The 57,671-nt window shown below is 41.5% G+C and carries 52 protein-coding genes, 1 pseudogene and 1 riboswitch (1 of these 54 only partly in view); of the genes and pseudogenes, 12 read left to right on the top strand and 41 right to left on the bottom strand.

All coding sequences use genetic code 11. The features are described 5' to 3' along the window. The 11 genes from ACESTK_RS11535 to ACESTK_RS11485 all read right to left on the bottom strand — a co-directional run. Positions 1-149, bottom strand: partial view of a methyltransferase domain-containing protein gene (locus ACESTK_RS11535; protein ID WP_373119788.1) — the 5' end (the start) only. 232 nt of this gene lie to the left of the window's left edge; 149 of the gene's 381 nt are visible here — the first part of the coding sequence; the start codon lies at positions 147-149; its stop codon lies off the left edge, out of view. Positions 150-367: 218 nt separating this feature from the next. Further along, on the bottom strand, positions 368-1,150 hold the full coding sequence (locus tag ACESTK_RS11530) for a ZIP family metal transporter (protein ID WP_118582560.1): 783 nt from the start codon (positions 1,148-1,150) through the stop codon (positions 368-370). A 322-nt stretch (positions 1,151-1,472) separates the two neighbouring features. Then, positions 1,473-2,498, bottom strand: coding sequence for a transglutaminase domain-containing protein (locus tag ACESTK_RS11525; RefSeq protein ID WP_373119787.1), 1,026 nt, complete (start codon positions 2,496-2,498; stop codon positions 1,473-1,475). Between the two features lie 2 nt (positions 2,499-2,500). Beyond that, positions 2,501-3,613, bottom strand: a complete 1,113-nt coding sequence (locus ACESTK_RS11520; protein ID WP_373119786.1) for a heparan-alpha-glucosaminide N-acetyltransferase domain-containing protein — start codon at positions 3,611-3,613, stop codon at positions 2,501-2,503. 26 nt (positions 3,614-3,639) lie between these two features. After that, on the bottom strand, positions 3,640-5,145 hold the full coding sequence (locus tag ACESTK_RS11515) for a hypothetical protein (protein WP_373119784.1): 1,506 nt from the start codon (positions 5,143-5,145) through the stop codon (positions 3,640-3,642). 153 nt (positions 5,146-5,298) lie between these two features. Continuing rightward, on the bottom strand, positions 5,299-5,841 hold the full coding sequence (locus ACESTK_RS11510; protein ID WP_373119782.1) for a histidine phosphatase family protein: 543 nt from the start codon (positions 5,839-5,841) through the stop codon (positions 5,299-5,301). 232 nt (positions 5,842-6,073) lie between these two features. Continuing rightward, positions 6,074-6,475, bottom strand: a complete 402-nt coding sequence (locus ACESTK_RS11505; RefSeq protein WP_204453891.1) for a (deoxy)nucleoside triphosphate pyrophosphohydrolase — start codon at positions 6,473-6,475, stop codon at positions 6,074-6,076. A gap of 13 nt (positions 6,476-6,488) precedes the next feature. Beyond that, positions 6,489-9,473, bottom strand: a complete 2,985-nt coding sequence (locus tag ACESTK_RS11500) for a DUF3427 domain-containing protein (protein ID WP_373119781.1) — start codon at positions 9,471-9,473, stop codon at positions 6,489-6,491. A gap of 4 nt (positions 9,474-9,477) precedes the next feature. Beyond that, positions 9,478-9,981, bottom strand: coding sequence for a gamma carbonic anhydrase family protein (locus tag ACESTK_RS11495; RefSeq protein ID WP_270413893.1), 504 nt, complete (start codon positions 9,979-9,981; stop codon positions 9,478-9,480). A 317-nt stretch (positions 9,982-10,298) separates the two neighbouring features. Continuing rightward, positions 10,299-11,294, bottom strand: coding sequence for an alpha/beta fold hydrolase (locus tag ACESTK_RS11490; RefSeq protein ID WP_373119780.1), 996 nt, complete (start codon positions 11,292-11,294; stop codon positions 10,299-10,301). Between the two features lie 154 nt (positions 11,295-11,448). After that, entirely contained in the window at positions 11,449-12,801 is a 1,353-nt protein-coding gene (locus tag ACESTK_RS11485; protein ID WP_173769751.1) for an MFS transporter, read from the bottom strand. Between the two features lie 137 nt (positions 12,802-12,938). Between ACESTK_RS11485 and ACESTK_RS11480 the strand changes: the two genes are divergently transcribed. After that, positions 12,939-13,094, top strand: a complete 156-nt coding sequence (locus tag ACESTK_RS11480) for a DUF6783 domain-containing protein (RefSeq protein WP_373119779.1) — start codon at positions 12,939-12,941, stop codon at positions 13,092-13,094. 94 nt (positions 13,095-13,188) lie between these two features. Here ACESTK_RS11480 and ACESTK_RS11475 read toward each other — a convergent pair whose 3' ends face one another. From ACESTK_RS11475 to ACESTK_RS11435, 9 genes are all read right to left on the bottom strand, one after another. Beyond that, positions 13,189-14,514: a Na+/H+ antiporter NhaC family protein gene (locus ACESTK_RS11475; RefSeq protein ID WP_173735503.1), complete on the bottom strand. Its 1,326-nt coding sequence runs from the start codon at positions 14,512-14,514 to the stop codon at positions 13,189-13,191. 178 nt (positions 14,515-14,692) lie between these two features. After that, on the bottom strand, positions 14,693-15,445 hold the full coding sequence (locus ACESTK_RS11470; protein WP_373119778.1) for an ABC transporter ATP-binding protein: 753 nt from the start codon (positions 15,443-15,445) through the stop codon (positions 14,693-14,695). A gap of 114 nt (positions 15,446-15,559) precedes the next feature. Further along, on the bottom strand, positions 15,560-16,567 hold the full coding sequence (locus ACESTK_RS11465; RefSeq protein WP_187566396.1) for an ABC transporter substrate-binding protein: 1,008 nt from the start codon (positions 16,565-16,567) through the stop codon (positions 15,560-15,562). Further along, positions 16,560-17,342, bottom strand: coding sequence for an ABC transporter permease (locus ACESTK_RS11460; protein ID WP_118583866.1), 783 nt, complete (start codon positions 17,340-17,342; stop codon positions 16,560-16,562). Before ACESTK_RS11460 ends, ACESTK_RS11465 begins: the two co-directional genes overlap by 8 nt. After that, a complete protein-coding gene (locus tag ACESTK_RS11455; protein WP_118583864.1) occupies positions 17,311-17,607 on the bottom strand; it encodes a thiamine-binding protein in 297 nt (98 codons plus the stop codon). Before ACESTK_RS11455 ends, ACESTK_RS11460 begins: the two co-directional genes overlap by 32 nt. A 145-nt stretch (positions 17,608-17,752) precedes the next feature. Beyond that, positions 17,753-17,859, bottom strand: a riboswitch (TPP riboswitch). Between the two features lie 204 nt (positions 17,860-18,063). Further along, positions 18,064-18,570, bottom strand: a complete 507-nt coding sequence (locus ACESTK_RS11450) for an NUDIX domain-containing protein (protein WP_173769749.1) — start codon at positions 18,568-18,570, stop codon at positions 18,064-18,066. A gap of 92 nt (positions 18,571-18,662) precedes the next feature. Further along, complete coding sequence (locus ACESTK_RS11445) at positions 18,663-20,147, bottom strand: AAA family ATPase (RefSeq protein ID WP_118583860.1); 1,485 nt, start codon at positions 20,145-20,147, stop codon at positions 18,663-18,665. 451 nt (positions 20,148-20,598) lie between these two features. Then, on the bottom strand, positions 20,599-21,270 hold the full coding sequence (locus tag ACESTK_RS11440) for a YkgJ family cysteine cluster protein (RefSeq protein ID WP_195700114.1): 672 nt from the start codon (positions 21,268-21,270) through the stop codon (positions 20,599-20,601). Positions 21,271-21,485: 215 nt separating this feature from the next. Beyond that, positions 21,486-23,684 (bottom strand): DNA topoisomerase 3, encoded by a 2,199-nt coding sequence (locus ACESTK_RS11435; RefSeq protein ID WP_373119775.1) that lies wholly within the window; start codon positions 23,682-23,684, stop codon positions 21,486-21,488. 305 nt (positions 23,685-23,989) lie between these two features. Here ACESTK_RS11435 and ACESTK_RS11430 point away from each other — a divergent pair, with 305 nt between their 5' ends. From ACESTK_RS11430 to ACESTK_RS11420, 3 genes are all read left to right on the top strand, one after another. Next, positions 23,990-24,922: a diacylglycerol kinase family protein gene (locus ACESTK_RS11430; protein WP_118583854.1), complete on the top strand. Its 933-nt coding sequence runs from the start codon at positions 23,990-23,992 to the stop codon at positions 24,920-24,922. Positions 24,923-24,991: 69 nt separating this feature from the next. After that, on the top strand, positions 24,992-25,681 hold the full coding sequence (locus tag ACESTK_RS11425; RefSeq protein ID WP_148462491.1) for a phosphatase PAP2 family protein: 690 nt from the start codon (positions 24,992-24,994) through the stop codon (positions 25,679-25,681). A gap of 75 nt (positions 25,682-25,756) precedes the next feature. After that, complete coding sequence (locus tag ACESTK_RS11420; RefSeq protein ID WP_368072542.1) at positions 25,757-25,828, top strand: DUF6783 domain-containing protein; 72 nt, start codon at positions 25,757-25,759, stop codon at positions 25,826-25,828. 7 nt (positions 25,829-25,835) lie between these two features. Here the strand turns inward: ACESTK_RS11420 and ACESTK_RS11415 are convergent, their stop codons facing one another. The 3 genes from ACESTK_RS11415 to sfsA all read right to left on the bottom strand — a co-directional run bounded on the left by ACESTK_RS11415 (position 25,836) and on the right by sfsA (position 28,693). Next, entirely contained in the window at positions 25,836-26,852 is a 1,017-nt protein-coding gene (locus ACESTK_RS11415) for a glycosyltransferase family 2 protein (RefSeq protein WP_118583852.1), read from the bottom strand. Positions 26,853-26,963: 111 nt separating this feature from the next. Then, a complete protein-coding gene (gene mutY, locus ACESTK_RS11410; RefSeq protein WP_173773960.1) occupies positions 26,964-28,004 on the bottom strand; it encodes an A/G-specific adenine glycosylase in 1,041 nt (346 codons plus the stop codon). Beyond that, positions 28,001-28,693: a DNA/RNA nuclease SfsA gene (gene sfsA / locus ACESTK_RS11405; RefSeq protein ID WP_118583848.1), complete on the bottom strand. Its 693-nt coding sequence runs from the start codon at positions 28,691-28,693 to the stop codon at positions 28,001-28,003. The genes mutY and sfsA overlap by 4 nt, the downstream gene beginning before the upstream one ends. A gap of 309 nt (positions 28,694-29,002) precedes the next feature. Between sfsA and ACESTK_RS11400 the strand changes: the two genes are divergently transcribed. Next, positions 29,003-29,617, top strand: a complete 615-nt coding sequence (locus ACESTK_RS11400) for an HAD family hydrolase (RefSeq protein WP_373119773.1) — start codon at positions 29,003-29,005, stop codon at positions 29,615-29,617. A 212-nt stretch (positions 29,618-29,829) separates the two neighbouring features. Here ACESTK_RS11400 and ACESTK_RS11395 read toward each other — a convergent pair whose 3' ends face one another. The 3 genes from ACESTK_RS11395 to ACESTK_RS11385 form a co-directional block, all read right to left on the bottom strand. Further along, positions 29,830-30,126: a DUF3784 domain-containing protein gene (locus ACESTK_RS11395; protein ID WP_195380180.1), complete on the bottom strand. Its 297-nt coding sequence runs from the start codon at positions 30,124-30,126 to the stop codon at positions 29,830-29,832. A 141-nt stretch (positions 30,127-30,267) separates the two neighbouring features. Beyond that, positions 30,268-32,298 carry a L,D-transpeptidase family protein gene (locus ACESTK_RS11390; RefSeq protein WP_373119772.1) on the bottom strand — a complete coding sequence of 677 codons (2,031 nt, stop codon included), beginning with the start codon at positions 32,296-32,298 and terminating at the stop codon, positions 30,268-30,270. Positions 32,299-32,619: 321 nt separating this feature from the next. Then, the gene (locus ACESTK_RS11385; RefSeq protein WP_195478553.1) at positions 32,620-33,963 is read right to left on the bottom strand and encodes an MATE family efflux transporter; all 1,344 of its coding nucleotides are present in this window, start codon (positions 33,961-33,963) and stop codon (positions 32,620-32,622) included. A 331-nt stretch (positions 33,964-34,294) separates the two neighbouring features. Here ACESTK_RS11385 and ACESTK_RS11380 point away from each other — a divergent pair, with 331 nt between their 5' ends. Together ACESTK_RS11380 and gpmI are read left to right on the top strand one after the other, a co-directional pair. Then, complete coding sequence (locus ACESTK_RS11380) at positions 34,295-35,596, top strand: homoserine dehydrogenase (RefSeq protein ID WP_118580901.1); 1,302 nt, start codon at positions 34,295-34,297, stop codon at positions 35,594-35,596. Positions 35,597-35,860: 264 nt separating this feature from the next. Further along, positions 35,861-37,402 carry a 2,3-bisphosphoglycerate-independent phosphoglycerate mutase gene (gpmI, locus tag ACESTK_RS11375; protein WP_373119770.1) on the top strand — a complete coding sequence of 514 codons (1,542 nt, stop codon included), beginning with the start codon at positions 35,861-35,863 and terminating at the stop codon, positions 37,400-37,402. Positions 37,403-37,639: 237 nt separating this feature from the next. Here the strand turns inward: gpmI and ACESTK_RS11370 are convergent, their stop codons facing one another. Beyond that, a complete protein-coding gene (locus ACESTK_RS11370; RefSeq protein WP_368370118.1) occupies positions 37,640-37,855 on the bottom strand; it encodes a hypothetical protein in 216 nt (71 codons plus the stop codon). Between the two features lie 105 nt (positions 37,856-37,960). Between ACESTK_RS11370 and ACESTK_RS11365 the strand changes: the two genes are divergently transcribed. Continuing rightward, the gene (locus tag ACESTK_RS11365; protein ID WP_118580910.1) at positions 37,961-38,239 is read left to right on the top strand and encodes a helix-turn-helix transcriptional regulator; all 279 of its coding nucleotides are present in this window, start codon (positions 37,961-37,963) and stop codon (positions 38,237-38,239) included. A gap of 320 nt (positions 38,240-38,559) precedes the next feature. On the opposite strand, the gene ACESTK_RS11360 is transcribed toward ACESTK_RS11365, so the two are convergent. The 4 genes and pseudogenes from ACESTK_RS11360 to ACESTK_RS11345 all read right to left on the bottom strand — a co-directional run. Continuing rightward, complete coding sequence (locus tag ACESTK_RS11360) at positions 38,560-40,368, bottom strand: Na/Pi cotransporter family protein (RefSeq protein WP_118580913.1); 1,809 nt, start codon at positions 40,366-40,368, stop codon at positions 38,560-38,562. A 352-nt stretch (positions 40,369-40,720) separates the two neighbouring features. Further along, a complete protein-coding gene (locus tag ACESTK_RS11355; RefSeq protein ID WP_173715631.1) occupies positions 40,721-41,500 on the bottom strand; it encodes a YibE/F family protein in 780 nt (259 codons plus the stop codon). Next, entirely contained in the window at positions 41,500-42,597 is a 1,098-nt protein-coding gene (locus ACESTK_RS11350) for a YibE/F family protein (RefSeq protein WP_148462497.1), read from the bottom strand. Before ACESTK_RS11350 ends, ACESTK_RS11355 begins: the two co-directional genes overlap by 1 nt. 577 nt (positions 42,598-43,174) lie before the next feature. Then, positions 43,175-43,294, bottom strand: a pseudogene (locus ACESTK_RS11345) (ABC transporter substrate-binding protein); the annotation flags it as partial. Between the two features lie 311 nt (positions 43,295-43,605). Here ACESTK_RS11345 and ACESTK_RS11340 point away from each other — a divergent pair. Next, on the top strand, positions 43,606-44,040 hold the full coding sequence (locus ACESTK_RS11340) for a Fur family transcriptional regulator (RefSeq protein WP_118580919.1): 435 nt from the start codon (positions 43,606-43,608) through the stop codon (positions 44,038-44,040). 304 nt (positions 44,041-44,344) lie between these two features. On the opposite strand, the gene ACESTK_RS11335 is transcribed toward ACESTK_RS11340, so the two are convergent. From ACESTK_RS11335 to ACESTK_RS11315, 5 genes are all read right to left on the bottom strand, one after another. Next, entirely contained in the window at positions 44,345-47,206 is a 2,862-nt protein-coding gene (locus ACESTK_RS11335; protein WP_373119768.1) for a glycoside hydrolase family 3 C-terminal domain-containing protein, read from the bottom strand. 334 nt (positions 47,207-47,540) lie between these two features. Further along, on the bottom strand, positions 47,541-47,717 hold the full coding sequence (locus tag ACESTK_RS11330) for a TFIIB-type zinc ribbon-containing protein (protein WP_226837154.1): 177 nt from the start codon (positions 47,715-47,717) through the stop codon (positions 47,541-47,543). A gap of 37 nt (positions 47,718-47,754) precedes the next feature. After that, on the bottom strand, positions 47,755-48,513 hold the full coding sequence (locus ACESTK_RS11325; protein ID WP_373119766.1) for an AAA family ATPase: 759 nt from the start codon (positions 48,511-48,513) through the stop codon (positions 47,755-47,757). 20 nt (positions 48,514-48,533) lie between these two features. Next, a complete protein-coding gene (locus ACESTK_RS11320) occupies positions 48,534-49,310 on the bottom strand; it encodes an ATP-binding protein (protein ID WP_227198822.1) in 777 nt (258 codons plus the stop codon). Positions 49,311-49,327: 17 nt separating this feature from the next. Then, positions 49,328-50,098, bottom strand: coding sequence for an AAA family ATPase (locus ACESTK_RS11315; protein WP_373119764.1), 771 nt, complete (start codon positions 50,096-50,098; stop codon positions 49,328-49,330). A gap of 168 nt (positions 50,099-50,266) precedes the next feature. Between ACESTK_RS11315 and ACESTK_RS11310 the strand changes: the two genes are divergently transcribed. Further along, on the top strand, positions 50,267-50,914 hold the full coding sequence (locus ACESTK_RS11310) for a TetR/AcrR family transcriptional regulator (protein ID WP_173771572.1): 648 nt from the start codon (positions 50,267-50,269) through the stop codon (positions 50,912-50,914). Here ACESTK_RS11310 and ACESTK_RS11305 read toward each other — a convergent pair. Together ACESTK_RS11305 and ACESTK_RS11300 are read right to left on the bottom strand one after the other, a co-directional pair. Further along, positions 50,836-51,462 (bottom strand): DUF3786 domain-containing protein, encoded by a 627-nt coding sequence (locus tag ACESTK_RS11305; protein ID WP_373119762.1) that lies wholly within the window; start codon positions 51,460-51,462, stop codon positions 50,836-50,838. The two genes, ACESTK_RS11310 and ACESTK_RS11305, sit on opposite strands and share 79 nt — an antisense overlap. Positions 51,463-51,502: 40 nt before the next feature. Next, positions 51,503-51,835, bottom strand: coding sequence for a nitrous oxide-stimulated promoter (locus ACESTK_RS11300; RefSeq protein ID WP_119247515.1), 333 nt, complete (start codon positions 51,833-51,835; stop codon positions 51,503-51,505). Between the two features lie 228 nt (positions 51,836-52,063). Here ACESTK_RS11300 and ACESTK_RS11295 point away from each other — a divergent pair, with 228 nt between their 5' ends. After that, a complete protein-coding gene (locus tag ACESTK_RS11295; protein WP_118580949.1) occupies positions 52,064-52,513 on the top strand; it encodes an Rrf2 family transcriptional regulator in 450 nt (149 codons plus the stop codon). 596 nt (positions 52,514-53,109) lie between these two features. On the opposite strand, the gene tpiA is transcribed toward ACESTK_RS11295, so the two are convergent. From tpiA to gap, 3 genes are all read right to left on the bottom strand, one after another. Beyond that, positions 53,110-53,862: a triose-phosphate isomerase gene (gene tpiA, locus ACESTK_RS11290; protein WP_118580952.1), complete on the bottom strand. Its 753-nt coding sequence runs from the start codon at positions 53,860-53,862 to the stop codon at positions 53,110-53,112. Between the two features lie 188 nt (positions 53,863-54,050). After that, positions 54,051-55,244: a phosphoglycerate kinase gene (gene pgk / locus ACESTK_RS11285; protein WP_118580955.1), complete on the bottom strand. Its 1,194-nt coding sequence runs from the start codon at positions 55,242-55,244 to the stop codon at positions 54,051-54,053. A gap of 143 nt (positions 55,245-55,387) precedes the next feature. Next, on the bottom strand, positions 55,388-56,407 hold the full coding sequence (gap, locus tag ACESTK_RS11280; RefSeq protein WP_117851616.1) for a type I glyceraldehyde-3-phosphate dehydrogenase: 1,020 nt from the start codon (positions 56,405-56,407) through the stop codon (positions 55,388-55,390). 369 nt (positions 56,408-56,776) lie between these two features. On the opposite strand from gap, the gene ACESTK_RS11275 reads away from it, so the two are divergent. Beyond that, complete coding sequence (locus ACESTK_RS11275; protein ID WP_226815043.1) at positions 56,777-57,610, top strand: histidinol-phosphatase HisJ family protein; 834 nt, start codon at positions 56,777-56,779, stop codon at positions 57,608-57,610. Positions 57,611-57,671 lie beyond the last annotated feature (61 nt).

The following is a 57,671-nucleotide window of genomic DNA, read 5'->3' as shown; positions in this document are numbered from 1 at the left end:
AGAACCAACCTTCCATTTGGGCGAAGACATCTCTTCACACTGTCAAAAAATGCCTGTGGATCCGGATAATCTTTCTTGCACATTTCGTAAATACCAGCATGGCTACTTTCATATCTTCCTGCTGCTTTTGTAAATTCTTTAATTGACATTTTTTATATTCTTCATTTTTCATGCTTTTTTCTCCAATCACTGTACCTTTTCGCCTTGCATCCGCATTTCTTCATTCTTTTCATATAAGCATAAAACTGCTTATGCAATTCCCTCATTTCATCTGGTGCCTTCATAGCATGTTGATACATAAATTTATCTCCAAAACTGCTTTCAAATGTAACTGCCAGCATAATCGCTAAGAATCATTTCTCGCCTCTTACCCTAATGCCACATCTAGGATCATCATCAAACTAAATCCAAGTGCAAAGAAAAGCGTACCAATATTCGAGTGCTGTCCCTGCGACATTTCCGGAATTAGTTCTTCAACCACAACATATAACATGGCTCCTGCTGCAAAGCTCAGTAAATACGGTAATGCCGGGATTACCAGCTGTGCAGCAAGAATCGTCAGTACTGCTCCAATCGGTTCAACCACTCCTGAAAGTACACCTCCGAGAAATGCCTTTCCCTTGCTTTCGCCCTCTGCCCTAAGCGGCATGGATATAATCGCTCCTTCCGGAAAATTCTGAATGGCAATTCCAAGTGATAAAACGAGTGCACTTGTTGCTGTAATCTGTGCATTTTCAGCAAGAAATCCTGCATACATTACACCAACTGCCATACCTTCAGGGATGTTGTGTAGTGTAACAGCCAACACCATCATTGTTGTACGGCCAAGCTTGCTTTTCGGTCCCTCTGCCTGATCACTTCCAACATGAAGATGTGGAATCAAATGATCGAGCGCTAGTAAAAACAAAATACCAATCCAGAACCCAACAACTGCCGGAACAAATGATAATCTTCCCATACTCTCAGATTGTTTAATAGCCGGAATCAGAAGACTCCAGATTGAAGCAGCAACCATTATGCCTGCTGCAAACCCTGCAAGTGCACGTTGCACTGACTTGCTAAGTGTTTTTCTCATAAAAAACACACATGCTGCACCTAGTGTTGTTCCAACAAATGGAATCAGTATACCTTCAAAAATATTCATTAACATTACATTTTCCTTCCTTGTATAATCGAAAAATTTTTCATATATATAGCAAAAATAATTTTCTTCAGCGGTATAGTAACAGTTCTATAGCTTGTTGATTATATTTTCGCTATAATCTTTCAAACCGTCTTAATGTTAGTTCAAACTAACCATCACATATATAAGAAACCGCGCAAAAAGTAAACTATAATTTTACACGGTTCTTCTTGTGTTTAAGTATATCACTTACGAAATCATATAACAATAGAATTCTTTCAACAATGTTTTAATTTTTTCTGAACAGTAACCTGGACAGTTTCAGCACAAAATTCCTTGGGTCATTTCATCACTCCTTCTCCCCTTCATTCGCTTCCTCCAGCATAACACTCTCCTGTACCTGTATGTCAGCATACTGGACGCGAAGAACTGCCTGAGGCCAGTTTATGCTGACCATTGCGTTTTTCTCTTTTTCCATGCCTGCTTTGCGGATTAGGTCAAGAAGCTCATTTAATACTTCTTTTGTCAGGTATCCACCCCGCCAGTGAAAAACAAGCACCTTTCCTTTCTTAGCAGCCTGCAAAGACCGCTTGTATACATCCTCCTGTTTGGTAAATGATAATTTCTTCTCTTTGTAGTAAAAATGATCATGATCATTGCAATGAGGCGCAGGCGCGATCAAGGGCTCATGATCGCGAAAGATCTGCTGATCATCCAGGTTGAAATAGTCATAGCGGATTTCCTTGTTTTCGCGATCTTTTCCCAGGCTGTTGTCAAAAGTGGCATCTAAATGATAATATGTGCCATTTATCTTTACAATATTCCAGGTGTGCCGGTATTTGATTCCTTTTTCCGGATTGTTACCGCAAATTGCGATCACACACCATACTCCCAGCGCATCCAGAAGAACCTTCACCGCTTTCGCAATGCCCTCGCATACCCCGACGCTCTGTCCAAGAGGACCTATGATCTCATGGGAATATGCTTTTTTCAGTTTGTCATAACGGACATTTTCGCAGATAAAATCGTGCACATATTTCTCTTTTTCCCACTCAGACATCTTCTGTGCCGGGCGGACAAGCTTCTCTACCCTGGCTGTCAGAGCCTTCTGATGCTCCCGGATCTTGTTTTTCTCAAAAAGATATTCCGGTATGAAAATCAGGTTCGGCGAATCTTTGTAGTAACGATATTTAAAATTAGTTACCCAGAATATTTCCGGATGGTCCAGCCTCATCTGGAAAAAAATATTGTAAAGCTCCTCTCCGGAAAATGCCGGAACCTGAATTTCATCCGATAGATTTTTCACCCCGACAAAAATGCTGTGATAAGCAGCCTGCTTGGGTTTGTTCATATGATTATAATAGTATTGTTCCATTTTTATCCTTTTAGCTTATCTGTCAGTTTCAGATATCCCTGCACAAGTAGATCTGTTACGATCAGCACAACGACTGACAAAATCAGACAATCTCTTACACTAAATTCGTAAAAAGCTGCAAAACCAGCAATCGTCCAATATACTCCAATATGCACTGCATACATTTTGGATATCTGCCTGGAATAATAGCACAGCTTATTGTAAACAAATTTCCATTTTTCTATAATCGGCATGAGAAAAAATGCCACTGCAAATACAAGGATAATGCTGCAGAAGGTTCCCACTACTTTCACAAGTCCGGGAGTTCGATACTGTTCGATCATATAATTAAAGAATCCGTCAACACCCGGATGCATTACGATGCAGATTACAAACCAGGCTGCCGCTACGATTCCGCATACCAGACCGCTCTTTTTGTAAAAAGCTCCTTTTTCATCCTCTGGTACTTTTCTGATTACTTTTGCAAAAACATATCCTAAAAATACATAACTCAGATATGGAAAAAAGCAGAAGCTTGTCTCACCTTTTCCCCCAAAGGTCATATCCAGAAGCCAGTTAAGTGCCTGATTATCAGAAACCAGCAGTTTGGTAAAAGGTGTTACGATTCCCACTATCAATGCACTTATTATGTAACCGCCAAGTTTTACATTAAATTTCCTGTACAAAGCAAGTACAAGGTAGCACATACCGGATATGAAAAAGATATTCACAAATGTAAGCATGGAATACCGACTTGCTTCAAATACTTCCCTGCTGCCTGCTACTTCTCCTGTAATAGAATTTCTAATGGCGTAGCTGACCGTCATGACTGCCGCATAGCACAAATTGCTTATGCCTTGGTAAATCAACAGTTTTATACCGTTTCTGACCATGTCCTTTGACTGGGAATGACGTGTAAAAACACTTCCAAAACCCATGGTAAACAGATATAAGCAGGCTCCGGTAGGCATAAACAGGGCAAACATAATTTTATGTACACTTGACTCTGCCGCTGCTGCACCTGCAATTGTCTGAAAGGAATGTATAAATACAATCATGATCATCAGAAAGCCTTTTACCAGGTCAAGCTCTCTCTGGCGTCCAGTATTTACTTCTTTTTCTTTTAAAGAAAACATATTTCTTCCCCTTTTCCTTAATTTGTTCAAATATTATCTAAAAGTGCAATGTTTTTTGGATACTCCATATTAGAATATAAGTTCAGCTGCAGCTGCAATATCCTGTTATACTCATCACATCCAGGCTCAAGGACTCTTCTCTGCTCATACAAGTCGTGGTCTTCCTTGCTCATTTTCACATCAAAGCTTTCCTTTGTATGAAACTGGATTTCAATTCGGTAGTTGCGCGGATTTTTAAATTTGGTATTCACGCCATTGTATGGAAAACCGTCATTAGTCCAATAATTTTTTAATGCATAAATTTTCCAGTTTTTCTCAGACAAAGCCGTTATAACAGAACGGATCTGTTCTACATAATCTTCCGGATCCAGTATGATCGTATAACGGACTACATCCGCCAGCGAATCAAAGAAGGATTTCTCTACTCTCTGATAAAGCTTATTGTACAAGGATTTCGGTGATTTCACTCTGTACTCTAATCCTTCCAGTACGGCTTTGTTGGTTTTCGCGAACTCTATAAGGAATTTGGTTGTCTCGAATTCTGTGGATAAATAATCGGCATAAAACACTCTTTCCTCAGGAGAAAGCTTCTGAAACAGTTCCCTGTCCTCATCTGTCCATAATTCTTCGATTTCTTTGTTCAGATAGATTTTTTCAGCTGTTTCCGCAGACGGAAGGCGGTGAAGCTCTATGGAAACAATGGAAAAAAGATTCAAACTGTAGTCTGACCGGTCAGACAGACTACTGACAATTTTCCCGAAATTATCAATAATTAAATTTACCTTCCGCTCAATCAGTGTATAAGCCGAATCCGAACCGCCTGCTTCTATCACCAGCTTGCCATCTTTTACCTTAATACTTCTTACCACGTTTCTTTCAACAAATCCAACGATTTCTTCGGAATTATATTTGTCGAACTTGTCATAGCTCAAATCAATATTTGCATTTTTTAGTTCTGCCAGCTGGTTTCCAACAGCTAACACAGCTGCCAGTTCCTTCAGCCTGATAACATTTTGATTGTTCAACACCAAAGCTTCTTCTAACTGAACAGGTGCTGTACCATTTTCACCGATAAAGTGAAGCATACGGATTATGGCATATTTATGCAGATCTGATGGAAATTCAAATATATCGCCGTATTCTTCCAGCAGACATGCACTGAACAAAACATGATATTTACTCATAACCTGAAAGAACGTAAGCTCTTCTGCCTGCTTCTGAATTCCAAGCTTGTCCACATATCTATTCATAATTTCCTGATTTAAGCCAAATCCAATATGTGCAAATAACGCTGCAGACAAAAGGCAGTAGCACTCATCTTCATTCAAATTTTCCAGTTTCTGCTTATCCATTATCATATCACAAAATTCTGCAATATCGATAAAATGCATTATAGAATAATCAGAAATATTAGGATATAACTTTTTATATTTTTCCAGCATTCTCTGGACAACTGTACAGTTATCCCGGTAGTTCCCATATAGTTTTTTTGATTTTGCTAATAAAATTTCCGAACATTTATTAACTATCATTTGGTTTATTCTCCAGTCTCTTTTCCCTGTTCTCCTCCGTTTGCCTCTTTAATTAGGATAATGGCACAGAGTTATTCGTTTCTTATCCAGCTTAATTACCTCAAGATTACTTACCGTTTCAAAATAATCATTCATATTCCGAATATTCTTTTGTCATTTAAAATCATATCGAACCACAGCACAGTTTTTTACTCCAAATGCAGCATATTCCTCATTTGTCATGTCCGTAAAATAGGACTGTACCACTCTGGCGATTCCGTTGTGAGCAACCAGGATGTAGGTCTTTTTATCGGACTCTGCTTTTATTTCATCAAGAAGATTATAGATTCTCTGCGCCAGCCTGAGTGTGGATTCTCCACCTTCATGACTGCATGCAAAAAACTCCTTTGCTTTCTTGAAATCCTTCCCATCCCGAGGAGTGGACTCCCATTTTCCAAAATTCTGCTCAATCAGCCTTGGTTCCACCCTGTATGGAATTCCTGTCATTTCCGAAATCAACTGAGCCGTATCTGCCGCCCTGCTAAGCGGAGAGCAAAGGATTTCATCTGCCTTAACCCCCTCTGTAAGAATCTTCTGTCCCGTCTTCTTTGCCTGCTCGCGTCCATATTCTGTAAGCGGACTGTCTGTAGCCCCGCAAATTTTGTTCTCAACATTCCACACGGTCTGCCCGTGTCGGATGAAATAGAAATGTCCCATGGTTGGTTCCTCCCGTTATTTTCTTCTCATAATCCTGGTTATATTTCTCGGTAAGCGTCTTTACCTCTGCTTCCGTAAACCCAATATAAAGTGTAAAATTCCTAGAGCATGTTTGAAAAAGGCTTTCTGCAAGATGTGCGTCACAATCGTCCAAGAAAATAAAATACAAATAAAAGCAAAGTAGCAATAGCCGATATATTTGCTATATCATTCCACATATTCCACCTTGTTCTTACATTCTTACGCTAATCGCCTTAATCACCGTCACATCCGCTGGCAGCCATTCTACATCTCCCATTTTTTCCTTCGTCAGCCATTTTGCGGCTTCGTGTTCTTTTAACACAAGATCCCCTTTCACAATCTCGCACCAAAAGCAGTCCATGGAAAGGTGAAAATCTGGATAGTCATACTCGATGGTATCAATTAACTCTCCCACTGCAATTTCTGTATCAAGTTCCTCCATAATTTCACGTTTTAACGCTTCCTGCGGTGTCTCGCCAGGTTCTATTTTTCCACCGGGAAATTCCCAGCCGCCTTTTAAGGGACCGTAGCCACGTTGGGTTGCAAAAATAATGGGTTCACCTTTTTCATTAACAGCTTTTATTACTGCTGCGACTACTCTAACTGTTTTCATAAGTTCCTCCTCATCATGAATTCACAATATACTCATAAATATCTTCCCTTACAGGTACATCAAGAATCCACTCTATCTCCACTGCTGTTTTTTCTGTATTTGCCATTTTAAATTCTTTTGTTTTTCCACTTGCAGTCATAGTGCCAAGATAATAGAATTCTTTGGAAATTTTGTCATCTTTGTTTTTTCGTACAAAAAGTTCCACTTGGATTCCTCGCTCTTTCGCTTTTAAGAAATTCTGTACATCCTCTGACTGCAAGCTTCTTCCAGATTTCGAAATTGCAATTAGGCGATCTCGAAAGCCAGGAATAAAATGATCCTCATATTTGGTAGTATCGCTAATATTTTCTTCTTTATCATAATTGATAAATACAGGAAATGTTTTTGTCTTTTTGTCAAACTTGTAACCACCAATATTTAAAGGCACTTCATTTTGTGCCCAATTCAGCAAGCGGCAAACATCTTCATAAGTATATTTTTGATATAAAACCAAATCAGTCTTAGCATAACTATTCCTGTAATCTCTTTCGTAGCGGTTTATTCCAAAATCAACCAATTCTTTAAGGATATTATAAAAATCATCATTTGATAACATTTCCACAAACGATTTCGTTGGTTTATAGTCATTTCCAGCTTCTTCAATAAACACACACTGAGAATAGGTCTTCTTACCTGTTCCAGCAGGAAATTCATTTGTCATCACATTTACAATATTTTCTTTTTGATCCTGGCTAAGTTCTTTTCCATATGATTTCATATCTTTGGAAAGCTCTGCAAAGAGGCCTAATTTAGGAAACCCATGAGAATACGTGAGCATCCGTTTTAACAGTTGAAGTTCCTGTATACGTTTTCCATTTGCTAATTTCTTAGATACAAATTCAATTACCTTTTCCTCATCCAAGGACAACCGAACTTTATATTCTTTTTCATATTTCACCAGGAATTTGTAATAGGAACCAAGACTGTTATTGTCAAAAATCCGAATAACATCCATCTCTCCGTAATCATCAAAATCACGAAGGTTTGGAATCCTTCCAAGCTTATTCTTCAGATTCGTGTAATTTTCTTTGATAAGCTTAATATCACTGAAGTTTGCATTATCTACAGATGCAAAAATTCTTTTCCGGCTAATCTCATCAAAATGTACGGTAGAAGCTCCTGGAATTATCCTTCCGCCTTCCATAATGTATCTACGAATATTGTCTTTATTGTAAGTTCTATCCCCTGATAGCGCAATTGGAATCATAAAATTGTTATTATAATTTCCAATAAAATCCAGAATAACTACATATTCCTTTCCCTTGGCTTTTCGCAAACCTCGTCCAAGTTGTTGAATAAAAACAATTGGGGACTGCGTTGGTCTAAGCATAATAACTTGATTAACTTCAACAATATCCACACCTTCATTTAATATTTCAACAGAAAAAATATAGTCTAATGGCTGGTTGTCATCTGTTGCTTCATCCTCGTTCATTGCCAATCTTTCAAAAGCAGCTTGTCTTTCCGATTCAGAAGCATTCCCATTAAGCGCTATTGTTCTAAACTTACGTCCAGTAGAAGGATTCATTATTTGATTAAATTTCTCAGACAGTTCCTCTGTTTCTTTTATACTACTACAAAAGATTAGTCCTTTGACTTTTTCTCCACTATAACCATAGTAATCGGCTTGACCGATAATATGTTTTACTCTCTCATCACTTGTCAACATAGAAAAATCTCTACTGGCATTTTCAGCATCACCAATAATTGATAAATCTGTTATTCCAAAATAATGGAACGGACAAAGCAGATTTTCTTCCATCGCCTGTTGAAGCCGAATCTCGTATGCGATCTGATAATTGAAAAGCTCATAGACGTTTCTGCCTTCCATATTATCATCTCTTTTATCTGGAGTTGCTGTCATACCAAGCCAAAGCTTCGGAGTAAAATGTTTCATTACTTTTTGATAAGTATTGGTTGGAACATGATGAGCCTCATCTAAAATAATACAGTCAAATGCATCTTTTTCATATTGGAGTAAATGCTCATCACGATTCAACGTTTGAACTGTAGCAAAAATGTAATCCGCATCATACTCATGATACCCAGCTCCTACAAGTCCCATGGAAACAGATTTTCCAAAGACCTTTTCATAAGATTTTTTCGTCTGTCTTGCTAATTGACCTCTATGTACCAGGAACAGTACTCGTTTGTAACCTAATTCTCGCATCGCAAAAGCCGAAGCAAAAGTTTTTCCCGTTCCTGTTGCAGAAATCAAGAGTGCTCTTTTCTCTCCTAATTCAACAATTTTTCGCAGATTAGTAATAAATTTCACCTGCATACTATTGGGTTTCAGCTTATAACTTTCTATTGACGTAATCTCTTGTTCTTTAGCAATCTCTCTTTGATGCTTGATTATTTTATAACGTTCTCTATAGTTTTCATAGAATTCATCATAGGCTAACGCATAAGGCGAGGTCCATAATTCTCTGAACTCAGCAACAATTTCTTTCGCCATTTCGCCTTGTTCCGTTGAAAGCAGCTTAGTATTCCATTCACGATTGCTTGTAAGTGCAGCGCTGGTAATATTGGAACTGCCAATTATAATGTGGTATATTTCATCTTTTTTGAAAATGTATCCTTTGGTATGAAAGCCTTCGGCTGCTCTTTCTACATCGAACATTTTCAAAGTAATGTTAGATAATGAATTAAGTTTCTCCAAAGCTCTTGGTTCGCTGAAATTCAGATAATTAGTAGTCAGAATTTCACCTGGAATATTTCTTTTTTCAAGTTCTTTTAGTGTCTGAAGCAATGGAGTGATACCGCTCATAGTAATAAAAGCTACACTAATCTGAAAACGGTCGCATGCCAAAAGCTCATCTTCTATGGATGAAAGAACCTTTTTCCCTTTTTTGTAATTGTTTGATACAAATCTAGGACGATATGTACTACCAGATGCAACAGCCCCGTCTATATATGCAGTTTCAAAACCGGATCGCATTTCATCAATTTTGCTCATCTGTTTATAACACTCCCTGCTTCCACATTTCTTCCGCCACACTCACATATTCCTTACTATTCTCCACAATCCCAATCTTCTCTTCCCACGTAAGATTTCTCTTAATCTTCGCAGGACTTCCTATTACCAGGGAGCCGTCTGGGATGATGGTGTTTTTGGTGACAAGGCTTCCGGCGCCGATGATGCAGTCGCTGCCGATTTTGGCTCCATCAAGGATTATGGCGCCCATTCCAATTAAAGTGCGGTCACCGATTGTGCAGCTATGGATTACGGCATTGTGGCCGATTGTGACATTGTTCCCAATATAGACTGGCAGGCCTCGGCTGACGTGGACTGTGCAGTTTTCCTGGATGTTGGTTTCCTCACCGATTACGATTGGCGCGTCATCTCCGCGGATTACACTGTAGTATAGCACACAGCTGTCACAGCCAATTGTTACATCACCGATGATTACGGACTGCTTCGCAATTTTTGCTGTTTTATCTATTTTTACATTTTTATAGTTCATTTATCATTCTCCGATCTCATGATATTATATTGAACCAATGTCAGACTGTTTTCATTATAGTACCATACCAAAAAAAGAGATTGTATATTATTTCATTCAGTTACTTGGGCGTATATCAATTTTTTTGTTCTAAAATTAATTTTATTTTAATTCCAAAATATGCTCGTTTCTTTTTTTATGTTTGCGGACACGTTAGCGTTGTTCACGGTATTACCGGAAATCAGTTCAGTAACAGATATGGAAAACGCATCTGCAATGGGCTCCAGCAAAACAGAGTTTCCTACACTAATAATCTTCTTTTATAGGCAACACCAAACTTATTGTATTAAAAACTTTTCTATTATATCCCAATAAACTTCCATCGTCCCATCCCCGCCACAATATATCTCATGCTTCGTCCCAGGCATGTAAACATACTCGCAGGGGGCAACACCGCGCTTCTTGACTTTCGCTGCGAATTTCTGAAGTGCGCGGACGGATATGAAATCGTCTTTTTCGGCCTGGAAAATGAGCAGAGGAGACTGGAGTTTCTGCCAGCCGTGGTATCTTAAATACCAGCTCATTTTTATGGCTGCTTTCAGCCAGCCATAGGATGGTGCACAGGTCTGGAGAAACTGTTTTTCTTTTCTCAGGTCGTTGTACCTTGCAAATTTAGGTTCGGAGGTGCCAGCGCTGGTTTGGAAGGTGTCGGTTCCGTCGTATGGCTTCTGTCCTAAGACATAGGACTCTTCCTTTCCCAAAACGCATTCTGCATGGGCGATCAGTACAGTCAACGGCCATGGCACGCCTCCAGTGAGCGGTTTGATCATAGGAGAGCTTAATATCACTTTATGAAAAAGAGCGGGTTCCCAGGCTGCGGCGATTGCGCTGATTGCACCGCCCATGGAGTGGGCAAAAAGGTTCAGGGGCAGGTCTGGATGTACCCTTTTAATTTCGTGGCATACTTTCAAAAAATCCCTTACATACCGCTTCCAGATATCAATATATACTAATGAGGGATCTGCTGTCAGGCGGTAGCTTTGGCCGTGTCCCATATGTTCTGGCATGTATACGTGATAGCCAGCCTGTAAAAAATAGTAAATCATCTCCTCATATTTTGGCGCACCTTCTGTGAAGCCGTGGCTGATTACAACCACCCCTTTTGGATCATCTGCCAGATAACGTTTCACATGGATTTTTCCTATAATTCCATTTTTCTCATGGTAAATGTCTTCTGCTCCTGGAATGTACCCATCTCGGCAATGAGCCTTTAAATAAGGTTCCACCTCATTTTTCATAGTATCTAAATATTCGTTTTCCTGTATTATTTTCATTCCAAAACTCCTCTTACAAGCAGCTTATAAAATCATAAAAAACAATCATCACGATTCACACATTCCTGATAACACAACTTATTCAAAAGTATCTTTGAAAAAGGCGTGCTGCGACATGTGTGTTACAATTTACGAAGGGCTTAATACTTTATTACTATCCCCCAATAATCCCATTAATCTTCTTCTCATTATAAAACACCAGAATAATTCCGCCCACCATACAAAACACCGCTGCGCCAAAGGCTGCGATTCTATAACCAGTTCCCTCTCCTGCTCCAATCGTAGAAACAGCAGTAAAGATCAGCATGGAAAGACTCTGGCCCAGTTTGAATGCAAAGGTTCTTGCCGCATAAAACATTCCTTCCCTGTTGCTTCCGGATGTGATGGAATCACTCTGGGCGATATCTGCCACAACCGCCTGGGGCAAAATTCCGAAAATCGCCATCGGCAGCGCTGCCACCACCGTCAGGATCAATCCCTGTACGGTTTCCGGAATAAAGCTCATTTTTCCCATAAATCCTGTATAGAAATAAGCCAAACTGAATACAGCAAATGCAAATAGAATCATCTTTTTCTTACCCAGTTTCGGGGTAAGCTTATTTACCGGAATGTAAAATACCAAAGACAATGCTGTCATCCCCACAAAATACAGGGTTGTCATCGTCTCCGGCAGCTTCAGAAGGCTGGTCACAAAGAAAGGCAGACCTGTCTGAAACATGGTAAGGGCGATCCAGTAAAAAATATCGGAGCCCACAAATTTACAAAATTCTCCATTCTTAAACGTAGCAGTCAGGGAGCGAAAAGCAGACTCTTTTGCTGGAACTGTGTCCACGTAATCCTTTTCCCGAATGCAAAATACCGGTATCAGCATGCAGATAAATGCCACCACTGCCATCAGCGTGAAGGTGACACGGATGGCGCCAACACGTCCAAATGCCGGGATAAATGCACCCCAGATAGTTGGTGCCAGGTATGCAACTGCAGTTCCTGCAATGAATGTAAAGGAAATCACCGTAGAAATGTTAAGCCGCTCCTGCTGAGTATGTCCCAGCTCCGGAATCAAGGCATTATACGGTGTGCAATAAGCTGTAATGGAAAGGTAATAGGCCAGAACCATCACCAGCAAAAACGCTGCATTGAGCCAGCTTTTCTCATTAATCGGGGACCAGAACACCAGCACTGTGGAAAGTGCCAGAGGCAAGGACGCCCATTTCAGGAATGGAATTCGCCGTCCATCTTTGGCTGTACACCGGTCCGACCAGGACGCGATCATAGGATCTGTAAAAGCATCAAAAATTCTCCCGAAGGCTGTGATTCCTCCGATAATAGTGAAAATGCCAAGCACCACCAGTCCCTGTGGAATAAATACGTTCTGCCCCTGGCTGATGGCGGTTTCATCTGGCTGATAAAAATACACAAGCCAGTTTGAAATGATTCCGGACAACATTGCCCATCCAAACTGACCTGCTGCAAACTGCCATATTTTTGCTGTTGTAAGTTTCTTCATCACGTACTTACCTCCTGCTTCTTTATATAATGATAGTATCATTTTTGTGCCCGCTTCACAATATACGAATCATTACTATTGCACAATTTTCACAGAATTTATTACTGTTTTATAGGTAATAATTTACTTGCAAGTGTTTGAAAAAGGCTTTCTGCAAGATGTGCGTCACAATTTGTGGAAGATTTTATCCGGATGAGGGCGCCATAGCGGGCAGCAACCGAATTCGGGTAGAATATACCGCAAAGTGGGCGTGCAGATTGCGGATTTTATTCAGCATTCCACAGCCACTTTAATTACGCCATCTCTCTTATTTTCAAAGAGCTCATACGCTTCCTCAATTCTGCAGAGCAGATAGGTATGTGTGAGCACAGGCTTAGGCTTCTCCATTCACTGTCTGCCATCCGGAACTTTCATGGTAAATATAAAAGCAAGTGAACTAAGCAGCAGCATATAAGGATACAGCAGCATTGGAAGTATATCAAATGCACTGACCACTTCTCCTAAACTGGCTGCAGCAGAAACAGCAACCAGCATTTGCGCTCCGTACGGTAAAATACCCTGAAAAATACAGGAAAATGTATCCAGGATAGAAGCAGCTTTTCTGGCGCTGATACCGTAATCCTTTGACATTTCTTTTGCAATCGGGTTCGCCATAACGATCGCAACTGTATTATTGGCAGTTGCAATATCCATTAACCCAACCAACAATCCCATTCCCAAGAGTCCGCCTTTTTTTCCTTTAAACACTTTCTTTATCCAGTATAATAAAGCGGAAAATCCACCGTACTCCTTGATCAGGGCACAGATTGCAGCTACCAGAATCGCAACCATACTGGTTTCAAACATCCCTGCAGCACCAGTTCCCATATTTCCGATCAGGTCTGTTGGTGCTATCATTCCTGTTGCAATCATAATAACTGAGCCACTTAGAATACCTGTAATCAGTACGAAAAATACATTAAATCCGATGATACCACCTATAAGAACCAGAATATAGGGAACGGTCTGTATTAAATCGTATTTTTCTTCGATAAATCCACCATTATAATTTTTCACAGACAAAACCAGCAGAATAACAATGCTGGCAATGGCAGCCGGCAGTGCAATAAAGAAATTTTCCTTAAATTTATCTTTCATTTCACAGCCTTGTCCATTACATGCAGCAATGGTTGTGTCTGATATAAATGACAGATTATCTCCAAACATGGCGCCGCTCATGACAGAACCAATACAAACCGGCAGTGCAAATCCGGATACTCTTGCTACTGCAACTCCAATTGGAACAATCAGCGTAATTGTTCCTACAGAGGTACCCATTGCAAGAGAAACAAAACAGCTAACCACAAAAAGCACAACAACTGCAAACTGAGGCGGAACCAGTGACAAAATAAAATATGCAACACTGTTTGCAGATGTTCTTCCGACTATACCTACAAAAATACCTGACAGCATAAAAATTATGATCATTGTAATAATGTTAGGATCACTGATTCCCATCCCCATAACTTCCAGCTTATCATCCAATTTAAGCTCGCGGTTCTGTATACAGGCAACAAGTAATGCAACCAGAAATATAACGACAACGGGAATTTTATAAAATCCCATCTCGATATCCAGACCATACTCAAATAATATGCCAAGCCCCAGATACAAAACAACAAACACTACTATAGGAAGCAGTGCTTTTCCATTTCTTTTTTCATTTTTCCTCATCCTACACTTTTCTCCTTCTTAGTTATAGTACTAATAGTATCATTTTTGTGTCCGCTTCACAATAGCAAGTCAACTGGATATTTTATATAAAAAGATCCCGGCAGGCTTCTGCTTCTGAGCGCTCAAACTCAGGTAGTATGAAACCTGCCGGGAAGTTTTATTTTCATCAACCGAAAAACTACAGCTTGCTGATAATCTGTCTCTTATATTCCAAAAATTCTTCTGACAATGCAAAATCCTCTGCCCTTGGTTTTCTCTCCTGGATCACGATCTCATCTTTGATGGTTCCCGGAGTTCCGTTCAGGATGTAAATCCTGTCGGACAAAAGAATGGCCTCATCAATATCATGGGTGATAAACAAGGTAGACAGATCAATATGCTGCATAACTTCCAGATACCATTTATGCACGCTGGCCTTTGTCAATGTATCCAGTGCACTGAAAGGCTCATCCAGAAGGGCAACTCCGCTGGAACTTAAATAAGTTCGAAGCAAAGCCGCACGCTGTCGCATACCGCCGGACAGCTGGCTTGGATACTGATACTGGGTGCCTTCCAGACCAAATTCTGCAAAAAGCGGATTGGCCTTTTCCCTGGCTTCTGCTTTCTTCACGCCTTTCAGTACAAGGGGAAGTGCTACATTGTCGATCACTTTCTTGTGGGGAAGGAGAAGATCCTTCTGCAGCATGTAACTGATGCTTCCAGGTGTGGAAGTCACATCCTGATCTTTCAGATAGACCTTTCCTTCATCAGGTGGGATAATACCGGAAAGCACATTGAACAATGTGGTCTTTCCGGAACCGCTGACTCCCAGAAGGGAAACCAGTTCCCCCTGCTCCAGATAAATGGAAATGTCCTCCAAAACCTTTTTTTCACCGTATGTTTTTGAAATATGTTCTGCTCTTAAAATCACTTTATTTTGTTCTGATGACATATTCGTTCCTTATGCACAGTGCTACTTCTATAACCAGTTCCATTTTCCGCAAAAATCGGGGTAAATTTTCCTGACAGAATAGCTCTATGCGTTAATTTCTTTCTCTTTCATTCCTTACTGTGGAAGATACTCGTTAGAAAATCCGACTCCAGTAAGATCCTTGTCGCAAAGCTGGTTCTCATACAGCCATTTGTAGAATGCATTCCATCTGTCTGCATCAATTACGCCCCAGCTTTCTGCATCGTCAATGTATTTTGTGGAAAGGAATTCCTGACTCTTCTTTACAAGATCTTCAGCATCCTTCAGAGAGCCTGTATTATCGCCGTCAATGAGGATCTGTGCTGCCTCATCCGGATTCTCTGCTGCAAACTCATATCCCTTTGCAGTTGCTTCCATAAATGCTTTCGCCTGATCCGGATTCTCAGCAAGATAGTCGTTATTTGCAATGATAACCGGTGTGTAGTAGTCAAATACAGGATTGATATCAGAGAATGCAAAATAGTCGCAGTCTACACCTTCTACGTCAGCATTGATTCCGCCCCAGCCCTGGAATACCCAGATGGCATCCGTCTGATTGGCAGCAAGTGCTGCAGGCTCATCTGTAATATCATTAGGGATCAGGGTAACCTGACTGAAATCTCCGCCGTCGCCGTTTACAACATTTTCCAGCATAGCAAGCTCGATTGGGGAATCCCATGTGGAATAGGTTTTTCCGGTAAGTCCGGCTGGTTTATCAATTCCGTCACCTTTTCGGGAAAGGATTCCGGAGGTGTTGTGCTGAATGATTCCTGCAACTGCTGTGATTCCAAGAGGCTCGTCAAGTGCAAGGGAAGCAGCCATGGTATCCTGGGCCTCGATCGCAAACTGAGCCTGACCTGCTGCGCACATAAGGGCTGCCCCATTTTCCGGTGGCTGAACGATTTCCACATCAAGACCAGCTTCTTCGTAGTAGCCTTTTGCCTGTGCTACATAAAGTCCGGTGTGGTTGGTATTCGGTGTCCAGTCCAGGCAGAATGTGATTTTCTCCTGTGCACCATCTTCTGCGTATACACCTGTAGGAACTGCAAGCACCATAGCTGCCGCTGCAACTGGTGCGATTACTTTTTTCAGATTCTTATTCATGATTTTTCTCCTTTTCTACCTGCAGCCATGGCATTGTGATCCGGCTGACAATATTTACTGCCAGAAGAAGTAAAAGGCTGATGATCACAATGAAGATAATGACTGCAAACATTTTATCAAAAGAATATGCTTTTTTTACACGGGTCATATAAACACCAAGTCCGTTAAATCCACCCAGCCACTCAGAAACAACTGCTCCTACAACTGCATAGGAAGCAGATATTTTCAGCCCGGAAAAAAACTGGGGCAAAGCACCTGGAAATTTCACATGGCGGAAAATCTGTGCCCGGCTGGCTCCCATGGCCTTCATCAGACGAATGGCATCCGGATCCACACTTTTATATCCATCCAGCAGTCCGATTGTAATTGGGAAAAAAGTGGTGATCACAACCAGAGTGATCTTCGGTGCCATTCCAAATCCCATCCAAAGCACCAGAATTGGCGCAATGGCAATGGTCGGTATGGTCTGCGTAATGATCATGATCGGATAAAATGCCTGATCCATTACACGGAACCGATCCATCATAGTTGCAAACACAAATGCCAGCGCGATTCCAATGAGAAGTCCGTAAAAGGATTCCAGCAAAGTGAATTTCGCATGGAAAAGTATGGTTGGCAGATCGCCAAACAGGGCTGTCAGCACTGCTACCGGAGATGGAAGCATGTAGGAGGGAACAATTCCCGAAATGCTTACCACTTCCCAGCCAAGCAGAATCACGGCCATGGCTGCAATTGGAGGTATCTTACTGGTGATGTTTGGTAACTTTCTTTTCAATGGTAAGTACATCCCCTTCTGGTTTATATGCAATTTTAACATATACGCTCATAGCCTTGCAGCCTGCGCGCTCAGCTACATGCTGACACTCTTTTACAATATCCATCAGCTGGTCGTAATCACCTTCAATGGTGGTCTCAAATGGTCCTACATAATAGTTCAGACCAGTGGATCTGATGTAGGCGATCACCTCGTCTACAATGCGGATAACTTCCTCTTCATCCTGTACATTTGGCAGTACCTGAATTGCTACACTTGCGTTCATTTTCTTTTCCTCCTATTTTCTGTCCCATAAACAGGACTTTGCGTTAAAAATCGAATAAGAACCATTCTTGAAACTGTGACGGAACTGAACAGGCTCTGTCAGTCAGTATGAAAAAAGAGCACCTGCCATCCAGACAAATGCTCCTAATTACATCGTTAAACACTTCCTACACTGGCATGATCCAACAGGTTAAAAGGGTCTAAGGACTACCTTACTCTCAGCTTCTCAATTGAAACTCCCCTGGTCTTTATTCAGATTTCGTTGCTTATTATAATACACCTTTCTTCAAATTACAAGAAACTATTTTTATCTCAATTATATTTTACATACCCTTAACAGAATTGTACTGCTCGCAGTCTGACCAGCACGCTCTAATTAATATTCCCATTTCATCAGAATTCGTAAAAAAAATCTCCCTGCATATCACAGTTATTTCCTGCAGAATATATAATAAATCTACAGATTCTCAAAGGCAGCCTGAATACTGTCATAGTGCAGGAATTTTCCCTGGGCTGCAAATTCCTTGATCTGATTCAGAGTGGCAAACATGTGGCCGTCTGTCTCTTCTTCCTGAAGGTGTAGATCTTCTTCTTTCACATCCATCACAAAGCGGTAAACATCTACGAAATAGTTGTCTCCCTCCCCTGGATTCTCTCTTTTGTAAGTAAAAAGATAGCCGCCCTGCGCACCGCTTACATCAAGGCCTGTCTCCTCTTTCACTTCGCGGAGTACAGCATCATAAGAAGATTCCCCTGCCTGTGCTGCACCGCCGGAAACTTCCCACCAGCCTGGTGCCCAGGCTTTTGTCATCACACGTTTGGTAATGAGAAACGTACCATCTGGTCTTGCCACTACTCCAAGTACGGTGAGATGGTATTCCCCGTCTTTTAAGCACCAGTCGTTTCGCTTCATGGTACGGCCTGTAGGTTTCTTGTTAATATCATAGATGTCCCAGAATTCCAATTTTTATCACTCCTGTTATATGTTTCTCTTGTATATTTTTATATTATGATTATTTTGCGAATATTGTTATCGAATATAATAATTCATCTTTTCTATTTCAGAAGTTCCTCCACCATCTCTCTGGTATACTCTACCTTCTCTACATGGTTGACCTCGATCTGATACAGTGCATTTGCCGCAATGTGCTCTGCTGCCTGCTCCAGATCACGAATACCTGAAGTATTGGAATAACGCTGGATGATTGCCTCCAGCGCACCCTCTGTGATAATGCACTCACTCTCTTCCATATGCATTCTCTTAAGAACTTTCGGAAGAGAGAATCTGGAAAAGATTACTTTCTTCTCCTCAGCTGTGTAATCCGGAATATCAATTACTGCGAATCTGGACATCAGCGGTGCACTGATCTGGTCACGGTCATTTGCAGTAGCAATTGGATACACACCACCAGTTGGGATCATACACTCCATATAGTTATCTGTAAATCCAAGGTTGTCCAGAAGCGTAAGAAGTACATCTGCCGGATTTCCATTTCCTTTGCCGGAATTTGCCTTATCAAGCTCGTTAATAATAAATACCAGATTAGAGGCACCAGCCATGGAAAATGCCTCCATAATAATTCCGGGCTTTGCATTTGCGTAAATACGGGGGCTTCCGGTAAGCTGCTTGGAGTCGTTAATTGAGCTCATGTCCAGCGTAGTCCACGGAAGTTTCAGGATTCTTGCAACTGCATAGGCTATCTGGGATTTGCCAGTACCGGCAGGTCCGATCAGAAGAAGTCCGTAGGCCGGAAGGGTATGTGTACGGTTGATCTGGATAATCGTCTCGATAATACGTTGTTTCACACGCTCCATTCCATAAAGCTCTTCATCCAGGATTCTCCTTGCCTCAACAGGATCGATTGCTTCAAAATAATTGTTCTTCCACTGGATATTCAACATAATAGAAAGAGCCCTCTGCGCATGATGGCGCTCTTCCTGGGAAACTTCACTGGATCTTGCCACTGCCAGATTTCTTCTGGTCCAGAGTCTGATATTATCCGGCAGTGTTTTGCCTGCGCAGGTCATAAAATCGGTAATGCTCTGAATGCTGGTAAGTTTCATCTCATCACCGTTTTCCTCCTGTTCCTCATCCTCTTCTGCCTCAGCAGGTGCATTACTCTCCAGAAGTCTCTCGATCATAAACTGCAGAAAGCCATCCTCTGCGGAAAGCTTTGTGCCGCCGCCAAAAGCAGTTTCGCGAATGCGGTATACCGCATATCCGTCCTCCCTGTTAGTACCAGACAAACGTACATTGATCCTGCTGTCTCCCAGCCATTTCAAAAGACTGGTAAATCTGGAATCAATTTTCACCACATCTGCTGTATGGTTACCGTCTTCTTCCTTAAAATCAAAAGCAGTACGGTTTACCGGATTGGTAAACACACCGCAGGAATGATGTTTCCACTGTCTCTCTTTATTGTCAAGCACCATGATCGGCTGCTCCGGTGAAGGCTTCGTATGGCTGCTGTGAAATGTTGTGTAAGTACACTTTGCCTCCGCTTTACTTGCAGAAGCACCGCTGAAATCAAATACTGGCATAGCTTTTTCCTCTTTCCTGTGTATTTAAAGGGATATATTTCTCTAATTTCTCTTATCTACTATAACAACATTTTTCTCTAATGTCCAGAATGAGTTGGCCTGTTTCATAATGCAGCATTGTCTTGTATTATTGTTCACTTTGTGACCAGTAACTATCTTATTTTTTATATATCTTGGCATTTCTTAGTTTTTTACAAAAAATCTCTTGCCAAAATGGAGAAATTCGTGTATTCTATTATACGGACTACTTTTCAACAATTTGATTTTCACTTAACATTTGATATATATTTCTGATTTTTAGTGCGCAGACACCATAGTCCCTCCCAAAGCTTCTAATGGAATACTGCAATCTAAAAATAAAAGACTCCCGGGCGCTCTAGAGCGTGTCTGAAAAAGCTTTCTGTAAGATTTTTCAAACAGGCTCAAGTGTTCCGGGAGTTTTTCTATTCAATTATGCCAGACTTAACAGCTGCTTTCCTTCTGTCAGTCTTTCTTCAAACTGCTCATAGAAATCTCTGCCCACTTCATATGTTTTCATATAAAAACGATTCACCACATATAAATTCAGATTTTTGATCAGCTGGGCATCTGTGGCATTATAAAGAACCTCCTGCACATCCAGCAAAAAATAATGCCAGTCAGCTACAAACTTTTCATACTGGCGAAGATCCGGAGTGTCGATCCATTTCTTTACCTTGATCTTGCTCCTGCTTGTCTTCTTACATTCATGGGTTTGCAGAAAATACTTAAATCCACCATTTTCATAGAAACGTCCCAATGGGAAAAGTCTGCAGAACCCAGGACGGAAGTTATGAATGCTGCACCGTCCCTGTTCATTCAGGAAAACACAGCATTGGCTTTTTCCACTCATGCAAAGATGAGGCAGAATATTCCCATCCATGGCATCGAACTGGATCAGCCCTGTGCTTACCAGTTCCTGTGGTGTTTTTCCCAGATTCGTACACAGACGGTACACATCCATGGGATCCAGCACAACTGAATCCCCCATTCCCTCACAGCAGTCATGACATCCTGCACAATCCTGGCAGTCTGCCTTTACCATATCGTTTAATTCATAAAGTCTTCCGTCGGAAATCTCTTCCAAAGATACTTCTCGGCGCATATGCAAATTCCTCTTTCTTTTATTTTTTTGTGGACAAACAAGGTTACGGTTCACTTCGCGATGCACAGAAATCATGCATTCCCATGATTTCCCGCTGAGATTCCCGTTTTTTCTGTAAACGATATTCACAAAAAACGTCTCGCGGAACATTGCCAGTGAACAGTAATATAACATGCTGCCATCAACAGCATCTCCGTATTATCTATCCTCTGTATTTACAGCTTAATTCCAGACAATGCCTGTGCAAAAGCATTATTCACCGGCTCATTTGCCTCCTTCTGCTGCCTGCGCAGATAGTTCTGCACATCACGCTTGCCTACTCCTGCGCCCTCTTTCTGGCGTCTTGCCTGGAACGCGGAAAGCTTCTCCTTATAACCACACTGGCAGACAAACATCTCTTCCTTACCTTTCACATACATTTCCATACGTTTATGGCATTTCGGACAACGGGCATTAGTAGTGCGGGAAATCGTTTCACGGTAGCCGCACTCACGGTCCTGGCATACCAGCATTTTGCTGTTTTTTCCATTGACAGCCAGAAGTTTTTTGCCGCACTGCGGACATACTTTGTTGGTAAGATTGTCGTGGCGGAACGTGCCCTCCCCGTTCTTGATCTCATCTACAATTTCACAGGTATAGTCACGGATTTGGTGAAGAAAATCCCCCTGACGTATCCTGCCTTTTGCAATCTGGGAAAGCTTCATCTCCCAGTCAGCCGTGAGCTCAGGCTTTTTCAGATCTTCCGGCACCAGCTCCAGAAGCTGTTTTGCCTTGGAGGTAATATGGATCTCATTGCCTTTTTTCTCCATCATAAAGGAATGGAAAAGTTTCTCAATAATGTCTGCTCTTGTGGCAACGGTTCCAAGGCCCCCAGTCTCTCCCAGGGTTTTCACCGCTTCTTTGTCCCTTGTCTCCATAAATTTCACCGGATTTTCCATAGCTGCAAGAAGAGTTGCCTCTGTGAATCTTGCTGGCGGTTTTGTTTTTCCTGTATTTAAGGAAGTTTTCAAAATCTTTAGTCTGGTTCCGGTTTTCATCTCCGGAAGACGCTGGTCTTTCAGTTTTTTCTCATCATCCGCCTCATCTTCCAAATCATCATCTGCTCCGCCTTCGTAAACTTCCTTCCAGCCTAGGCTCTTTATCACTTTGCCGCTGGCGGCAAAAGTTTCTCCTGCCGCTTTCGCCTCCATGGTCACCTGCTCATACTGGCTTGCAGGATAAAGAACTGCAAGGAAACGACGGACAACCATATCATAAATCTTCCGTTCTTCATTTGTCATGTGGTCCAGATGAACAAACTGTTCTGTCGGAATGATCGCATGGTGGTCACTGACCCTCTTATCATCCACAAAACTTCCATTCACCTGCACAGGCTTATTCATAAGTGCGCCAGCAAGCTTTCTGTACGGACCGATTCCGCAGGCCTTCAGTCTTTCCTTAATAGTAGGAACAATGTCCTTTCCAATGTATCGGGAATCGGTTCTGGGATATGTGAGTACTTTGTGGTTTTCGTAAAGGCGCTGCATAATATTCAGGGTCTCTTTTGCAGAAAAACCATATTTCAGGTTGGCTTCCCTCTGCAAAGTTGTCAGGTCGTACAGGCCCGGGGCCATAGTCTTTTTTGCTTTTTTCTCTACACTGGTTATTTCAAGAGCAGCGTTCTCCAGCCTGCCTTTGATCTGCTCTGCCCTTTCCCTGGAAAAAGTACGGAAGCTCTTTGTTTTCTCATCTCTCCAGGTCCATTTCACATCCTGGGTCTCCAGAGAAATACCATAATATTCTTTTGGCACAAATTTGCGGATTTCTTCTTCGCGCTTTGCGATCATGGCAAGGGTGGGGGTCTGCACCCTGCCACAGGAAAGCTGGGCGTTGTATTTACAGGTGAGAGCTCTGGTACCATTCATTCCCACCAGCCAGTCTGCTTCTGCCCTTGCAACAGCTGCACGGTAAAGATTATCATAGTCATGCCCGTCTTTCAGATTGGCAAAGCCTTCTTTAATTGCTTTATCTGTGACTGAGGAAATCCACAGTCTCTTAATTGGCTTATGGCAGCCTGCTTTTTCCAGAATCCAGCGGGCCACAAGTTCTCCCTCCCGTCCTGCATCTGTGGCTATAATGATTTCTCCAATATCTTTTCGGAAAAGCTGAGTCTTTACTACGGAAAATTGCCTGCCTGTCTGGCGGATGACTACCAGCTTCATCTCCTTGGGGAGCATGGGCAAGGTCGCCATTTCCCATTTTTCATACTTTCTGTCATATTCTTCCGGGTCAGCCAGGGTTACAAGATGTCCAAGTGCCCAGGTTACTACATAGTTTTTGCCTTCGAGAATACCACCATTTTTCTGGTTTGCGCCAAGAACACGGGCAATGTCTCTGGCAACGGACGGTTTTTCCGCAATTACAAGTGATTTCATGTATACACTCCTGATTATTTTCGTATTTGATGATGTCTGCTTAAGCAAACAGTGAAATCCTCTCCATAATTGTTAAGGAATAGTTACATTATAACACACTTCAGAAATTTTTAAGAATATTTTGTTAAAATTAATTTGTAAAACGATCCCACCAATGCTATTATGTAACCATAAAAGACAGAGAATCTACATCGCAAGGCTTCAGGTTCTTTGCCACAGAGCATGCCCCCAAATACTTTCCCTGATATGTGCTTCACAATTTATGGGAGATTTTGCAAACATGTTCTAAAAACCTAGGAGAAGTTATGTATTATTTTATTGTTAATCCCAATTCCCGCTCTGGCAGGGGACGTTCCATCTGGAATGAAATTCATCAGCAGCTTATGCTTCGGGGAATTGATTTCCAGTACTGCCTTACAAGATATTCCGGACATGCTGCAGAGATTGCTTCTGATGCCTGTGCTCTTGGCACTGAATCTGAGCCTGTATATATCATTGCAGTGGGAGGTGACGGCACCATTCACGAGGTGCTCACCGGCATCACCGATTTTGACCGGGTAGTCTTCGGATACATTCCAACCGGCTCTGGCAATGATTTCTGCAGAAGCATGAGACTCCCTTTTGATCCAATGGAATCACTGGAATATATCCTAAAGGCAGAGCATATCAGCAAAATGGATGTTCCTTACCTGCTCCGCAATAATAAGAAGTCCCGATTCGGTATCAGCACGGGAATCGGATATGACGCCGGCGTATGCCAGGAGGTTCTGGCAACGCCCTTAAAGAAGATATTCAATCGTCTTGGGCTGGGAAAGCTGATTTATCTTTTCATTGCATTGAAGCAGCTGATTTTTATTAATCCAGGAAAAATGACAGTGACCCTAGATGGAGAGAATACTTTTTCCTATGACCACGTATATTTTACAGCGGTTATGAATCAGAAATATGAAGGCGGCGGTTTTAAGTTCTGCCCGGATGCTCAGCCTGACGACCAGCTTCTGGACGTAATCCTTGTGGAAGGTATCCGTAAGATAAAGCTTTTATTTTGCCTGCCTACTGCTTTTTTCGGAAAGCATGTGGGCATCAGGGGAATACATATTCTCACCTGCAGCGATATCCATGTACATAGTGCGTCCGCTCTTCCCATTCATATTGACGGGGAATCTGGCGGAATTCGCGAAGATTTAACAGTTTCCATTGAAAAAAGCTCTTTAAAAATCATTTTACCTGTGGTATAATCTCTCACGATTTGGGGGATCCGGAATTACAAGACCGGTAACCCAGATTGGAAAAGGAGTGAAAAAGACTTGGTACAATTTATAAAAAAATACAGGCATGGTCTGATCATACTTGCGTATGCCATTGTTTATATGCTTTTTTTTGAGTATCTGGAGTGCAGGCCGGTATGGGGATTTCATGTGATCGACACTGTTTTTGATGATTACATACCATTTTGTGAGTATTTTATTGTCCCCTATCTATTATGGTTTCCGTATCAGATTCTCACAGTTTTATACTTTATCTTCAGGAACAAGAATAAAAAAGAATATTATCAGTTGATTTTCAATATGATGATGGGTATGACTGTTTTCCTGATCGTGTCTTATGCATATCCAAATGTACTGCACTTAAGACCATCAGAGTTTCCAAGGGAAAACGTGTTTACAGATATGGTAAGATGGCTGTATCGGACGGATACACCGACCAATGTTCTGCCAAGTATTCATGTATTTAATTCTCTGGCAGTTCATATGTCACTTACCAATTGTGAGGCGCTGAGAGACCACAAAGGGGTAAGGTATGGATCATTGGTTCTTACATTACTTATTATCATGTCTACTATGTTCCTGAAGCAGCATTCCGTAATTGATGTGTGCTGTGGTGCTACGCTGGCGCTGTTTGGATATCTGTTTTTCTATCCGCAGAAGGCAGGAGAAGAAGCAAGTGGCATGGCAGTAGAGAGAATTGGACGGAATAATCGCAGGAAACATTATTAAACAAAACGCGCACTTCCAGAAATGGGAAGGCGCGTTTTTTTTAACAAAAATACGAGCGGCGACAACCGAATATAGATAAAATATGCTGCAAAGTGGGGCGTACAGATTGCAGGAATGATTTTTCAAACAGTCTCCAGAGCGCCCTGATCATTAATCAGTTAAATCCGTAGAACTTCTGGCAAAGCTTGTATGCAGCTACAGACACCTTACGTCCGCCGCGGCCTGGAAGGTTCATGAAGTTACCCATGAGGCTGTGGCGAAGTTTTCCGTAGAGGGCACGGTTCGTGGAGCGGATATATTCCAGAAGCTCCTTCTTCTTGTCGAGAGCTTCCTTTGTGCCGGAGCGGATCAGCATAATGGAGGAAATGGTAGTAATAATATCCAGATAACTGATCATGTAGGCTCTGGTGCGTTTATTCATGCTGCCGCAGCTGGTGTAGGAATTTACCATCAGTTTATTTACGCGGAGCTGCTGGTCGATTCTGCGGATCATAACTGTCTCGTTTACGGACTGGTCATCGCGGCCGATAAAGTAACGGTAGAAATTAGTATCCAGGTAGTACATGTTCTGTACATACGGCAGCGGATCAAAGGCAAAAATATTATCTACGTAGAAGGTATGCTCCGGCAGAGTCAGGTTGCACTCAAGGAGAAGCTGGGTACGGTAGATCATGGAGTGCATGAGAAGATATTTTCCCTTTGGCATGTGACCTACTTCATTCCAGGTGAAAATCTGGTTCACTGGCAGGCAGTGACGGTACTGCATAACCTTCTTGCGGGTCGCACCCTGTTTCTCGTATACAAAGTTACTGATGAGAAGGTCAACTGTTTTGGAGCCTTTTACCAGCTCTTCCAGAGTTTTCAGGATCTCTTTGTAGGATTCTTCATTTACCCAGTCATCGCTGTCTACAACCTTAAAATAGAGACCCTGGGCATTGTGGATACCGGTGTTTACGGCGCCGCCGTGGCCAAGGTTTGGCTGATGGATGGCGCGGACAATGCCTGGATATTTCTCCTGGTATTCATCTGCGATCTCGGCTGTTCTGTCCTTGGATCCATCGTCAATTACAAGGATCTCTACTTCATCTCCGCCTGGTAAAAGGGATTTGATGCAGTTCTCCATATAAGCTTCAGAATTATAACATGGAATTGCTATGCTCAGTAATTTCATTTATTTTCCTCCTCATGTAGTGTAACGATTCTGTATTTTAAAATTACGCACCTTGCGATGTATTTTCCTTTTTTTCTTTGAGTTATGTTCTCAAAAACGCCAGCTGAACCGTTACATATATTTTTCATAAGCGCCAAACGCAGAAGGTATGGCGTAGTTTCTCTCTGATTCTTTTTTATCTGCAAAAAGAATTCCCGGGGCATGTGTCTGCTCCAGGGAGGACACGCGGATCCGGTACGCTTTCATCCGCCACTCAATGTGGGAAAAAATATGCCTGGCCTCCGGCAGTTCTTCTATATATAAGGGCTCTGCGCCAAGCTCTTTCACGTATTCCAGGGCTTCCTCACGGTTCAGGTATCCTTCTGTATTGGGAAGCTCGTATAATCCGGCAAGGAGGCCTTTCGGCGGCCGCTTGCGGATCGCAGTGCAGCTTCCATCCTGAATAACCAGAACGGTTCGCTCTTCCACCACTCTTGGCTTCTTTGGTGCTTTCACCGGAAACTTTTCCATAGTGCCGTGAAGTCCCGCCTGGCAAAAGCCTCTCACCGGACAAAGGTCGCATTTGGGCTGTCCGTTGGGGACGCACACTACTGCTCCAAGCTCCATCATTGCCTGGTTAAAATCACCTGGACGGTCTTTCGGGATAATTTCTTGCAATGCGCTTTCTGTCTTTTTGCGAAATGCAGGTCTGGTAATGTCTTCCGAATCTTCCGTCATTCTGGTGACTACACGGAAAACATTTCCATCTACGGCTGGCACCGGAATGCCATACGCTATAGAAGCGATAGCTCCTGCAGTGTAACTTCCTATCCCCTTTAACGAGATAAGAAGGGAAAAGTCTTCGGGAAGTCTGCCATTATATTTTTCTACCATTTCCCTGGCTGCCAGCTGCATGTTCCGCACACGGCTATAGTATCCAAGACCTTCCCACAGCTTTAACAGCTTTTCCTCCGGACAGACTGCCAGGGCCGGGATATCCGGCAGTTCCCTGATAAATCTTTCAAAATAGGGCTTTACAGCTTCCACGCGGGTCTGCTGGAGCATGATCTCGGATACCCAGGTGTAATAAGCGTTGTGCTTATCCCTCCAGGGCAAAATCCTTTTATTCTCATCATACCAGGCAAGAAGAGGCTGTATAAACTCATCTGTCATCTAGTTTCCTCCAAACACACAGGCACTGGATTCTGTATTTCCATCCCGTCCGGCTCTACCAGACAGTCATAGGCCAGAATATGCACCCCTGCCTTTTTCGCTTTCTGTAAGGTTTCCCCAAATTCCCGGTGCGTATCCCAGTTTGGTTCAAATCTTGTAATTCCCTTCATCTGGATCACCAGAAGCAGATAAGCCTCATATCCTTCCCTCATGCAATGGATCAGCTCTTCCAGATGCTTCACGCCCCTCGCAGTAGGAGCATCTGGAAAACGGGCAATATTGTCTGCTTCCAGGGTTACACCCTTGACCTCAATAAAAGCCTTTCTCTTATCTGAACAGGCATACAGATCGAATCTGGAATTTCCATAAGTTTTCTCAGGAGTTACCTGCACTTCCTCCGGAAAAAGATGTCCTGCCCTTACCCATTCCAGGGCGGCTTTATTGGGAATCTGGGAATCCATATTGATCAGGCGTCCGCCTTTATTTACACAGACCAGATCGTATGCTGTTTTCCTTGCCGGATTACTGCTCTTTTCCAGAAAAACCTGAACACCAGGAATCAAAAGCTCCCTGCATCTGCCTGTGTTCTTTACATGAACCGTCTCTGTCTGTCCCGCAATCTCTACATGTGCGATAAATCGGTTCGGACGATCCAGGAAACGGCCTTCTGTAATATTTTCGTATTTCATAGTTCACCTCGTGCTGCTGCCTGACTCCCAAAACGTGTCTGAAAAAGGCTTTCTTCAATGACAGTCTTAAGAAATAATGTAACTATTTCACCGCAATATAAAACTGACCAATAGTTCAAAAGCAACAGTCACCTTTCCTATCATAACATAAAATCGGCAAAAAGCCAGTTAAAATTGAAAAATCCCATATTAGGAGATTGATTTTTTTGATTTTCCTATATAGAATAGAAACCGTCAGGTTGCAAAACAGAATGAGAAAAGAAGTAATTTTAGAATTTTAAGCACACCAGAAAGGACTAAAAACCTCAAATGGACAGTATTATTTTTGATATTGACGGAACTATATGGAATTCCACCGACGTTGTAGCTATGGCGTGGAATAAGGCTTTAGAAAAAGAGAATCTTAATGTCCGGGTGACGACTGAACAGCTGAAAGGGCTGTTTGGCAGACTTCTCCCGGATATTGCGAAGGCAATCCTTCCAGAACAGACCAAAGCGGAACAGCTTCGGGTTATCGATATCTGCTGCCAGGCTGAGCACGATCTGCTGCGTGCGATGGGGGCACCTGTTTACGACGGACTGGAAGAAACTTTGAAGGAGCTTAACAAACGCTACCCGCTTTTTGTAGTAAGCAACTGCCAGGCTGGATACATTGAACTTGTTTTTGAGAAAACAGGGCTGGGAAAATATTTCACAGGTCATCTGTGTCCTGGAGACAGCGGGGAAGCCAAGGCAGCTAATATCCGTTCTATTGCTAAGAAATATCAGCTGAAAGCACCTGTTTATGTAGGAGACACCTTCGGGGATTACCAGGCATGTCAGGAGGCAGGGGTACCATTTGTATTTGCTTCCTATGGATTCGGACAGGTGGATACACCGGATTATATGATTGAGAAGCCAGCGGATCTGTTGAAATTATTCTAATTATTTATACAAATTTTTATTAGCAGTCCTTGCTTTTTCAAAAAATAGTGCGTCTAACTCATTACTGAAGTAACGAGAATGCGACACACAGTTATCCAACAGCAGATTGGCGGAATGATTTTTCAAACAGGCTCCAGTACAACTCAATATCTGGATTACAAAAGAAGCACCTGTATATCAATTTCCAGATATACAAGTGCTTCTTTTTCATCTTATTTCTTACATTTCTTGCGAATCACTACCACCATGATAATGAAGATAATAATTACTGCTGCCAGATAAATGATATCGTACACATAGCTCTTGATCACCATATCCAGACCGGTGAGGATTCCGAAAATGAGCAGGGTCACGCCGGAAACCAGCTGGACCTTTTTGTCATCGTAAAGCTTCTTACGCTCAGCGGCATTTCCGCCTTTCATAAGAACATCTCCATGACCGGTAAGAAGCATAACTCCCATTACAAGAGCTGCTATAGTCAGTATCATATCAAATGAATCCATATTCATATTAACTTATTCTCCACTTCTTTTGTGTTGTTCTGCTATCCGTAGTTTCAAAGACATGCAACTGTCTTTTCATTCAGTACTCAGTGACCCAAAACTAATTGTTACTGCTCACTGAAATTTTCCGGTCAGATAAATGATCTTTTAGTAGAAGCACACGATCGGCACATTGGTATCAATAATGCTGTACAGAGTAGCTGCTGCATCCAGCGGCATATTGATACATCCATGGGATCCGGCGTAGGTATAACGGTCACCGCCGAAATATGCCTGCCAGGTAGCGTCATGGAAACCAATTCCGCCGTTAAACGGCATCCAGTAGGTAACCTGGGTTTCGTACTCGTAAGTGCCGTCCGGCTTCTTCTCTCCACGAAGCACATCCGGGCTCTTCTTATAATACAGGGTGAAAATTCCCGGAGGTGTGGCTCTGTCATCATAACGGATATCTCCGGAAACAATGTCAGAGTCAAAGATGATGCTGCCATTCTGGTAATAGTACATGTGCTGACTACTCAAATCCACCTCGATATAGGTACTTCCAATGTCATTGTATCCATAAGAATTGGCTCTCATGGAATATACCGGTTCCCGTGTAGTCTGAGTGCCTGTACGGATCTCTTCTGTCAGCTGTGCTGCTTCTGCGTCCTGATCAATCTTCCAGCCATATGCAGAGCCATAAACAGAAACGGTACGGCCACTGGTCGTATTAAAGGAACGTGTTGTTCCAACTGTATCATGCTCACTTGCCAGCTGTGCCACAAAATCCTTGATATGCTGGGTAAAGGAAGCATCATCCTGCACCAGCTGTCCCTTGTCATCAAACTGCAGCCATTCCTTAAGGGTGCTTCCGTCAAGAGTGACTGTCTGCTCTCCAAATGTATAGGTAATGCTGGCCTTGGTATAATTATTATAAGCATCCCTGGTGGCCTGAAGGGTAGGATCATCGCTGGTCACTGCTGCCACTGCATATACATCCGGCGTATTTCCCAGATCAATGGAGGTCTGGCTTCCGGAAATGGCGGTATCCAGCGCTTTATAGGCTTCCTTCACCTTCAGCTTGCTGCCCTCAGTCTCAGGAACAATGGTAAACTCGCTTCCCTCAAGCGCCACATATGCATTCTCCGGCTCAACCTGGTTTTCTGCCTGTGCACACTTTAATTCCTTTACTTCACTCTGAAGCAGACTCTTATCAAAAGTCACATTCTCCTGGGTGGTATAGCTTCTGGTCTCCATGAACCCTTTTACCCATTCATATGGCTTCTGCTGCTTCAAAAGATCCAGAACTTCTCCATCAGACACATAGCGGTAATTGATCTGGTTTCCGCTGATGGCCTGCGGCTCCTGGTTCCTCGCGGTAATCTCAATGGAATAATCCTCTACATTGCTTGCAATCAGCTGCTCTGTTTCGTAGGCAGTCTTATTGGAACAGTTGATTCCGTTAATATAGGTTCCCTCAAAGAATCTGTCTGCATAATAGTAACTCACTGCTCCATAAGCGCATCCTGCTGTCACCGCAAGAATAGCTGCCACAATTCCCGTAACTTTAAGTCCCTTATGCTTCTTCCTGGGAACAGGGATGATCTTCTCGTCCAGTTCCTCATCAGTAATAGGAACATAGGAAATCTTCGTCGGACGGGCAGATCTGGCTGCCGGCTTCGGAGACGGTCTGGCAGATTTCTTAGAAGTCTGCTTCTCAGGCTGGTTAGGTGCTGCCGCACCGGCAGAATCTTTTCTTCGGTGCTTTCTGCCTTTATTTGAATAGGGCGGAATAATTTCCACCTGAAGCTCTTTTTCAGATGTTTCCGGTTCATCTGCAGATTCAGCGTCCTCTGAATCTTCGCTCTCTGAATCTTCTTCCTCTGAATTCTCTTCTTCAGATTCTGTCTCTTCCTCGTCCCAGAAGTCCTCTTCTTCCGTGCTCAGCTCTGCCTCATCCTGGTCGTACTCTTCTTCCTCTGGATACTCCTCTTCAGAATCCTGCTCAGCCAGTTCTTCTGCATCGGAATCGTCTTCACCTTCCCAGGAATCAAAATCGCTCTCCTGGTCATCTTCATCATAAAAGTCTGCGCCGTGGAATTCCTCGTCCAGATCTGCTTCAAGACCTGCCATAGCCGAATCTATTTTATCTTCAAAGTCTCCCGGGCTTCCCTGAGTATGCTTGTTGTCCTTACTCATGTATAAAACTCTCCTCTGATAAAAACACTGTTTGAACAAGGCTTCTCCATCTAATGGCGAAACCTTGTTTCATTATAACATATATTTTCCATTTTGTATCTTAAAATGTATATTTCCTTCAAAAGAATCCCTTTAATGTTAATTGCAATTCAAACTTCCACCCCAAGAGCTTATCCGTGAAAGTTAATTCTTCCGAAAGAATATGTGGAAGTTACCCTTTCAAACTGGAAACTCGGATTGCAATCGACCTTTTTTCAGCCTTAACAGTCTATAACAGATTCATTTTATTAAATCACGTTTACGGATTTGTAATCCTGGCTTTCACTGCAGACATAATTTTCTCTTCATATCCTTCATCACATAGAAGTAAAGTACAATAAGAAGGACTGTTGCTACAATCCATGCAAATGGACTGGCCATGCATGCCATTGTATAACTCCTGGCATCTGCTGCAACAACTGCCATCACACCTCTTCCAATAAGCTCTGCCACGCCTGAGAGCATAGGAAGAAGCCCATATCCCATTCCCTGAAAGCCATTACGGTAACAATTGACCACATAAAGGGGAATCATAAACATTCCAACACAGCGAAGATATGTATCCACCATAGGGATCACCGCCTCTGCATTATCAGAGATAAACAGATAAGAAAAGCTTTTTCCCACAAAAAACAGGACAAATCCTACAACAACAGCATATGCACAGCCGATCACATCTGCACACCGGAACCCCTGACGCACACGGTCCAGCTTACGCGCACCAACATTCTGTGCACTATATGTAGACATTGTAGTTCCTATAGCTACAAATGCCTGGGTAAAGATATTATCAATCTTAGAGCCTGCTGTAAAGGCCGCAACTGCATAAGAGCCAAGTATATTCAAAGAACTCTGTACCATCATGCCTCCAATGGCTGTAATGGAATACTGCAGTCCCATGGGAATTCCCACACTGATCTGTTTTACGGCAATATCACGGTTAAAACACCAGTCTTCTTTTTTCATCTTTAGTTCCGGCACGGCCTTCCACATATAAATCAGGCAAAGAACTCCTGACACTCCCTGTGAAATAACGGTAGCCCAGGCAGCTCCCGGCGCTCCCCAGTGAAAAAAGATAATAAATACAAGGTCAAGTACAATATTCAGTCCTGCCGCCAGAATCAAAAAGTAAAGAGGCGTTTTGCTGTTTCCCAGTGCCCTTAAGATACTGGACACCAGATTATACAATACCTGGGTAAAAATTCCGGCACAGATGATCATAATATAACCATATGCACCATCAAAAATATCTTCAGGTGTATGCATGAATACAAGAAGCCTGTGCATTCCCAACATGCTTACTGCAGTCATAACAACTGCGATCACAGCAGAAAGAATTGCTGCATTACCAACCGTCTTACGCATCTCATCCATTCTTCCTGCTCCGAACTTCTGAGAGGTAAGAACTGTAACTCCTGTTGTAACCCCCATCAGAAATCCAATAATAAGGAACGTAATGGTTCCAGTAGCGCCTACCGCTGCCAGCCCCTTGGTTCCAACAAACTTTCCAACAATAACTGCATCTGCCATACTGTACAGCTGTTGAAAAACATTTCCCAGAAATACAGGAATAGTAAAATTCAACAGCATTTTCATGGGCTTTCCCACAGTCATATCTGTCTGCATATTCAGTTTTCCTCCATAAGAAAAAATATCGTTTGAGAGGGATTATAGGCGATATTTTTTCTACTTTCAAGCCCCTTTTTTTATTATTTTGCAACTATTCAGCAGGTGCTGTTCCCCGAGGTGTTTATTTGTGAACGCAGTCCATAGGATTGTATTATTTTAAGCGCTTGACAAAAACCATTTTCTGCCATACTATAAGAACCACATAACGAAATGTTAACGTGTGAAAGACATCTGTCTTTTTCGCGCTTACGTTTATATCTGCTGCCAGACTATGAACGGGAACCACGATCAAACGGCAGCACTACTATTTTTAAGAAGGGAGTTCCCCATGGGAGAAAAAGTTATAAACGCAGCCCTGCTTGGGCTTGGAACAGTTGGAACCGGTGTTTACAAGGTTCTGAAGAACCAGGAGGAAGAAATGACAGCCAAAATCGGCTGCAAGGTTAAAATACGCAAAATACTTGTCCGCAACCTGGAAAAGGCAGCTGGCAAGGTAGATGATCCGGCTGTCCTTACCAATAGCTGGGAGGATATTAAAGCAGATCCTTCCATTGACATTATAATCGAACTGATCGGCGGAATCGAACCTGCCAGAACCTATATTCTGGATGCTCTTCACGCAGGCAAGCACGTAGTAACAGCAAACAAAGATCTGATTGCCGTCCACGGAAAAGAACTTATGGACACAGCCAGAGCTTCCCATGTGGATTTTCTCTTTGAAGCAGCTGTAGCAGGCGGAATACCTATTATCCGTCCTTTGAAGCAGTGCCTGGCAGGCAACCACATGAGCGAGGTTATGGGTATTGTAAACGGTACTACCAACTTCATCCTCACAAAAATGTCCCAGGAGAATATGGAATTTAAAGATGCCCTGGCACTTGCCACAGAGCTTGGCTATGCAGAAGCGGATCCTACTGCGGATATTGATGGACTTGATGCAGGACGCAAGGTGGCTATTCTCGCCAGCGTTGCTTTTAATTCCAGAGTGGTATTTGATGATGTTTATATCGAAGGAATCACAAAAATTTCCGCCAAGGACATCCGCTATGCAAAAGAGATGGGCTGTGCCATCAAGCTTCTTGGTGTTGCCCGCAATACTGAGTCCGGTGTAGAAGCTTACGTCTGCCCGATGCTGATTCCAAATGATCATCCTCTTGCAACCGTTAATGATTCCTATAATGCGGTCTTTGTCCATGGAGATGCTGTAGAGGATGCCATGTTCTTCGGACGGGGTGCAGGCGAGCTTCCTACTGCAAGTGCTGTAGTTGGAGATATTTTTGATATTGTGCGCAATATGGAAGCAGGCTGCTGCGGCCGTATCGGATGTACCTGCTATAAACAGCTTCCTGTGAAAAAAATGGAAGATACCTACAACCGTTACTTCCTTCGCCTTCATGTAGAAGACCGCTGCGGTGTACTTGCTGAAATGACAGAGGTTTTCGCCAAATATCACGTAAGCATTGCCCAGATCATCCAGAAGGACAGCCAGAACCAGGACGACCATCTTGCAGAGGTTGTTGTGATCACTTCCAAGGTTCGTGAGGGTGACTTTAAGACAGCGGTACAGGAGCTTTCCAATAAGTCTTCGGTAAAGCGTATTTCAAAGACTATCCGAGTTTATAGGAAGTAATTAGAAAAATCAAAATTATATTGTACATATGTTTATCTTAAGCATACAGTCAAAGGCACGATTCGTTCGTGCCTTTTTTATGTAATAAGCTGTTATATAAAAAGCCTGCCAAGGCAGAATTCTTTCTCATCAGAACTCCCATAGTAAATACTGCTAAAAATAGTTTCCAGAAATAAAAAAAATTGTGATTGAAAAATCCCAGATTTTTGATACTATATATAAGGAACAACAAAAGGGAAATTTTATCATATAAAGGAGCACATTATGAGCAAAAAACCAACGGTTTTAATGATTCTTGACGGATATGGCCTGAATGAAAGACATGACGCAAACGCTGTATACGAAGCGAACACACCTGTCATGGACAAGCTGATGGCTGAATATCCTTTTGTAAAAGGTAGTGCAAGCGGACTGGCTGTAGGTCTTCCGGACGGCCAGATGGGTAACTCCGAGGTTGGTCATATGAATATGGGTGCAGGCCGTATCGTATACCAGGAGCTTACCAGAATCACCAAAGAGATTCAGGACGGAGACTTCTTCAAAAATGAAGCACTTCTTGCAGCTATGAAGAATGCCAAAGAAAATGATTCCGCGATCCACTTTATGGGTCTTCTTTCTGATGGTGGTGTTCACAGCCACATTACTCACCTTTTTGGTCTTCTTGAAATGGCTAAGAAAGAGGGACTTAATAAAGTTTATGTACACTGCTTCCTGGACGGCCGTGACACCCCTCCGGCTTCCGGAAAAGGATATATCCAGCAGCTCCAGGCGAAGATGGATGAGCTTGGCGTAGGTGAGATTGGTGTTGTTTCCGGACGTTATTACGCAATGGACCGTGACAACCGCTGGGATCGTGTTGAGCTTGCTTACAACGCACTTACCAAGGGCGAGGGTGTTAAGGGAACCGACGCAGCTGAGGCTGTACAGGCATCCTATGACGACGGCAAGACAGACGAGTTCGTTCTTCCAACAGTCATTGAGAAAGATGGCAAACCAGTTGCCGTTGTTTCTGATAAAGATTCTGTTGTATTTTTCAACTTCCGTCCTGACCGTGCACGTGAGATCACAAGAGCATTCTGCGATGACGAATTTACAGGTTTCGCAAGAGAGAAACGCCTTGACCTCACATATGTATGCTTCACAGATTACGATGACACCATTGGAAATAAGCTGGTTGCATTCCACAAGGTTCAGCTTCACAACACATTCGGCGAGTACCTTGCAGCTCACAACATGACTCAGGCACGTATCGCTGAGACAGAGAAATATGCTCACGTAACCTTCTTCTTCAACGGTGGCGTTGAGGAGCCAAACAAGGGCGAGGACAGAATCCTTGTGAAGTCCCCGAAGGTTCCGACTTACGACCTGCAGCCAGAGATGAGCGCTCCGGAAGTTTGCGAGAAGCTTGTTGCAGCAATCAAATCTGAGAAATATGATGTGATCATCATCAACTTCGCCAACCCGGATATGGTTGGTCATACAGGTGTTGAAGCTGCAGCTATCAAAGCTGTTGAGGCTGTTGATGAGTGCGTAGGAAAGGCTGTAGAGGCTCTGAAGGAGGTTGACGGACAGATGTTCATCTGTGCTGACCACGGTAACGCAGAGCAGCTTGTAGACTATGAGACAGGCGAGCCATATACTGCTCATACCACCAATCCGGTACCGTTCATTCTGGTTAATGCAGACCCGAAATATACTCTTCGTGAGAACGGCTGCCTGGCAGACATCATCCCGACTCTGATCCAGCTTATGGGCATGGAGCAGCCAGCTGAGATGACTGGTAAATCACTTCTGGTGGAGAAATAATCCGCTTATACAGCTCTGTTGCTTTAAAGGGTGCTGGCTTAAATGCCAGCGCCTTTTTTATTATGTCCTTTTTTATTATGGCACAAAAAGAACAGCTCTGACAGATTTTCCATCCATCACAGCTGTTCTATTATTCCTGATACCTATTGTCGCCAGCTCTTTCTGAATTATTGTTTCCCTTATACAACAACACGATCTAAATCGTACTTCCACTGTTTACTACTTCTTATATAAAAACTACTTCTCACTGAGCTCCTTCAAAAGCTTCTGAAGATGGCGGATATAATGAAACCCTGCACACAGAGTTACCGAAATAATAACAGACAACAGTGCAGCCATGACCACATATACCACAGCGCCAGATTTCGCCCCTGCTACCATACAGTAAAACAGACACGAAGACAATGCAGCTGTAAATACAGTGGAACCTGCTATTTTTAATCCTTTTCGCATATCTTAGTCCTCCCAGATAGGGTGACTATAATCACCCTGTTATGTTTTTCATTTTAAACCCATAATAGAGATATGGCAAGAACAAAATGGACAGGAATTTGAGTGATGATAAAATACGACAGATTCTGGGAGACATTGAAAAAACGCCATATTTCACAGTACTATCTCATTAATGAGTGTGGAATCGAAAAAAGGTTATTGCGCAGACTTCGGGACAATGAAAATGTAGAAATCTTTTCATTAGACCGAATATGCACTGTTCTTAACTGTGATCTGGATGATATAGTAGAATACGTACCCAATAACCCTGATATCATTGAGGATGCGAAAACAGCCCAAAAAGAGGCAGCCGCATCACATCCTGTTCACACTCCATCGAAATAACTGGTGCTTCAGACTCCCACAGTATAAACCATACATAAACTATACGTGTCTCAGCTCTGATAAACACGTTTTTTTGAAAAAGAATAAAAATACTTACATTTTTATTTTTTTGCACGGATGCCTAATTCTTTGTTTCGGCTGAGTGGAGAGAGTCTGGAATTATTTTTAGAGCATTTTGTTCTTTTTTCATATTGTTTTTTAATTAATCCAGGGTATTAATTTTTCCATAAAGAACCCTGCTGCATAAAAAACACCGCCAGGTGACTTTCGCATTTTATCTGCGAATTTTCATCTGACGGTGTTTTTATCTTAAAAATTATTTATTCAACCTCTTCCGGCTCCATACTCAGCTTATGCTCCACTTCTGTGCCAATATCATACTTCTGTCTGTATTCCTTAAAATAAGTGTAATATTCCAGACTGTCTGTAGGATAAATTCTGGAGTTGTGAATGTGGATATCGGTTGTCTCTTCCCCACTTTTCATAAGTGCTGTCATAGCACTTGCACAGTGGGAAGCAATACGTCCAAAGCTGTTCAGAATATCGCTGAACACAGTTCCCTCTTCCAGTCCGCATTTGCCCTGGCTGAGGCGCTCTGCATGGCGCATCTTCAGTTCATCACAAAGTCTGGTGATTACCACGCCAAGTGGTGCAACACGCTGTGCGGCTTCTCTGTCATCGTTCATAAATGCATTGCAGGTCACATTGATTTCCTCACGGACTGCATCCATAACTACATTCAGCTCATCCCATGCTGTCTGAGAGAAATTAGTGTGGTTATCATGCATTTCATTGGACATATGTGCGATGTAGGAAGCGTGATCGCCAATTCTCTCAAAGTCATTGATAGTGTGCAGATAAAGGGAGGTCTGGCGCGTCTGGGCGGTGTTCATCTCACGTTTGGTGAGCTGAATCAGATACTCTCCAAGACGGCTCTCATATTTGTCGATCAGGTCTTCCTTACGCTGTACCTTGTCATATTTATCCTGCTGATAATCATTCAGAAGGTTCATAGCTCTGTTTACATTCTTACGAAGCTTCTTGGCCATACCATTCATAGCACGATGACACTGTCCGATTGCAAGTGCAGGATAATTTAACAGACGCTCTTCCAGAAGATCGAAGTCTGCCTCGTCCTCCAGCTCCTCTGCGCTGTCCTTAACCAGATAGCAAACCAGTTTCTCCAGCTTGGAAATAAACGGGAAAAGCACCACAACGGTAGCCACACGGAAAATGGTGTTCAAAAATGCGATGGATACCGGAGTCATGATCATATCCAAAAATCCAAAATGAATGAACGCATTCAAGGTATAGAATACAATGGACCACAGGATCAGACCGAATAAGTCATTCAGCAAATATACAAGAGCTGTTCTCTTACCGTTCTTATTCGCTCCAACTGCAGAGATCAGTACCGGACATGCAGCACCAACACCGATACCAAGAACAATTGGAAATGCACTTGCAAAGGTGAGGATTCCGGTTACGGAAAGAGCCTGCAGCACACCAACTGTTGCAGATGCACTCTGAAGCACTGCGGTAAATGCAATACCTACCAGAATACCTGCAATTGGGTTGGAAAACATTGTCAGCATATCAATAAATACAGGACTTTCACGAAGAGGAGAAACTGCTCCACTCATCATCTGCATACCATTCATCAGAATAGCAAAGCCCAGCATAATGTTTCCAATATTTCGGTATACAGATCTCTTACAGACCATACGAAGCATGATACCGATTACAGCAACTACTGCTGAAATAGTGGCTGTAGAAAGAATACTTGCAATTCCACCGGAGCCCTGGATATAAGACAGACACAGAATCCATCCTGTAATACTGGTTCCGATATTTGCGCCCATGATAATACCAATTGCCTGTTTCAGCTTCATCATACCGGAGTTTACAAAACCGATTACCATAACGGTAGTGGCGGATGATGACTGGATTACACTGGTAACACCTGTTCCAAGTGCTACTCCCTTCAGCGGGGTATTGGTCATTTTGTAAAGGAATGCTTCCAGCTTATTACCAGCAACGGATTTCAGTCCGTCTCCCATCAGCGACATTCCAAAAAGGAAAAATGATACTCCGCACAGCAAAGATAAAACCATTGAAAAAATTGCCATGTTCTAATCCTCTGTTGTCGTTTCCCTCTGCCAATTCTGCAGAGGCGACCTTTCTTTTCAAAGTATTTTCTTTTGTTAACGTGGATTTTTCTCAATTTTTACATATCCTTAATCATTATGCCATAATCATAGGCTGATTACAATATTTGATTAATTTCAAATTGTAATTTTTTGCGGTTCAAAATTTCCATTTTTCTGTATAATCTGACGAAATATATGGTAATTTTTATTTCTATTCAGCTTACTGACGATAAGTAGATACCATTATGCAAGAATCTTACACACAACCGGCATCTCTCTTATCAGTGACATCACTATATATGAAATTCCCATCTTCTGATTACCATGTAATTTAAGCGTTTAATTGCTTTTTATCTGGATTAATATATCTGATCTGCCAGATAATGCATTTAATTGATACTGGAACTGCAACAAGACAGGCAATAGCACCAAATAGCATAATCGCAACATCCTGAAAGAGGAATCTGGAATTGAGAATGATTTCCAGACTATATTTTTGTGTCTGCACATAGGAAAACAATAAAATACTCCCTCCAAGATATGCAAAAAGCAACGTGTTTACTGTTGTGCCTATAATTTCTTTTCCCACCTGATACCCTGTTGAAGTAAGTTCTTTCTCTACCAGACTGTTTTTATGAGTCCAGACTTCATACACAGATGACGTCACAGACAGTGCAGTATCAATGACAGCTCCCAGAGTGCTGAAAACACTTACAAAAACAGCCACATGAAGCATATTAATACTGATATCTGTGTTGTAATAGTACATAAAATCCTCTTCTGAAATCTGAAGTTCATTTAAGCCATAACTTCCTGTTCTCCACGTAATAGCAAAAATCGGAATAAACAGAATCAGCATTACAAACAGTGTAGCCAGAAAGGCAGCTCGCGTTTTGACATTATTTCCATTCTGATAAAACAGAGAATTATAACAGACACCTGCTCCTGCCGCCAGTATCAGAAGCAGTGCGGGAAAACCAGCTGACATCAATATAACCGAAAAAAACAGAATAATAATATTACCTGCCAGTGCCATGATTGAAACAGCTCCACGTTCTCCTCCAATTGTAATCATCAAAAAAAGCAGCACTAATGTAAGAAAAAGAATCATTATTTTCCACTCCTTTTCAGTGATGGTATTTTCATAATAATCGAAGCAATTAAAACAGATACTGGTATTGCCAACACTATTCCAATACTTTCTATCAGAAAGCGACAGATATCATATGGAATGTGATATCTTACAAGCGTTATAAATCTGATCTCATTATTCATTTTAAGAATAAACATTGGAATCATGCCACTTACAAGAACAAATAGCAGTACATTTATCATGGTTCCCATAATATCATATCCGATTTCCCTTCCCGAATGTATCAGCTTTCTTATAGAAACTGATGGATTTTTGCGAACAATTTCACCAGTTGCTGCACTTATAGTGACTGTTACATCCATAATCGCTCCAAGCCCTGTCAGCATAATATCTGTCCAGAATATGTCGGCTGAATTACTCATGCTTCCAAGGTATTCCAGATTAGAATAATCTAAATCTCCATACCTGTGAATAGAAAAATCAAACAGCATCATAATCAGGAAAAGAACACATAAAGTCGAAAGAACAGCAGCCCATGTTTTCCTGTGAATTCCATTCAGACAGATCAATGTAGTCAACGAAAAAAGAAGTGCAATTACATTACATATTCTCAGAATATTCTTTCCATCTCCCAACAGTTGAAATCCGTACGCAAAAATCAATGTATTCAGTATCACTGATACGATCGTATAACCCCCCTGTTTTCTCGTAATATAGATCAGAAGAATAATCAGACCACCCACCAGTACGACCAGATAGATGTCACGTTTTACAGAACGTATAGTTTTTCCAGGTCTGTCTTTTGACCCATTCAGAAGTACCGTATCTCCTTTATGGTATTTCTGCGTCTGAACCTGTGAAGAAGTGTATTCGTTAGAAAGTGTAATTTCTTTACCTTTATATGCACCGTTCAATATCCGGGCTGTAATTTTCTGAGTATAATAGTGTTCTTCTGCACCTCTGGTTCCTTCTCTGCTCATGGTTTCCATTTCTGATACAGAACATATTTTTGCCAGAGGAGTGTGATAGAATCTGGCATTAAAACAGGTAAATATAACACAGATAATATAAATGCCAGCTAAAAGATATTTTTTATGAGATAGACAAAATTTCATTGAATTTATTTTCTCCTTCCAGATTAATATTTCTGCCAATATCGCATTGTACGCTTTTATTCGATGTTGGTCAATGTAAATTGCAGATTATTTGCAAATATTGTTGGCATTTTGATACTGTTCACTGGTAACGTTCCGCGAGGTGTTTTTTGTGAACAAAGTTCACAGAAAACCCGAGAGTTGCAGCGCGAAATCATGCAAAGCATGATTTCTGTGCATCGCGAAGCACGTTACTGTGAACGGAGTGAACAGTAACGGCATTTTTTTCTGTCCCGCGCCAGCATCTATAATACAAATAGTTTGCATTTACACAAAATTATTTTCTATTTCCGGAGTTAATAAATGATAGATAAAAGGCCCCAAAGCTCTGTTTCAAACATTCTGATGGAGCAAAATATATACCTTATAAATAGTTTTCTTGAATCAAGCTATCTCTGTTTAATAAATAGGATAAACATATTCCTCTTCTGACGGCTCTGCGTCTTCTATATCAGTGACAGTAATTTCCATCCCTTTATGTTTGTCATAGTGATATGTACCTGTTACATTTATCCATGCATCCTGCGTCAAATCAGAAGGCAGGTACCATATTGGTAACCTCAATCTTATCCCCTCCAACCTTTGTTGCAAAATCATACATAGGATAAAAGCTTGCCATAACATTTATTTTTTTTCCAGAAGAAGTATCCTCAGTTTCTGCTGCATATGCCAGATTAAAAGAACCAATGCCAAGTGCTATTGTAGCTGCAAGTGCTGTTCTAGTTAATAATTTTTTTCTCATAATAAAATCCTTTCTGCACAAACTTGATGTGCCTGAAAATAAAATTTCAAAAGCATATTATCTCATCCGCTTAAAATAAGCGCAAACCATTTGCGTTTATTAAAATAACGCATAGAATACCGGCCGTCAATAATATTTGCAAATTATTTGCATTTCTGGAGCATAATTGACTTAGGCGAAATAAAAAGATACAATAAAAAAAAGCACATATGAAAGGAATAAAGAAAATGGCTGAGCGAAAACCCTATACTACAAAAACAAGACAGATTATTCTGGAGTATTTGAAGTCCCAGAAGGCTGTCACTGTCAGTGTGGCTGATATTGAAAAATATTTAAAAACTGAAGGAATTAAGGTAAATACAACAACTGTATACCGATATCTTGACAAGCTTTGCGCCGAGCATATTGTAATCAAATATCCGGATCTGAACAGTGATAAAGCTGTGTTTCAGTTTGCAGGAGAAGAAAAAAAATGCACAGAACACCTACATCTGAAATGCATCAGATGTGGCAAGGTTGTGCATCTTGACTGTGACTTTATGGATGAATTTAAAGAGCATTTGTATAAAGATCATGGCTTCCGGCTGCATTGCAGCGGAGATATGCTTCATGGCATCTGTCAGGACTGTGAAAACAAAAAAATTTCTTCTCCACAGAGCTGACTATCTTTTCCTGAGTGTATTGACGGTTCTGCACATAGGAAAACCTTCTTTTTCACAGAAAAAATGGCACACAAGAGAATATTCGCCTCTGGTGCTGTCAGCGAAACATTCCATACATCCTCAGCACTCATAATCAGACGGCCATTTTCCTTTGTTTCAGCAGCACAACACGAGATGGAAAACCTGTCAATTTCTCTGGTCTGCCAGACAGTTTTTCCACTGAGGATCGCTGCCTTTTCTTCTATTGTCATCTTTTCAACCAATTTTTACTGTTTCATAATTGTTTTCCATCCCACTTTCATCCTTATTCAGCATTCTTTCTTTTCTTATATCCTCTAATTACCAGTACTTCCATTCCTGCCATGAAAAGTGCTATTACAATGTCGATACCAATTCCTGCTTTTTTCCAGTTTTCCATACCTGTTTCTTCGTGTTCTCCATCATAAGCCCAACTGCTTACAACTGTATACATGACATTTTTGCAGGCATTTCTCATCTGAAGTACAGATGTTGGATGCTCTGGATTGGCTACATTGTTCTCTTCTCCATTGAATGTAGACAACATTACATCTACTCCATTCGCCAAAGCTGCATCTGCATTCATAAATCCATGACCATTGTTTCGGAAGAAGTCTGTAAGCGCCATTCCCCTGAATCCCCATTCATCTCTGAGAACTGTATTCATAAGGTTACTGCATTCTCCAGTCCATTTATCTCCAAGGAAACTCCAGGAAACCATAACCGCATTTGCTCCACCTTGTTTTACAGAAATCTCGAATGGTTTCAGATAAATTTCCCGGATTGCCTGCTCATTCGACCAGACACTTACCATTTTGGCATTACCTTCATACATAGCAAAATGTTTAATGTAAGAATAAACTCCGTATTTTCTTGCTCCTTCTACTGCTTTTGCTCCCATATTTCCTGAAAGAATTCCATCTTCTGAGAAATATTCATAGTTTCTTGCACCAAATGCGGTTCTATGAGTATTCATTCCTGGTGCATACCAGCCCTCTGCACCCATTTCCTGACTGATCTTGCCCATGCATTCACCCCAGGTTTGTGCAAGTTCCTTATTCCATGTGGAAGCAATCACAACTTCAATCGGAAATCCAATAGAACCAACCCCTGTAAAGTTGTTATTAATTGCTGCCGGTCCATCGAAATCAAGTGTAGCCACTTTTCCCACAGAATCCATGGCTGCTGTCTGATAACCAGCCATTGCAATCATATTTGCCATTTCATCAACAGAAAGCTGATCCAGAAGTTTTTCCCAACGAGGGTCGTCATAATCAGCATCTCGCATATCCTCTAATGTAAGTCCGTTATCTGCTCCCGTTGTCGGCATTACATCCTCATCATTAAGATATGTAGTCTTATCAAAATTACTGTTCAGATGATATTCAGAAGCATATGGCTCACCCAGCTCTGCAGATGCCGGTTCTGCTGTAGCCTCTTTATAATTTGCAAAATGATCTGCACGTGACAGATATGTCACATCGCCTTTTGCATCTTCAAATACATTTGTTGCTGCAGTATCATCTGATACTCTTTTATTTTCTTCCTCATATACTACATCAGTATCTGCAGTATAAGTTTTCTGATCCAGCACAGTGTGTGAATCGCTGTTGATAGAGATCACATAATCGCCTTTTTCAAGAACATACGCTTTTGCATTATTCTCATCATAAGAGGCCATATCTTCTATACTGAATGTAACTGTAACGGTCTGAGATTCTCCCGGCTGAAGCAGATCTGTTTTTGCAAACTCGATCAGATTTGCAGAAGATTTCTCAATTCCTCCATTTGTATATGGCGGTTTATAATACACTTCTACTACATCTTTTCCGGCAACATCTCCGGAGTTGGTTACTTCTACATCTACAGAAATCTGTCCGTCTTTTTCCTCCAGTTCACCCATTTTCTGTTCAAATTCTGTGTAACTCAGACCATATCCAAATGGATACTGTACAGTCTTGTCGTAATCAATCGCACCTTCCTGTGCAGCTGTTTCATAGTACTTGTATCCTACATAAATGCCTTCCACATAATTGGTAAATGCCGGAGCATACACCTGCGCAGTTCCTGCGTTCATTCCTTCAACAGCCATATCTGCCAGATTTGTATACTCTGTTTTTTCTGCATTATTCCACCACGGAGCAGTCGTCATATCATAAATAAATGTATCCGTTGTTTTTCCGGAAGGATTGACTTCACCTGAAAATACTTTACCAAGTGCATTAAATCCCACATTTCCCGTTCCTGGGCACCATACAACAGATTTAATCTGAGGATATTCATCTGCGAAACCAAGTTCAAACTGATTTGCTCCATTATAAATTACAATGACATTATCAAAGTTTGAGCAAACCATATCCACCATATCTCTCTCAGTTTGTGAAAGCTGTAAATAATGCTCTCCCTCAGGAAAATCATCATATTCATCTGAATTATTATCATATGCTGCTTTTTTTACGTCCATAGGAATATCATTATGACCTTCACCTGCTTTTCTGGAAAGAACCACAACTGCCACATCAGAATACTCTTTCGCACTTTTAATAAGCTCATCACTGTAAGTATCTACAGGTGGCTCAGGTAATGTCCAGCTCTGTTTCTGGATAGACATTTCCGGATCATCTGCACCATAATTGTTATAAAAATCAACCAGTTTCTGGTTAATAGAAAATCCGGCATTTTCAAGTCCCTGATTCAGACTGACAATATCATACAGATCATTAATTCCACCGGAACCAGCTCCTCCGTAAGCCGGATTAATAGATTCCCAGCCAAAAATATTCAGTTTTTTTGTTTCATTTAAAGGAAGCAAGCTTTCATTCTTCAGAAGAACAATTCCGTCTTCCATAATTTCTTCTGCCACTTCCGCAGCTTCTTCATTTGTTTCATCGCTTAAAGTTCCATTTCCCGTTGCAAGTCCAATCAATGTAGCCATTGGTCCAAAACAGATCATATTCACGCAGACAACAACAGCAAGAACCATTGCGATCACAGCTTCTCCTCTTATCAGAAATCTTTTGTCCCTGGACATCCTGCGGCATGCGATCATAATTACGATTCCAATTACAAGTGCGGCAGCAATACCGATAATATACGGTTTGCATAATTGTAATACCGCCAGAACATCTTCCATTTCAACACTGATCATTCTCTTTTTCCCTCCTTTGACTCTCTCGTCCTTTTAAAGTATCATTTCCTGTTGTCATTACTATAACATGGTTATTATTTCGTACCGTTTTTGGCACGAGATGCAGCAAATACCAAATACCGTAACCTTTATTGATCTTCCCCTTTCCGTTTGATATTTCCGGATATACTCTGTTAATTGTTTTACGTAAATTTCTTCATCTTCCACAATTGCATTCTTTGCAACTGTTCAATCACACAATATTGTTCCAGATTTTTATTATTATTTTATAAATAACTTTTATTTCAGTATATCACTGCTTCTTTCTTGCGTTAAGTGGATGTAATATTACAAATTACAGCTGTGTAATCTGGTTTTCTTTTATCATATATCCGCAGTTATCGCATACACTTTCGCCAACTGTTTTTCCATCTCTCACAAATACTTCTATATCTGCACTACATTTCGGACATTTAACTTCTTTAATTGAAGTCATGCTTCTGGCATCCATACATCCTGAAAAAAATCCCATTTTTTCACCTTTTTCCTGTATATATTCTATTATTTTCTTAACCTAATTTTTCTTTTATTTTTTTTATCTCATCTACTGCTGTCTGGCTGAAATCATAAGGAGAAACTCCCTCTCTGTCTGCATTCATAATTTCCGGATTATAATGAACAAATCCCAGCAAATCACTTTCCGGTATTCTGTCTTTCACAAATGCTTCATCACTTTCATCCCTGATTTTATTTGCAACAACTCTTACTTTCTTTACCCCCAGTTCTTCTGCCAGACGCTTTACGTTTCTATAAGTCTGAACACTTCTGGCTCCTGGCTCTATCACAACGATAAACTGATCCATGCCTTCTGTTGTCCCTCTTCCAAGATGTTCCAAACCTGCTTCCATATCCAGCAGCACAACATCCTCTCTGTGCAGAATAAGATTGTTGATGATCCGTTTAAGCATTACATTTTCCGGGCAGACACAGCCGCTTCCGGCTGTTTCTACTGTTCCAAGAATCAATAATCTGACACCATTACGAAATTTCGAATATCTCTCCGGAATATCGTCAACTTTTGGATTGATTTTGTAAAATATATTGCTTTTATCCGCTCCGGTCCGTTCTTCCACCAGCTTTCTCATTTTGCTGACTGGTATAATCTCTGCCAGTTCTTCCTCTGAAAAACCTAGTGCCAGTCCCAGATTCGCATCCGGATCTGCATCCGCTGCATACACTGTTTTTCCTTCATCTGCATATAATCTTGCAAGAGTTGCAGCGATTGTGGTCTTTCCTACACCACCTTTTCCTGTTACGGCTATTTTCATTTCTTATTACTTCCTCTCATTTATTGCTTCAAAATTTTCCTTGCAAGCATATGAATTTCCGGAATTTCCATCATTAGTTCATCTCCAACCAATCCCTTTCTTGCGATTTCTGTATCTGTTGAAATAACTGCCAACACCTTACTCTGATCGTCAATAGACTCCAACATTGTTGGCAAAACCAATTCATTTACTTTATTTAACACAAAAAATACAGTTTTCCCAATGCTGTCCCCTAGCTGTTGGATTTTTTTCGTCAATTTCAATGATTCAAAAGAAGGATCTACGATCATTAAGATTAAATCCACACTGTTATCTACACCACGTCCAAAATGCTCTACGCCAGCTTCCATATCCAACAATACAACTTCATTTTCTCCTACCGTCAGATGTTTGATAAATTGCTTTAAAATACTATTCATTGTGCAGGCACAGCCTTCATTTGACTGACGTATTTTTCCACTGGAAATAAGCATCACGCCATTGTTTCGTGAAATATATTCTTCGGGTATCTCATTCAATGTAAATGGTTCCGAATAGAACTTTTTTGCAAATGCAGACAACTTCACAGTATCAAGAATCTCTCCTGCCATCATTGTTTTAAAAGCTTTCTCCTTACCACCAAAATACTCTGTAAAATCCCTTGGAAGCTTTACACCAAGTTGGCGATGCAGTCCATAATTTGATTCATCAGAATCAGCTACAAGAACAGTCTTTCCCATTCGTTCAAATTCTTTGGCAAGCAGCGCTGATACTGTACTTTTTCCACAGCCACCTTTGCCACATACTGTAATCTTCATACTTTCAATCCTCCAACTCACAATCCCAACTTCTTTACAATTCCTTCCAGTGCACTTCTTACAGGAGAATCTTTCGGAAGCTGTATGATCGGCTTTCCATCACAGTCATACTGATATACCTGGTCATCATGTGGTACAACCCCTAACAGTTCCAGTCCCTGATTTCGGATTTCTTCCAGAGTTCCGGCATCCAGTTTTCCATCTGGAACACGATTCACGATTAATCCGGTTTTCTGTGGTTTAAAGTTTAATTCCTTCATCAGCTTTGCAATACGTCCGGCTGCCTGAACACCTCTTCTGGAACAGTCACTTACAAGAATCGCAACTTCCATCATTGGCAGGATTCCTCTGCTGATATGTTCCATACCTGCTTCGTTATCAACCACAATATATGGATAATGGCTTTGCAGTTTCTGAACCTGGGTCTGCACAAGACCATTTACAAAACAATAGCAGCCCTGTCCCTGGGTTCGCCCCATTACCATCAAATCATAATCGTCTTCTTCTGCAATTGCATCGGAAAGACGCATTTCCAGATAAGCCTGTTTTGTCATTCCTGCCGGAATCTGATATCGTGGATCAACTCCTGCACGTTCAATCTCTTCTCTCAGTTCTCCGAGTGTAATCTCAGGTTCAACGCCGAGCACTTCATTCAAATTCGCATTTGCATCTGCATCTACAGCTAAAACCGGATGTTTTCTATTTTCACATAAATATTGAATCAACAATCCACAAAGGGTTGTTTTCCCTACACCGCCTTTTCCTGATACAGCAATTACATGTCCCATGTTTTTCCTCCTAAAATTCTGAACAATCTGTTGACTTTTTCTTTAAATCCCATTATAGTTGTTACTATATAAATTACAATAATCAATCTATGAGATTTGTATGGCTACTCAACACATCAGAAAAATTGTTGAGGAATCATATGATACCAAATAATATAGGAGTATATAATGTCAGAAAAAACGAGAAAACAAGATCGCCGTACCCGCTATACCAGGCAAACCATAAAAGATACGTTCTTAGAATTGTTAAAGCAGAAAAGTTTTACGAAAATTTCAGTTACAGAAATCTGCCAAAATGCTGAAATCAACCGTGGCACTTTTTATCTTCATTACTACGATATCCATGATGTATTATCAGATATTTTTAATGATATGACTCAGGATATGTTAACAACTGTAGAACATTTATTCTGTCTAAATCAAAAAAGTTGTTCCTATCCGTTCTGTCAGATAATACAGATGGAATCACAATACAGGGCACTGTTTCTGGATGATGCAATTGCCCCTATTCTTCTGGAAAAATTAGCAGAAAATACAAAAGAAGGCTATGTGACCTGGCTCATGTCACACAGCCTCCTAACCTTTGAACAGGCAGAATCGGTTTTTTATTTTCAAATGAATGGCTGCCTTTCCATCAACAGACTGATGCTCCGCAATCACTGTAATGACTGGAAACAGATCCAGACAACAATTGACAAATTTATCAAAGCCGGACTGGAAAGTTTTCTGATTCATGATCAGAGGGAAGAAAATGCTTCCGATAATTTTTGCAGTAAAATTTCTCCAACTGTTACCGCATCTTCTACACTCAGATAATGATCGGCATGATCTTGAAGAAATAGTTTTCCCGATGCAGGAAATTCTTCATCCGCAAACCATATCTTTAAAGTTACCGGATATCTTGGCAGAACTGGAAAAACAGCACACAGATCCGCCGTTGTCTCTGTGAATTCTGCACCCAGACTTGTACATGCTTTCTGAATTTTCTCAGGATCTTTGTCCTGCAAAAGCTTTTCCAGTTTCTGCTCTGCAGTCCGGTCAAACTTGGTCCCCCGAATCAATCCATCTTTCAGGTTGCCAAAAGTAATGAGCTTCTGTGAGCCTTCCGTTCCATCTGCCATATCCAGATAATGCAGCAATGTCAGATAATGCCATTCATCTATATCTGAACTAATATAAAACTCAGGAAGTTGAATTTCAAACACTTCATGAAAACTCGGTACCTCAAGCACATTTCGGCTGCTATGAAAAACAGCCCCACTTTTTGCAGCAATATCCTCTCCGGAACGATTTTGCAGCCGTTTTACTGCTGCCTGCAGCATTTCCTGAAATGCACGATTTTCTGTTTGATTTCTGTATTCCATAAGTTCTCCTTTGTAAATATTTTATCGCATCATGTAATAATCAATGTTTATGCAAGGATTTTGGTGGTTTCATTAATCTGGCTTTATCCGGATTCTCTTTTATCCATTCCTGGACAAAATCCATTACCTCAGTCATAGTTTCATAATCTTTTCCACAAAAACAGCAACTTGGGCATGTTGGACATGGCCATCCCTTATTTTTGAATCTGCATGCGTCTAAATGTCGGTATGCTCTTAATAAATTTGCTTCATATTCTTCTTTAGACTGTGAAGCTTCCCTGTTTTCACGATAATAAAGGTGATACATTTTTTTAGTCATATGTTTTTTGATTCTGGTATATAAATTTCCTTTTAATTTGTCCACAATCAGCATATTATACAATCCTCCGTAAGTTTTATTACTATGTTGACTTTTCCTTTAAATTTCATTATAGTTGTAATTATATTATTTACAATCATCAAAATAAAAAATATGTACAATTTCTCAACACATTAAAAAGAGCTGTTGAGAACTTGGGATGTTTTTGACAAACCAGAAATATTTTCGCCTCAAAAACGTGAAACCAAAATCATTATATCATACTACAAGGAGTTTCTTATCATGAAATACTCAACGAAATTAAGCGATACTGTCCATGTAATGGTTCTGATTGCTATCAACCAGGAAAACTCACTCTCCAGTGCCTCAATTGCAGAAAGTGTCCATACAAATCCCGGCTTTGTACGCCAGCTCATGTTAAAACTAAAAAAGGCCGAACTTATGACCAGTGTAGCCGGACATGCCCGTCCTTCTCTTTCAAAACCAGCAGACCAGATTACGTTGCTGGATATTTATAAAGCAGTGGAGGGCGAGAAACCGCTACTTCATTTAGATACTCATACCAACCCTGATTGTGGCGTTGGCATTAATATTCAGTTGTCCTTGCAGGGATTCTATAATGAAATTCAAAAAAACACTGAAGAAAAGATGAATACAATTACTTTACAGGATATCATAAATACTTATTATCAGCGAACATCCATGCAAAATGATTTACAAAATATTATATAGCAGGAGAAACGAGAATGGACTTCCAGATATAGATTATCTTCTAAATGATGAAGAATCCGATAACGATTTGGCGAGTAAAATTTTATATTTTCTAATCCAGGGATTTTCTTGTTATCATGCCCGCCTCCGTGCGGGCATTTTTAAATTCAGCAGCGCACCACAGGCGGTCTTTCCTGTACAGAAAAAAAGAAGCGTTCCTACAGGCGCTTCTTCTTACCATATTAGGACTTCGATCAAAAGTTAGTAGGCCACAAAGTGGGCCATTTTTCAAAAAATTACATGAATTTATATAGAGTTTTATCCAAGTCGGAAATCCGCTAAATGCTCTAGCTATCAGCATCTAAAGGCATTTAACAACTTATATGGACATTTATGAAATCGGCCTCGTAATAACGATACCTAATTTCATTATTTCTGCTTATTTGAATGACAGTGATTTTTCCTTCCAAAAGTGATACCAAAAGGTGATAGTAGGTAAATTATAAAACGCCCCTACCCACAATTCAATTGGTAATATTTACCAATCATCCTTGTGTTTAGGGGCGTTTAATTACTTCTCGCTTGGACACATTAGCTAAAAATTAGCTATTATTTTATTATTTGTTATAGTTTACGATATCACCGAACTCTGGTTTCAGGGATGCACCGCCTACAAGACCTCCGTCGATGTCTGCCTGAGCAAATAACTCCGGAGCTGTCTTAGCGTTTACAGATCCGCCGTACTGGATGCGGATTGCTGCTGCAGTTGCCTCATCATAGATCTCAGCGATGCAAGCACGGATTCCTGCGCAAACTTCCTGAGCCTGCTCAGTTGTAGCTGTTTTGCCAGTTCCGATAGCCCAGATCGGCTCGTAAGCGATAACGGCTGTTTTAGCCTGATCAGCTGTAACGTTCTGGAAACCAACTTTAACCTGCTGACGGATAAAGTCCATAGTTACACCCTGCTCTCTCTGATCAAGAGTCTCTCCACAGCACATAATTGGAGTGATTCCGTGCTCAAATGCTTTGAGCATTTTCTTGTTTACAGTTTCGCTTGTCTCAGCGAAGTACTCTCTTCTCTCAGAGTGTCCGAGAACTACGTATTTAACACCAGCGTCTGTAAGCATGTTCGGGGAAATCTCGCCTGTGAAAGCACCTTTCTCCTCGAAGTACATGTTCTCAGCACCTACCTGGATGTTGGAGCCTTTTGCAGCCTCAACTACAGGAAGAATATCGATAGCCGGTACGCAGAATACTACGTCAACGTCATCGTTTGCTACTAATGGTTTTAAAGTTTCTACTAATTTAACTGCCTCACTTGGAGTCATGTTCATTTTCCAGTTTCCGGCAATAATTTTCTTTCTAGACATTTTATATATCTCCTTTTGTATGATAAGGAAGTTCGATTCACTAAACGGACATGTCGCCGGCAGGCGGCATCACCATATATGAAAGTCAGCTGGTCTGCGCCGTTGGCCTGCTCTCATTAAGTTCCTTCGAACCAAATCCGCACATAATTCAAGCTGCGCTTACAGCTTGCTTTCATTAAGTGCTCTATTTATTTATCGTTAGCTGCTGCTACGCCTGGTAACTCTTTTCCTTCCAGGAATTCAAGAGATGCACCGCCACCTGTGGAGATGTGTGTCATCTTGTCACCATAGCCAAGGATATTAACTGCTGCTGCGGAATCACCACCACCGATGATAGTTGTAGCATCTGTATCAGCAAGAGCTTTGGCAACAGCCTCCGTGCCATGAGCGAAGTTCGGCATTTCGAAACAGCCCATCGGTCCGTTCCAAACAACTGTCTTGGCATCTTTTACAGCGTCAGCGAAAAGTTTCTCTGTCTCTGGTCCGATGTCCATTCCTTCCCATCCATCCGGAATCTCACCACGTTTTACAACCTGGATATTGCAATCATTGGAGAAGGAATCACCAATTCTGTTATCAACCGGAAGAAGAAGCTTAACGCCTTTTTCTTCTGCCTTCTTCATCATGTCTAATGCATACTGAAGATAATCATCCTCGCAAAGGGAAACACCAATGTGTCCGCCCATAGCCTTGGAGAATGTATAGGACATTCCACCACCAATGATCAGAGTATCCACCTTGTCAAGAAGGTTGTTGATAACAGAGATCTTGCTGGAAACCTTAGCACCGCCAAGGATTGCTACGAATGGTCTATCAGGATTGTTTACAGCGTTTCCGAGGAAATCGATTTCTTTCTGCATCAGATATCCAACAACAGCTGTATCTACATATTTGGTAACACCAACGTTAGAGCAGTGTGCTCTGTGAGCGGTACCAAATGCATCGTTTACAAATACATCGCAAAGAGAAGCAAGTTCCTTGCTGAATTCATCACCGTTCTTAGTCTCTTCTGCACGATAACGGGTATTCTCAAGAAGAATGATCTCGCCGTCTTTCATGTCAGCTACTGCTGCTTTTACAGTGTCATCTACAACAACCGGGCTTGGAACGAATTTCACTTCCTGTCCGAGAAGCTCTGTGAGACGTTTAGCAACAGGTGCAAGAGAAAGCTCCGGTTTCGGCTCTCCTTTCGGTTTTCCAAGGTGAGAGCAAAGGATAATCTTTCCACCATCTGCAACAAGCTTCTTGATTGTAGGAAGAGCTGCTACCAGACGGTTCTCATCTGTAATCTTACCGTCCTGCAGAGGTACATTGAAGTCACATCTTACGAGGACTCTTTTGCCTTTTACGTTGATGTCATCAACAGATTTCTTATTCAGCATCTTGTTATGCCTCCTTATAAAATTTAACTTTTTATACAGACAAAAGGGTCCGGTCCTATTCAGACCGGACCCTTCTCTGAGTCTTATTCATATGCTGTCAGGCCATGGCTTGTCAGCATTTGAAAACCCTACTCTGCTTCTGATTAAGCGTTAAGCAGTTTACCAAAGTGTTTGATTGTACGAACCATCTGGCTTGTGTAGGAGTTCTCATTGTCATACCAGGAAACAACCTGAACCTCTGTTGTGCCATTCTCAAGTGGAAGAACCATTGTCTGAGTAGCATCGAACAGAGAACCAAATCTCATACCAACGATATCGCTGGAAACGATCTCATCTTCGTTGTATCCGAAGGACTCGTTAGAAGCTGCTTTCATAGCTGCGTTGATCTGCTCTTTAGTTACATTTCCTTCAACAACTGCTGTAAGGATTGTAGTAGAACCTGTTGGGGTTGGAACACGCTGTGCGGAACCGATCAGTTTGCCGTTCAGTTCTGGGATAACAAGACCGATTGCTTTAGCAGCACCTGTGCTGTTCGGAACGATGTTAACTGCAGCTGCACGGGATCTTCTCAGATCGCCTTTTCTCTGCGGTCCGTCAAGTGTCATCTGATCGCCTGTGTAAGCGTGGATTGTGCACATGATACCGGATTTGATTGCAGCAAGGTCATTAAGTGCTTTAGCCATTGGAGCTAAGCAGTTTGTTGTACAGGAAGCTGCGGAAATGATGTGATCCTCTTTTGTAAGAGTCTCATGGTTTACATTGTAAACGATTGTCTTAAGGTCGTTTCCAGCCGGAGCGGAAATGATAACATGTTTAGCACCTGCATCGATATGAGCCTGAGCTTTGTCTTTGGATGTATAGAATCCAGTACACTCAAGAACTACGTCTACACCGATCTCTCCCCATGGAAGCTCAGCAGCGTTAGCTTTTGCATAAATTTTGATTTCTTTTCCGTCAACCGTGATGGAATCCTCTCCAGCTACTACTGTATCTGCAAGAGCATATCTTCCCTGAGTTGAGTCATATTTTAATAAGTGAGCGAGCATTTTAGGAGATGTTAAGTCGTTGATAGCAACGATTTCAAATCCTTCTGCACCGAACATCTGACGGAATGCAAGACGACCAATACGTCCAAAACCATTAATTGCAACTTTTACTGCCATGATAAATTCCTCCTATGAATTAAATGGTAAAAATTATGTGAGTGCTTCAATCTTTGTGAAAGAAACATCAACCTATAGCGTATTGTACCTAATTCCGAACAAAAATTCAAGCCTATTTTCAAAAAAATAACAGGCAAATTGCCACAAATATTCTCTGATATGATATACTGCTCTCAAATGAGACAATTAAGTCCCTTTTATGACACAGTGGCAGCATTTATGCACGTTTTTTCCTTTCTTTTTCGTGTAGGAAGAATTTTTTTCACATGTTCCTTCGCTGTACACTTATCCATAAAATATATCTTTATATTTACAGAAAATATATTTTTAAAATACTTTGCTTGGTTTATAATTTATAAGGAGGTTATTATGAAAATACTTTCCAACTCTCCCGGAGTTTTGTGGGACTGCCACATGCATTCTGAATTTTCCGCAGATTCCGGCACTCCCACTGCGGATATGATCCGCCAGGCCATTGCACTGGGGTTTAAGGGAATCTGCTTTACAGAGCATCTGGATCCAGACTATCCACCAACTCCGGATGACCTGGAATTTGCCCTGGATATTCCCGCCTATTACACTAAACTCAACGAACTGAAAGTGACTTACAAGAATCAGATTCACATCCATTTCGGTATTGAGATCGGTTTGCAGCTTCATCTTAAACAATATTTTCACAATCTTTTAAAAGAATATCCTTTCGATTTCGTGATTGGTTCTTCTCACGTAGTCCACGGTGCCGACCCCTACTACCCGGAATTTTTCCAGGGCAGGAACGAGGAACAGGCCTACCTTGAATATTTCGAATCCATTCTGGAGAATCTGGATGCATTTCATGAAATGGACACTTATGGACATCTGGATTATATTGTCCGCTACGGTCCAAACAAAAACCAGTTTTATTCTTATAAAAAATATCGGAACATTCTGGATGCGATTCTGAAAAAACTGACAGACACAAATGTAGGACTGGAAGTCAACACCGGCGGTTATCACTACGGTCTTGGAGAGCCAAACCCATGTACGGATATCATCCGGCGTTATAAAGAACTAGGGGGCGAAATCATCACCATTGGTGCTGACGCGCATACACCGGATAAAATAGGATACGCTTTTGATAGGGCTGCGCAGGTGCTGAAAGAATGTGGATTTGAATATTATACAGTATTTAAAGATCGGAAACCAAACTTTGTAAAGTTATAACGAAGCCCTGTTTTTCCATACCCGGCAGAAGAAATCAGCCCGGCTTTTAGAGCATGTTAAA

It is taken from the genome of Ruminococcus sp. Marseille-P328 (genome assembly GCF_964249465.1).
Classification (GTDB): Bacteria; Bacillota; Clostridia; order Lachnospirales; family Lachnospiraceae; genus Blautia_A; species Blautia_A faecis.
Note: the sequence above shows the minus strand (reverse complement) of the source record. Positions and strands in the feature narration are given on the sequence as shown.

Excerpts from the sequence above, each read along its gene's own strand:
- ACESTK_RS11530 (WP_118582560.1), bottom strand. The coding sequence starts at position 1,150 with ATGTTAATGAATATTTTTGAAGGTATACTGATTCCATTTGTTGGAACA.
- ACESTK_RS11525 (WP_373119787.1), bottom strand. The coding sequence starts at position 2,498 with ATGGAACAATACTATTATAATCATATGAACAAACCCAAGCAGGCTGCT.
- ACESTK_RS11520 (WP_373119786.1), bottom strand. The coding sequence starts at position 3,613 with ATGTTTTCTTTAAAAGAAAAAGAAGTAAATACTGGACGCCAGAGAGAG.
- ACESTK_RS11515 (WP_373119784.1), bottom strand. The coding sequence starts at position 5,145 with ATGATAGTTAATAAATGTTCGGAAATTTTATTAGCAAAATCAAAAAAA.
- ACESTK_RS11510 (WP_373119782.1), bottom strand. The coding sequence starts at position 5,841 with ATGGGACATTTCTATTTCATCCGACACGGGCAGACCGTGTGGAATGTT.
- ACESTK_RS11505 (WP_204453891.1), bottom strand. The coding sequence starts at position 6,475 with ATGAAAACAGTTAGAGTAGTCGCAGCAGTAATAAAAGCTGTTAATGAA.
- ACESTK_RS11500 (WP_373119781.1), bottom strand. The coding sequence starts at position 9,473 with ATGAGCAAAATTGATGAAATGCGATCCGGTTTTGAAACTGCATATATA.
- ACESTK_RS11495 (WP_270413893.1), bottom strand. The coding sequence starts at position 9,981 with ATGAACTATAAAAATGTAAAAATAGATAAAACAGCAAAAATTGCGAAG.
- ACESTK_RS11490 (WP_373119780.1), bottom strand. The coding sequence starts at position 11,294 with ATGAAAATAATACAGGAAAACGAATATTTAGATACTATGAAAAATGAG.
- ACESTK_RS11485 (WP_173769751.1), bottom strand. The coding sequence starts at position 12,801 with ATGAAGAAACTTACAACAGCAAAAATATGGCAGTTTGCAGCAGGTCAG.
- ACESTK_RS11475 (WP_173735503.1), bottom strand. The coding sequence starts at position 14,514 with ATGAGGAAAAATGAAAAAAGAAATGGAAAAGCACTGCTTCCTATAGTA.
- ACESTK_RS11470 (WP_373119778.1), bottom strand. The coding sequence starts at position 15,445 with ATGTCATCAGAACAAAATAAAGTGATTTTAAGAGCAGAACATATTTCA.
- ACESTK_RS11465 (WP_187566396.1), bottom strand. The coding sequence starts at position 16,567 with ATGAATAAGAATCTGAAAAAAGTAATCGCACCAGTTGCAGCGGCAGCT.
- ACESTK_RS11455 (WP_118583864.1), bottom strand. The coding sequence starts at position 17,607 with ATGAACGCAAGTGTAGCAATTCAGGTACTGCCAAATGTACAGGATGAA.
- ACESTK_RS11445 (WP_118583860.1), bottom strand. The coding sequence starts at position 20,147 with ATGCCAGTATTTGATTTCAGCGGTGCTTCTGCAAGTAAAGCGGAGGCA.
- ACESTK_RS11440 (WP_195700114.1), bottom strand. The coding sequence starts at position 21,270 with ATGCGCCGAGAAGTATCTTTGGAAGAGATTTCCGACGGAAGACTTTAT.
- ACESTK_RS11435 (WP_373119775.1), bottom strand. The coding sequence starts at position 23,684 with ATGAAATCACTTGTAATTGCGGAAAAACCGTCCGTTGCCAGAGACATT.
- ACESTK_RS11430 (WP_118583854.1), top strand. The coding sequence starts at position 23,990 with ATGTATTATTTTATTGTTAATCCCAATTCCCGCTCTGGCAGGGGACGT.
- ACESTK_RS11415 (WP_118583852.1), bottom strand. The coding sequence starts at position 26,852 with ATGAAATTACTGAGCATAGCAATTCCATGTTATAATTCTGAAGCTTAT.
- mutY (WP_173773960.1), bottom strand. The coding sequence starts at position 28,004 with ATGACAGATGAGTTTATACAGCCTCTTCTTGCCTGGTATGATGAGAAT.
- sfsA (WP_118583848.1), bottom strand. The coding sequence starts at position 28,693 with ATGAAATACGAAAATATTACAGAAGGCCGTTTCCTGGATCGTCCGAAC.
- ACESTK_RS11400 (WP_373119773.1), top strand. The coding sequence starts at position 29,003 with ATGGACAGTATTATTTTTGATATTGACGGAACTATATGGAATTCCACC.
- ACESTK_RS11395 (WP_195380180.1), bottom strand. The coding sequence starts at position 30,126 with ATGAATATGGATTCATTTGATATGATACTGACTATAGCAGCTCTTGTA.
- ACESTK_RS11390 (WP_373119772.1), bottom strand. The coding sequence starts at position 32,298 with ATGAGTAAGGACAACAAGCATACTCAGGGAAGCCCGGGAGACTTTGAA.
- ACESTK_RS11385 (WP_195478553.1), bottom strand. The coding sequence starts at position 33,963 with ATGCAGACAGATATGACTGTGGGAAAGCCCATGAAAATGCTGTTGAAT.
- ACESTK_RS11380 (WP_118580901.1), top strand. The coding sequence starts at position 34,295 with ATGGGAGAAAAAGTTATAAACGCAGCCCTGCTTGGGCTTGGAACAGTT.
- gpmI (WP_373119770.1), top strand. The coding sequence starts at position 35,861 with ATGAGCAAAAAACCAACGGTTTTAATGATTCTTGACGGATATGGCCTG.
- ACESTK_RS11370 (WP_368370118.1), bottom strand. The coding sequence starts at position 37,855 with ATGCGAAAAGGATTAAAAATAGCAGGTTCCACTGTATTTACAGCTGCA.
- ACESTK_RS11365 (WP_118580910.1), top strand. The coding sequence starts at position 37,961 with ATGATAAAATACGACAGATTCTGGGAGACATTGAAAAAACGCCATATT.
- ACESTK_RS11360 (WP_118580913.1), bottom strand. The coding sequence starts at position 40,368 with ATGGCAATTTTTTCAATGGTTTTATCTTTGCTGTGCGGAGTATCATTT.
- ACESTK_RS11355 (WP_173715631.1), bottom strand. The coding sequence starts at position 41,500 with ATGATTCTTTTTCTTACATTAGTGCTGCTTTTTTTGATGATTACAATT.
- ACESTK_RS11350 (WP_148462497.1), bottom strand. The coding sequence starts at position 42,597 with ATGAAATTTTGTCTATCTCATAAAAAATATCTTTTAGCTGGCATTTAT.
- ACESTK_RS11340 (WP_118580919.1), top strand. The coding sequence starts at position 43,606 with ATGGCTGAGCGAAAACCCTATACTACAAAAACAAGACAGATTATTCTG.
- ACESTK_RS11335 (WP_373119768.1), bottom strand. The coding sequence starts at position 47,206 with ATGATCAGTGTTGAAATGGAAGATGTTCTGGCGGTATTACAATTATGC.
- ACESTK_RS11330 (WP_226837154.1), bottom strand. The coding sequence starts at position 47,717 with ATGGGATTTTTTTCAGGATGTATGGATGCCAGAAGCATGACTTCAATT.
- ACESTK_RS11325 (WP_373119766.1), bottom strand. The coding sequence starts at position 48,513 with ATGAAAATAGCCGTAACAGGAAAAGGTGGTGTAGGAAAGACCACAATC.
- ACESTK_RS11320 (WP_227198822.1), bottom strand. The coding sequence starts at position 49,310 with ATGAAGATTACAGTATGTGGCAAAGGTGGCTGTGGAAAAAGTACAGTA.
- ACESTK_RS11315 (WP_373119764.1), bottom strand. The coding sequence starts at position 50,098 with ATGGGACATGTAATTGCTGTATCAGGAAAAGGCGGTGTAGGGAAAACA.
- ACESTK_RS11310 (WP_173771572.1), top strand. The coding sequence starts at position 50,267 with ATGTCAGAAAAAACGAGAAAACAAGATCGCCGTACCCGCTATACCAGG.
- ACESTK_RS11305 (WP_373119762.1), bottom strand. The coding sequence starts at position 51,462 with ATGGAATACAGAAATCAAACAGAAAATCGTGCATTTCAGGAAATGCTG.
- ACESTK_RS11300 (WP_119247515.1), bottom strand. The coding sequence starts at position 51,835 with ATGCTGATTGTGGACAAATTAAAAGGAAATTTATATACCAGAATCAAA.
- ACESTK_RS11295 (WP_118580949.1), top strand. The coding sequence starts at position 52,064 with ATGAAATACTCAACGAAATTAAGCGATACTGTCCATGTAATGGTTCTG.
- tpiA (WP_118580952.1), bottom strand. The coding sequence starts at position 53,862 with ATGTCTAGAAAGAAAATTATTGCCGGAAACTGGAAAATGAACATGACT.
- pgk (WP_118580955.1), bottom strand. The coding sequence starts at position 55,244 with ATGCTGAATAAGAAATCTGTTGATGACATCAACGTAAAAGGCAAAAGA.
- gap (WP_117851616.1), bottom strand. The coding sequence starts at position 56,407 with ATGGCAGTAAAAGTTGCAATTAATGGTTTTGGACGTATTGGTCGTCTT.
- ACESTK_RS11275 (WP_226815043.1), top strand. The coding sequence starts at position 56,777 with ATGAAAATACTTTCCAACTCTCCCGGAGTTTTGTGGGACTGCCACATG.